Source organism: Pseudomonas sp. 22526 (assembly GCF_052044735.1).
Taxonomy (GTDB): domain Bacteria; phylum Pseudomonadota; class Gammaproteobacteria; order Pseudomonadales; family Pseudomonadaceae; genus Aquipseudomonas; species Aquipseudomonas piscium.
In genome coordinates, this window is sequence record NZ_JBQENK010000003.1 from 1 (window position 1) to 53,373 (window position 53,373).

At 65.4% G+C, this 53,373-nt stretch carries 55 protein-coding genes and 1 pseudogene (1 of these 56 only partly in view); 37 read left to right on the forward strand and 19 right to left on the reverse strand.

The window, feature by feature from the left end; all coding sequences use genetic code 11:
- The first annotated feature begins 296 nt into the window (after positions 1-296).
- From ACTJKT_RS04720 to ACTJKT_RS04730, 3 genes are read left to right on the forward strand one after another with little or no spacing between them, the layout of a single operon-like run.
- Positions 297-1,226: an aliphatic sulfonate ABC transporter substrate-binding protein gene (locus tag ACTJKT_RS04720; RefSeq protein WP_440786351.1), complete on the forward strand. Its 930-nt coding sequence runs from the start codon at positions 297-299 to the stop codon at positions 1,224-1,226.
- 5 nt (positions 1,227-1,231) lie between these two features.
- On the forward strand, positions 1,232-2,236 hold the full coding sequence (locus ACTJKT_RS04725) for an ornithine cyclodeaminase family protein (protein WP_440786352.1): 1,005 nt from the start codon (positions 1,232-1,234) through the stop codon (positions 2,234-2,236).
- Positions 2,233-3,711, forward strand: a complete 1,479-nt coding sequence (locus ACTJKT_RS04730; RefSeq protein ID WP_440786353.1) for an HAL/PAL/TAL family ammonia-lyase — start codon at positions 2,233-2,235, stop codon at positions 3,709-3,711. The genes ACTJKT_RS04725 and ACTJKT_RS04730 overlap by 4 nt, the downstream gene beginning before the upstream one ends.
- A 298-nt stretch (positions 3,712-4,009) precedes the next feature.
- Here ACTJKT_RS04730 and gstA read toward each other — a convergent pair whose 3' ends face one another.
- Positions 4,010-4,615, reverse strand: a complete 606-nt coding sequence (gstA, locus tag ACTJKT_RS04735; protein ID WP_440786354.1) for a glutathione transferase GstA — start codon at positions 4,613-4,615, stop codon at positions 4,010-4,012.
- A 96-nt stretch (positions 4,616-4,711) separates the two neighbouring features.
- Here gstA and ACTJKT_RS04740 point away from each other — a divergent pair, with 96 nt between their 5' ends.
- Positions 4,712-5,584, forward strand: a complete 873-nt coding sequence (locus ACTJKT_RS04740) for a LysR family transcriptional regulator (RefSeq protein ID WP_440786355.1) — start codon at positions 4,712-4,714, stop codon at positions 5,582-5,584.
- Between the two features lie 65 nt (positions 5,585-5,649).
- Here ACTJKT_RS04740 and ACTJKT_RS04745 read toward each other — a convergent pair whose 3' ends face one another.
- The 3 genes from ACTJKT_RS04745 to ACTJKT_RS04755 all read right to left on the reverse strand — a co-directional run bounded on the left by ACTJKT_RS04745 (position 5,650) and on the right by ACTJKT_RS04755 (position 7,592).
- On the reverse strand, positions 5,650-6,159 hold the full coding sequence (locus tag ACTJKT_RS04745) for a hypothetical protein (protein WP_440786356.1): 510 nt from the start codon (positions 6,157-6,159) through the stop codon (positions 5,650-5,652).
- A gap of 289 nt (positions 6,160-6,448) precedes the next feature.
- The gene (locus tag ACTJKT_RS04750) at positions 6,449-7,078 is read right to left on the reverse strand and encodes a glutathione S-transferase family protein (RefSeq protein WP_440786357.1); all 630 of its coding nucleotides are present in this window, start codon (positions 7,076-7,078) and stop codon (positions 6,449-6,451) included.
- A gap of 82 nt (positions 7,079-7,160) precedes the next feature.
- Positions 7,161-7,592 (reverse strand): PACE efflux transporter, encoded by a 432-nt coding sequence (locus ACTJKT_RS04755; protein ID WP_038634401.1) that lies wholly within the window; start codon positions 7,590-7,592, stop codon positions 7,161-7,163.
- Positions 7,593-7,742: 150 nt separating this feature from the next.
- Between ACTJKT_RS04755 and ACTJKT_RS04760 the strand changes: the two genes are divergently transcribed.
- Positions 7,743-8,666: a LysR family transcriptional regulator gene (locus ACTJKT_RS04760; protein ID WP_440786358.1), complete on the forward strand. Its 924-nt coding sequence runs from the start codon at positions 7,743-7,745 to the stop codon at positions 8,664-8,666.
- 10 nt (positions 8,667-8,676) lie between these two features.
- On the opposite strand, the gene ACTJKT_RS04765 is transcribed toward ACTJKT_RS04760, so the two are convergent.
- Positions 8,677-9,639 (reverse strand): LysR substrate-binding domain-containing protein, encoded by a 963-nt coding sequence (locus tag ACTJKT_RS04765; RefSeq protein WP_440786359.1) that lies wholly within the window; start codon positions 9,637-9,639, stop codon positions 8,677-8,679.
- 66 nt (positions 9,640-9,705) lie between these two features.
- On the opposite strand from ACTJKT_RS04765, the gene ACTJKT_RS04770 reads away from it, so the two are divergent.
- Positions 9,706-10,323 (forward strand): LysE family transporter, encoded by a 618-nt coding sequence (locus ACTJKT_RS04770; protein ID WP_440786360.1) that lies wholly within the window; start codon positions 9,706-9,708, stop codon positions 10,321-10,323.
- A gap of 7 nt (positions 10,324-10,330) precedes the next feature.
- Here ACTJKT_RS04770 and ACTJKT_RS04775 read toward each other — a convergent pair whose 3' ends face one another.
- Entirely contained in the window at positions 10,331-11,362 is a 1,032-nt protein-coding gene (locus ACTJKT_RS04775; RefSeq protein WP_440786585.1) for a LacI family DNA-binding transcriptional regulator, read from the reverse strand.
- Between the two features lie 215 nt (positions 11,363-11,577).
- Here ACTJKT_RS04775 and ACTJKT_RS04780 point away from each other — a divergent pair, with 215 nt between their 5' ends.
- Together ACTJKT_RS04780 and ACTJKT_RS04785 are read left to right on the forward strand one after the other, a co-directional pair.
- Positions 11,578-12,111, forward strand: coding sequence for a gluconokinase (locus ACTJKT_RS04780; RefSeq protein WP_025805807.1), 534 nt, complete (start codon positions 11,578-11,580; stop codon positions 12,109-12,111).
- An 83-nt stretch (positions 12,112-12,194) separates the two neighbouring features.
- Complete coding sequence (locus ACTJKT_RS04785; protein WP_440786361.1) at positions 12,195-13,547, forward strand: GntP family permease; 1,353 nt, start codon at positions 12,195-12,197, stop codon at positions 13,545-13,547.
- Positions 13,548-13,757: 210 nt separating this feature from the next.
- On the opposite strand, the gene alaC is transcribed toward ACTJKT_RS04785, so the two are convergent.
- The gene (gene alaC / locus ACTJKT_RS04790) at positions 13,758-14,972 is read right to left on the reverse strand and encodes an alanine transaminase (protein ID WP_440786362.1); all 1,215 of its coding nucleotides are present in this window, start codon (positions 14,970-14,972) and stop codon (positions 13,758-13,760) included.
- A gap of 256 nt (positions 14,973-15,228) precedes the next feature.
- Here alaC and ACTJKT_RS04795 point away from each other — a divergent pair, with 256 nt between their 5' ends.
- The 9 genes from ACTJKT_RS04795 to ACTJKT_RS04835 all read left to right on the forward strand — a co-directional run bounded on the left by ACTJKT_RS04795 (position 15,229) and on the right by ACTJKT_RS04835 (position 25,804).
- Entirely contained in the window at positions 15,229-15,891 is a 663-nt protein-coding gene (locus ACTJKT_RS04795) for a LysE family translocator (RefSeq protein WP_007925134.1), read from the forward strand.
- Positions 15,892-15,956: 65 nt separating this feature from the next.
- Positions 15,957-16,445, forward strand: a complete 489-nt coding sequence (locus tag ACTJKT_RS04800) for a GyrI-like domain-containing protein (RefSeq protein ID WP_440786363.1) — start codon at positions 15,957-15,959, stop codon at positions 16,443-16,445.
- 265 nt (positions 16,446-16,710) lie between these two features.
- Positions 16,711-16,809: a K(+)-transporting ATPase subunit F gene (gene kdpF / locus ACTJKT_RS04805; RefSeq protein ID WP_440786364.1), complete on the forward strand. Its 99-nt coding sequence runs from the start codon at positions 16,711-16,713 to the stop codon at positions 16,807-16,809.
- A gap of 168 nt (positions 16,810-16,977) precedes the next feature.
- On the forward strand, positions 16,978-18,684 hold the full coding sequence (gene kdpA, locus ACTJKT_RS04810) for a potassium-transporting ATPase subunit KdpA (RefSeq protein WP_440786365.1): 1,707 nt from the start codon (positions 16,978-16,980) through the stop codon (positions 18,682-18,684).
- A 10-nt stretch (positions 18,685-18,694) separates the two neighbouring features.
- Entirely contained in the window at positions 18,695-19,396 is a 702-nt protein-coding gene (gene kdpC, locus ACTJKT_RS04815; protein WP_440786366.1) for a K(+)-transporting ATPase subunit C, read from the forward strand.
- An 11-nt stretch (positions 19,397-19,407) separates the two neighbouring features.
- Positions 19,408-21,480: a potassium-transporting ATPase subunit KdpB gene (kdpB, locus tag ACTJKT_RS04820; RefSeq protein ID WP_440786367.1), complete on the forward strand. Its 2,073-nt coding sequence runs from the start codon at positions 19,408-19,410 to the stop codon at positions 21,478-21,480.
- 52 nt (positions 21,481-21,532) lie between these two features.
- The gene (locus ACTJKT_RS04825) at positions 21,533-24,223 is read left to right on the forward strand and encodes a DUF4118 domain-containing protein (protein ID WP_440786368.1); all 2,691 of its coding nucleotides are present in this window, start codon (positions 21,533-21,535) and stop codon (positions 24,221-24,223) included.
- Positions 24,220-24,912 (forward strand): response regulator, encoded by a 693-nt coding sequence (locus tag ACTJKT_RS04830; protein WP_440786369.1) that lies wholly within the window; start codon positions 24,220-24,222, stop codon positions 24,910-24,912. The genes ACTJKT_RS04825 and ACTJKT_RS04830 overlap by 4 nt, the downstream gene beginning before the upstream one ends.
- Positions 24,913-25,306: 394 nt before the next feature.
- Positions 25,307-25,804, forward strand: a complete 498-nt coding sequence (locus ACTJKT_RS04835; protein ID WP_440786370.1) for a GNAT family N-acetyltransferase — start codon at positions 25,307-25,309, stop codon at positions 25,802-25,804.
- Between the two features lie 156 nt (positions 25,805-25,960).
- Here the strand turns inward: ACTJKT_RS04835 and ACTJKT_RS04840 are convergent, their stop codons facing one another.
- Both ACTJKT_RS04840 and ACTJKT_RS04845 read right to left on the reverse strand, forming a co-directional pair.
- Positions 25,961-26,566: a pyridoxamine 5'-phosphate oxidase family protein gene (locus ACTJKT_RS04840; RefSeq protein ID WP_440786371.1), complete on the reverse strand. Its 606-nt coding sequence runs from the start codon at positions 26,564-26,566 to the stop codon at positions 25,961-25,963.
- Between the two features lie 20 nt (positions 26,567-26,586).
- Positions 26,587-27,084 carry a GNAT family N-acetyltransferase gene (locus ACTJKT_RS04845; RefSeq protein WP_440786372.1) on the reverse strand — a complete coding sequence of 166 codons (498 nt, stop codon included), beginning with the start codon at positions 27,082-27,084 and terminating at the stop codon, positions 26,587-26,589.
- A 183-nt stretch (positions 27,085-27,267) separates the two neighbouring features.
- On the opposite strand from ACTJKT_RS04845, the gene ACTJKT_RS04850 reads away from it, so the two are divergent.
- From ACTJKT_RS04850 to ACTJKT_RS04865, 4 genes are all read left to right on the forward strand, one after another.
- A complete protein-coding gene (locus ACTJKT_RS04850; RefSeq protein WP_440786373.1) occupies positions 27,268-27,702 on the forward strand; it encodes a YybH family protein in 435 nt (144 codons plus the stop codon).
- Positions 27,703-27,769: 67 nt separating this feature from the next.
- Entirely contained in the window at positions 27,770-28,114 is a 345-nt protein-coding gene (locus ACTJKT_RS04855; RefSeq protein WP_025805797.1) for a YciI family protein, read from the forward strand.
- Between the two features lie 52 nt (positions 28,115-28,166).
- Positions 28,167-28,658 (forward strand): SRPBCC family protein, encoded by a 492-nt coding sequence (locus ACTJKT_RS04860; RefSeq protein WP_440786374.1) that lies wholly within the window; start codon positions 28,167-28,169, stop codon positions 28,656-28,658.
- Positions 28,658-29,908, forward strand: coding sequence for an RNA polymerase sigma factor (locus tag ACTJKT_RS04865; protein WP_440786375.1), 1,251 nt, complete (start codon positions 28,658-28,660; stop codon positions 29,906-29,908). Before ACTJKT_RS04860 ends, ACTJKT_RS04865 begins: the two co-directional genes overlap by 1 nt.
- A 242-nt stretch (positions 29,909-30,150) precedes the next feature.
- Here ACTJKT_RS04865 and ACTJKT_RS04870 read toward each other — a convergent pair whose 3' ends face one another.
- The gene (locus ACTJKT_RS04870) at positions 30,151-31,005 is read right to left on the reverse strand and encodes a LysR family transcriptional regulator (protein WP_307948372.1); all 855 of its coding nucleotides are present in this window, start codon (positions 31,003-31,005) and stop codon (positions 30,151-30,153) included.
- Between the two features lie 90 nt (positions 31,006-31,095).
- On the opposite strand from ACTJKT_RS04870, the gene ACTJKT_RS04875 reads away from it, so the two are divergent.
- Positions 31,096-31,539, forward strand: a complete 444-nt coding sequence (locus ACTJKT_RS04875) for a multidrug/biocide efflux PACE transporter (protein WP_440786376.1) — start codon at positions 31,096-31,098, stop codon at positions 31,537-31,539.
- A gap of 12 nt (positions 31,540-31,551) precedes the next feature.
- Here ACTJKT_RS04875 and ACTJKT_RS04880 read toward each other — a convergent pair whose 3' ends face one another.
- Positions 31,552-32,199, reverse strand: coding sequence for a TetR/AcrR family transcriptional regulator (locus ACTJKT_RS04880; RefSeq protein ID WP_102677569.1), 648 nt, complete (start codon positions 32,197-32,199; stop codon positions 31,552-31,554).
- A 144-nt stretch (positions 32,200-32,343) separates the two neighbouring features.
- Between ACTJKT_RS04880 and ACTJKT_RS04885 the strand changes: the two genes are divergently transcribed.
- Genes ACTJKT_RS04885 through ACTJKT_RS04900 form a run of 4 tightly spaced genes read left to right on the forward strand, consistent with a single transcriptional unit; the run spans position 32,344 to position 35,849 of the window.
- Complete coding sequence (locus tag ACTJKT_RS04885) at positions 32,344-32,952, forward strand: paraquat-inducible protein A (RefSeq protein WP_440786377.1); 609 nt, start codon at positions 32,344-32,346, stop codon at positions 32,950-32,952.
- Positions 32,952-33,566, forward strand: coding sequence for a paraquat-inducible protein A (locus ACTJKT_RS04890; RefSeq protein WP_097304745.1), 615 nt, complete (start codon positions 32,952-32,954; stop codon positions 33,564-33,566). Before ACTJKT_RS04885 ends, ACTJKT_RS04890 begins: the two co-directional genes overlap by 1 nt.
- Positions 33,559-35,247 carry a PqiB family protein gene (locus ACTJKT_RS04895; protein ID WP_440786378.1) on the forward strand — a complete coding sequence of 563 codons (1,689 nt, stop codon included), beginning with the start codon at positions 33,559-33,561 and terminating at the stop codon, positions 35,245-35,247. The genes ACTJKT_RS04890 and ACTJKT_RS04895 overlap by 8 nt, the downstream gene beginning before the upstream one ends.
- The gene (locus tag ACTJKT_RS04900; RefSeq protein ID WP_440786379.1) at positions 35,244-35,849 is read left to right on the forward strand and encodes a PqiC family protein; all 606 of its coding nucleotides are present in this window, start codon (positions 35,244-35,246) and stop codon (positions 35,847-35,849) included. The genes ACTJKT_RS04895 and ACTJKT_RS04900 overlap by 4 nt, the downstream gene beginning before the upstream one ends.
- 70 nt (positions 35,850-35,919) lie before the next feature.
- Here ACTJKT_RS04900 and ACTJKT_RS04905 read toward each other — a convergent pair whose 3' ends face one another.
- Complete coding sequence (locus tag ACTJKT_RS04905; RefSeq protein ID WP_097304742.1) at positions 35,920-36,837, reverse strand: LysR family transcriptional regulator; 918 nt, start codon at positions 36,835-36,837, stop codon at positions 35,920-35,922.
- 246 nt (positions 36,838-37,083) lie between these two features.
- Between ACTJKT_RS04905 and ACTJKT_RS04910 the strand changes: the two genes are divergently transcribed.
- The 6 genes from ACTJKT_RS04910 to ACTJKT_RS04935 all read left to right on the forward strand — a co-directional run bounded on the left by ACTJKT_RS04910 (position 37,084) and on the right by ACTJKT_RS04935 (position 42,863).
- Positions 37,084-37,842, forward strand: coding sequence for a 5-oxoprolinase subunit PxpA (locus ACTJKT_RS04910; protein ID WP_440786380.1), 759 nt, complete (start codon positions 37,084-37,086; stop codon positions 37,840-37,842).
- Between the two features lie 101 nt (positions 37,843-37,943).
- Complete coding sequence (locus tag ACTJKT_RS04915) at positions 37,944-38,189, forward strand: acetyl-CoA carboxylase (protein ID WP_025805784.1); 246 nt, start codon at positions 37,944-37,946, stop codon at positions 38,187-38,189.
- Between the two features lie 10 nt (positions 38,190-38,199).
- A complete protein-coding gene (locus ACTJKT_RS04920) occupies positions 38,200-39,588 on the forward strand; it encodes an acetyl-CoA carboxylase biotin carboxylase subunit (protein WP_440786381.1) in 1,389 nt (462 codons plus the stop codon).
- Positions 39,585-40,457 (forward strand): 5-oxoprolinase subunit B family protein, encoded by an 873-nt coding sequence (locus ACTJKT_RS04925; RefSeq protein WP_440786382.1) that lies wholly within the window; start codon positions 39,585-39,587, stop codon positions 40,455-40,457. Before ACTJKT_RS04920 ends, ACTJKT_RS04925 begins: the two co-directional genes overlap by 4 nt.
- Complete coding sequence (locus ACTJKT_RS04930) at positions 40,454-41,428, forward strand: biotin-dependent carboxyltransferase family protein (RefSeq protein ID WP_440786383.1); 975 nt, start codon at positions 40,454-40,456, stop codon at positions 41,426-41,428. The genes ACTJKT_RS04925 and ACTJKT_RS04930 overlap by 4 nt, the downstream gene beginning before the upstream one ends.
- 112 nt (positions 41,429-41,540) lie before the next feature.
- Positions 41,541-42,863: a purine-cytosine permease family protein gene (locus ACTJKT_RS04935; RefSeq protein ID WP_440786384.1), complete on the forward strand. Its 1,323-nt coding sequence runs from the start codon at positions 41,541-41,543 to the stop codon at positions 42,861-42,863.
- 148 nt (positions 42,864-43,011) lie between these two features.
- Here the strand turns inward: ACTJKT_RS04935 and ACTJKT_RS04940 are convergent, their stop codons facing one another.
- A complete protein-coding gene (locus ACTJKT_RS04940) occupies positions 43,012-44,628 on the reverse strand; it encodes an inorganic phosphate transporter (RefSeq protein ID WP_440786385.1) in 1,617 nt (538 codons plus the stop codon).
- Between the two features lie 283 nt (positions 44,629-44,911).
- A complete protein-coding gene (locus tag ACTJKT_RS04945) occupies positions 44,912-45,934 on the reverse strand; it encodes a transporter (protein ID WP_025805778.1) in 1,023 nt (340 codons plus the stop codon).
- A gap of 856 nt (positions 45,935-46,790) precedes the next feature.
- Here ACTJKT_RS04945 and ACTJKT_RS04950 point away from each other — a divergent pair.
- Both ACTJKT_RS04950 and ACTJKT_RS04955 read left to right on the forward strand, forming a co-directional pair.
- Positions 46,791-46,901 (forward strand): annotated as a pseudogene (locus ACTJKT_RS04950) (hypothetical protein); the annotation flags it as partial.
- Positions 46,902-47,129: 228 nt separating this feature from the next.
- Positions 47,130-47,834, forward strand: coding sequence for a methyl-accepting chemotaxis protein (locus tag ACTJKT_RS04955; RefSeq protein WP_423150110.1), 705 nt, complete (start codon positions 47,130-47,132; stop codon positions 47,832-47,834).
- Between the two features lie 63 nt (positions 47,835-47,897).
- Here ACTJKT_RS04955 and ACTJKT_RS04960 read toward each other — a convergent pair whose 3' ends face one another.
- Positions 47,898-48,215, reverse strand: a complete 318-nt coding sequence (locus ACTJKT_RS04960) for a PepSY domain-containing protein (protein ID WP_007925169.1) — start codon at positions 48,213-48,215, stop codon at positions 47,898-47,900.
- A 153-nt stretch (positions 48,216-48,368) separates the two neighbouring features.
- Here ACTJKT_RS04960 and ACTJKT_RS04965 point away from each other — a divergent pair, with 153 nt between their 5' ends.
- A complete protein-coding gene (locus ACTJKT_RS04965) occupies positions 48,369-49,256 on the forward strand; it encodes a sterol desaturase family protein (RefSeq protein ID WP_440786386.1) in 888 nt (295 codons plus the stop codon).
- A 1-nt stretch (position 49,257) separates the two neighbouring features.
- On the opposite strand, the gene ACTJKT_RS04970 is transcribed toward ACTJKT_RS04965, so the two are convergent.
- A complete protein-coding gene (locus ACTJKT_RS04970; protein WP_440786387.1) occupies positions 49,258-49,938 on the reverse strand; it encodes a helix-turn-helix domain-containing protein in 681 nt (226 codons plus the stop codon).
- A 10-nt stretch (positions 49,939-49,948) separates the two neighbouring features.
- Entirely contained in the window at positions 49,949-51,073 is a 1,125-nt protein-coding gene (locus ACTJKT_RS04975) for a glycerophosphodiester phosphodiesterase (protein WP_440786388.1), read from the reverse strand.
- 247 nt (positions 51,074-51,320) lie between these two features.
- Here ACTJKT_RS04975 and ACTJKT_RS04980 point away from each other — a divergent pair, with 247 nt between their 5' ends.
- Positions 51,321-51,653: a DUF2025 family protein gene (locus ACTJKT_RS04980; RefSeq protein ID WP_440786389.1), complete on the forward strand. Its 333-nt coding sequence runs from the start codon at positions 51,321-51,323 to the stop codon at positions 51,651-51,653.
- Positions 51,654-51,723: 70 nt separating this feature from the next.
- Here the strand turns inward: ACTJKT_RS04980 and ACTJKT_RS04985 are convergent, their stop codons facing one another.
- Both ACTJKT_RS04985 and ACTJKT_RS04990 read right to left on the reverse strand, forming a co-directional pair.
- A complete protein-coding gene (locus ACTJKT_RS04985; protein WP_258255040.1) occupies positions 51,724-52,047 on the reverse strand; it encodes an antibiotic biosynthesis monooxygenase family protein in 324 nt (107 codons plus the stop codon).
- Positions 52,044-52,763: a CTP synthase C-terminal region-related (seleno)protein gene (locus ACTJKT_RS04990; protein ID WP_440786390.1), complete on the reverse strand. Its 720-nt coding sequence runs from the start codon at positions 52,761-52,763 to the stop codon at positions 52,044-52,046. The genes ACTJKT_RS04985 and ACTJKT_RS04990 overlap by 4 nt, the downstream gene beginning before the upstream one ends.
- On the opposite strand from ACTJKT_RS04990, the gene ACTJKT_RS04995 reads away from it, so the two are divergent.
- Positions 52,738-53,373: the 5' portion of a LysR family transcriptional regulator gene (locus ACTJKT_RS04995; protein ID WP_440786391.1), read on the forward strand. The gene runs 366 nt beyond the window's last position; the window shows 636 of its 1,002 coding nt (coding positions 1-636); its start codon is at positions 52,738-52,740; its stop codon lies beyond the right edge, outside the window. The two genes, ACTJKT_RS04990 and ACTJKT_RS04995, sit on opposite strands and share 26 nt — an antisense overlap.

Consider the following 53,373-nt stretch of genomic DNA (forward strand, 5'->3'; position numbering starts at 1 on the left):
GTCAGGGGGATCGCTATCGCGGGCAAGCCTCGCTCCTACATTGGCCTGCAGCGTTTCTGGCTTCTGTAGGAGCCAGGCTTGCCGGCGATGCGGACTTGCGCCTGGCGCAGTAGCGCTTCTGTAGGAGCGCAGCTTGCGCGCGATGCAGGCGGCGGGGTGGGTCAGGGGGATCGCTATCGCGGGCAAGCCTCGCTCCTACATTGGCCTGCGGCGTTCCTGGCTGCTGCAGGAGCCAGGCTTGCCGGCGATGAGGCCGTCATGGCCGACAGTGTTTTCAATTGGTTTGGGAGTCATCGATGTTCAAGGGATTTGTCGTCACTTTGTTGTTATCGCTCTGCGCTGCGCTGGCCCTGGCCGCCGAACCTGGGCAATTGCGCATCGGCTATCAGAAAAGCTCGGTGAGCATGGTCCTGGCCCGCGAGCACCAGTTGCTGGAGAAAGCCTTGCCGGGCACCCAGGTGCAATGGATCGAATTCCCCGGCGGTCCGCAACTGATCGAGGCGCTGAACGGCGGCAGCGTGGATGTGGGCAATATCGGCGACATCCCGCCGATCTTCGCCCAGGCCGCGGGGATCGACCTGCAGTACATCGGCGTCGAGCCCAGCGACGGCAAGACCGAAGCCATCCTGCTGCCCAAGAACAGCCAGGCGCAGAGCCTGGCCGATCTCAAGGGCAAGCGGGTGGCGCTGCTCAAGGGTTCCAGCACGCACAATTTCTTCCTCAAGAGCCTGCAGCGCGCCGGCCTGAAGCTCAGTGACGTGAATCTGGTGTACCTGTCGCCGGCCGACGCCCGCGCGGCCTTCGAGCAGGGCAAGCTGGACGCCTGGGTGATCTGGGATCCCTACTATTCGGCGGCCCTGCTCGACGGCAGCGCACGCCTGCTCAGCGACGGCCAGGGCCTGGATTCCGGCGGCAGCTTCTACATCGCCAGCGGTGCTTTCGTGCGTCAGCACGGCGCTGCCGTGGCGCCCATTCTCAAGGCCTTCGGCGCGGCCCAGCAGCTGTCCTTCGACCAGCGCGACGCCAGCATCGACAGCATGACGCGCGTCCTCGGTCTGCAACGGCCGGTGGTGGAAAGCTACTTCAGCCATCGTTCGCGCTCGCCCTTGCAGGGCATCGATGCCCGGGTCGTGGCCAGCCAGCAACGCACCGCCGACCTGTTCCTCGCCAACCACCTGATCCCCAAGGCGGTGCGGATCGAACAAGTCGTGTTCAAGAGCGAGTGAGCCCCATGCAACCCATCTATATCGATTTTCTCAACGGCCTGGACATCGCCGAGCTGGCCCTGAGCAACGACGAAATCCTCGCCGCCATCGAAGCCAGCCTGGCGCTCCAGGGCCGTGGTGAAGCGGTGATCGAGCCGCGCACCCACCTGATTCCCGGGGGCGGCATCAACGGCCATTTCAATGTGCTGCGCGGGGTGCTCGGTGGCGACATCGGCCACGCCGGGGTCAAGGTGGTGGGCGACTTCGTCGACAACTACCGCCAGGGCCTGCCGTCGGAACTGGCGATCCTCAACCTGCTGGACCCGGCCACCGGCGTGCCCCAGGCGATCCTCGACGCCTCGGCGATCACCGATATGCGCACCGGCGCGATCACCGCCATCGGCGCCAAGTACCTGGCCCGCCCGGACAGCAGGGTGCTGGCCCATATCGGCGCTCGCGGCACGGCGTACTGGAACGTGCGGCTGCTGGACCACCTGTTCGACTTCGAGGAAATCCGCGTGCACTCGCGTCGCGAAGACAGCCGCGAGGCCTTTGCCGAACGCCTGCGCCGCGACCTGGGCAAGCCGGTGATCGTCACCCACGACTGGGAGCGCGCGGTGCGCGGCGCGGACATTGTGGTCGAGGCGTCGCGGTTGAATCAGCCCGAACCGCTGCTGCGCACCGAATGGATCAAGCCCGGTGCCTTTGTCGTGCCCTACGGCACCATGAGCGCGGTGGAGCTGTCGCTGACCGACATCATGGACAAGCTGGTGGTGGACGATTGGGGCCAGTGCAAGGGCGGGATGTTCGGTGCGCTGCGGGCCCACGTCGAGGCCGGAAAACTCAGTGAGCAGACCCTGCATGCCGAGCTCGGGCAGATAGTCGCGGGCCAGCGCAGCGGTCGACAGCACCCCGAGGAAACCATCCTGTTCTGGCACCGCGGCCTGAGCCTCAGTGATATCGCCCTGGGCCATGCCCTGCTGCAAAAGGCCCGGCGCCTGGGCATCGGCCAGCGGCTGCGTTTCGCATGATCGATCTGGGCCCGCAGGGCCTGGCGCTGGCCGACCTGCTGCGCATTGCCCGCGAAGATGCGGCGCTGCAACTCACCCCGGACGCCCGGCAACGGATCGCCGCCGGCCATGGGTTGTTGCGGGAACGGATGGCCGCGGGCGACGCCATCTACGGCGTGACCACCGGCCTCGGCGCGGCGGTGGATCTGACCCTGACCCAGCCGGACCACGACCTGCAACGGCGGATCCCCCTGGGCCGCGCCGTGGGCATCGGGCGCCTGGCCACCCGGCCTGAACTGCGGGCGATAATTGCCGCGCGCCTGGCCGGGCTGGCCCAGGGCCGCTCGGGGATCTCCCAGGCCAGCGCCGACAGTTTGCTGGCCTTGCTCAACGCCGGGATCGAACCCGAGGTGCCCTTGCTTGGCTCCCTGGGGGAAAGCGATCTGGCGCCCTTGGCGCACCTGAGCCTGGCGCTGATCGGCGAGGGCTGGGTGCATTGGCGCGGCGAGCGGCTGCCGGCGCGGGAAGCCTTGCAGCGCAGTGGCCTGCAACCGGCGCGGCTGGTGGACAAGGACGGCCTGGCGCTGGTCTCGGCGAATGCCGCGAGCATTGGTTTGGGCGCCCTGTTGCTGGCCGAGGCCGACCAGGCCCTGGACAGCCTGCTGGCGGCGCTGGCGCTGTCCTGTGAAGGCTATCGGGCCAACCTCAGCCCGTTCCAGCCCTGGGCTTCACGCCTGCGTCCGGCGGCGGGCCAGGCCGAGCAGTCGGCGGCGCTGCTGGACTTGCTGGAGGGCAGCCAGCTACGCCAGCCCGACAGCGCCCGGCGCTTGCAGGATCCCTTGAGCTTTCGTTGTGCCGGCGTGGTGCAGGGCGCGGCGCGACAGGCCTGGGCGCAACTGCGCGAGCATCTGCAGGTGGAACTGGCCAGCGGCGCCGACAACCCGGCATTGATCGACGAGCAGCGCCAGGTCCTGGCCACCGCCAATTTCGACAGCACCCACCTGGCGCTGGCGGGGGAGGGCCTGGGGCTGGCTTTGAGCCGGGTCGCCGCCTGTTCCGCCGAGCGCATCGCCAAGCTGCTGTCGCCGGCGTCCAGCGAGCTGCCGCGCTTTCTTATCGAGCGACCCGGGCATGTCGGCATGGCCGCCTTGCAACGCAGTGCCGCGGCGCTGCTGGCGGAGATCGGCCATCTGGCCAATCCGCTGCCGGCGGTCTGCGTGCCGGTGGCCGATCGGGTCGAAGACTACGCCGGCCAGGCTTTGGCGGTGATCGAGAAAAACCGGCAACTGACCCAGCGCCTGGCCTGGCTGGCGAGCATCGAACTGATAGTCGCGGCCCAGGCCATCGACCTGCGCGGGCCCTTGCAACTGGGCGTCGGCAGCGCCCGCATCCACCGCGCGGTACGCAGCCAGGTGGCCTTTCTCGATCAGGATCGGCCGGGTTCGGTGGATGTGTTGGCGTTGACCGGGTTTATCGAGCGCGGAGGGTTGGGTTGAACGGGCTTCTGCTTCTGTAGGAGCCAAGCTTGCTGGCGATGCGGGCGGCGCGGTGTGTCAGGGCGATCGCTATCGCGGGCAAGCCTCGCTCCTACAGAGGCGTGGTGGGGGCTTTTGCTTCTGTAGGAGCCAAGCTTGCTGGCGATGCGAGCGGCGCGGTGTGTCAGGGCGATCGCCATCGCGGGCAAGCCTCGCTCCTACAGAGGCGTGGTGGGGGCTCTTCTGTAGGAGCCAAGCTTGCTGGCGATGCAGGCGACGGGGTTTATCAGGGCGATCGCGATCTTGGGCTACCTCGCTCCTACAGGGCTGTCTCGGCCGTGAGTGCCGCTTGCACCGCTTCGCGCTGGGCGATGCGGGCCTGGAAGCGTGCCAGCGCCGGCCATTGTTCCAGGTCGATGGCAAAGCCGGCGGTCCAGCGCAGCACGGTGAACAGGTAGGCGTCGGCGACGCCGAAGGCTTCGCCCAGCAGGTAGTTCTGCTGCTCCAGGGTGCGGTCCAGCAGCGCCAGGCGCTTGAACAGTTTCTGCCGGATCAGCGCCTGGGTCGCTTCGGGAAACTCGCTGTTGAACAGCCAGCCGAGACCGCCATGGATCTCGCTGGAGACGAAGTTGAGCATCTCCTGCAGCCGCACTCGCTGCCAGCTGCCGTTGGCCGGCGCCAGGCCCGCGTGCGGCTTGAGGTCGGCCAGGTATTGCAGGATCGCCGGCCCTTCGGTCAGCACCTGGCCGTCCTCCAGCTCCAGCGCCGCCACATACCCCTTGGGATTGATCGCCAGGAAGTCGGCGCCGTCGGCCGTGGTCTTGTTGCGGTTGTCGACCCGGACCAGGTTGAACGGCAGGGCCAGTTCGCGCAGTACGATATGCGGGGCCAGCGAGCAGGCGTTGGGCGAGAAATACAGGTTCATCGAGGGCTCTCCAGAGGGGGGCGATCAGTGTCATAGTCCGCCTTGCTATCAGTAAAATTAATCTTCCAGAAAACTCCCATAAGGACAGCTACTGCCATGATGAACCTGATGCACTGGCGCATGCTGGTGGCCGTGGCGGATACCGGCAACATCACCCGCGCCGCCGAGCGGGTCGGCATGACCCAGTCCGGCGCCAGCCAGGCCCTGGCGCTGCTCGAAGACAGCCTGGGCGTGCAGCTGTTCACCCGGGAGAACCGCCAGACCCTGCCCACTGCCGTCGGCGAACAGGTGGTCGAACAGGCGCGGCTGATGCTCGCGGCGTTGCAGAACATCCGCGACACCGCGGACGCCTGCCGGGACATTCAGCGCGGCACCATTCGCCTGGCGAGTTTCCCCATGGTGCTGGCGACTTTCCTGCCGCCGCTGCTACGGCGCTTCAAGCAGCTGTATCCGGGGATCCAGGTGGTGGCGCTGGAGGTCAGCGACGACGAGGTCGAGGCCTTGCTCGAAGCGCGATTGATCGATGTCGGGGTGCTGCTCAATCCTGCGCCCGAGCGCAGCGTCGGCCTGCTGGGACGCGATGCCTGGGTGGCGGTGCTGCCGGCTGGGCATGCCCTGGCGCGCCGCGGTCAGGAGCAGGGCGTGACCTTGCAGGAACTGGTGAGCCAACCCTTCGTGCTGGCCACCGGCGGCTGCTCGGTGAATGCTCGCAGCCTGGCGGCGGATGCCGGCCTGGAGCTGGAGGATGTGCGGGTCGAGGTGCGGGAGTGGAGCAGCGCCTTCACCCTGGTCCGCGAGCAGGTGGGGCTGACCCTGGTGCCGCAGATGACCTTGCCGGAGCAACGCCATGGGTTGTGCGTGCTGCCGTTGGACGTGCCGATCCCGCGCACCTTTGCCCTGGTGCTGGCCGAGGGCAGCGAGCCGTCGCCGGCGCTGCGGGCCTTGCTCGATATGCTGGCCCAGGGCTGAGCGCAGCCGCTCAAGGCGCCCCATGAAAAAGGGTTCCCGTGGGAACCCTGTTTCGACTGGCTGCTTTAAAGCGCCGCGAGGAACTTGTCGGTGACTTGCTTATCGACGCCGCTGGCGTCCTTCTCGACTTGCGCCAGCTTCAGCTTGTCCTGGACCCGCTGGGCAATTTCCTGAGCCACCGCCTGCTGTTTCGCTGGCGGCATGTTTTTCAGGTCTTCCTCGGTAATGCCCATCTCTTCGAGGATGCGGTCGCGCATGCGCTGCTCAGGGGACTTGCTCATGTAGTCCTTGAACTCGTCCAGGGCCGAACTCTGGGTGGCGCTGTTGGCCTGCGCGGTGCTGGCGGTCGGCGGGGTGGCCTGGAGCAGCACGCGGGTCTTGGCGAAAGCCGCCGCGACATTGTCGCTGACTGTGTTGCTGGCCTGCTGCACGGCCTGGGATATCTGGTTGTTTGCCGCGTTCTGCACGTTCTGCATCAAACCGCTGTACAGCGCGCTGGCGGCCGCGGTGGTCGGGTCCATGTCGGACCGCTGGGTGGGCTGGATCGCCGAGGTTTTCTGGGCACTGACCAACATGATTGGGTACCTGTGTGTAAGGGCTATCGCAGGCTGCGCAGCAATTTGCATGCCGCCGCCCCGCAGCCCCCTGTAATGGGGTTTTGGCGCTGCTCGCCCGGCAAGGCGGGCGACCGGTGGCGGACAAGCTTTGCCGCATGCGGCCAGCGGCGACCGGTCAACGCTGGACACCCATCTTCCGTAGGAGCGAGGCTTGCCCGCGATAGGGCCATGACAGGCACCGNAAACGGTGTTGGGATTACGGACGCCATCGCGGGCAAGCCTCGCTCCTACAGAAGCAAGAGACGATTCAGGGAATGCCGTTGCGTCCATGCAGCAGGAAGGCCGGACGCTCGCTGAGGCGTTGGTAGTAGGCGGTGACGGCGGGGAAGTCCGGATGCTCGATGGGCGCCATGCTCCAGCGATGCACCGACAGCCCGAGGACGATATCGGCCAGGCTGAACTGCGTGCCGAGCACATAGGCGCCGGTGCTCGCCAGTTGCTGTTCGAGCAGGGCCATCTTGTCGTTCCAGCCGCGAATGCCGGCGGCGATCCGCTGCGGGTCCTGGAAGTCCGGGTTCTGCCGGACCAGGGCAACGAAGGCGTAGCTCCACGCGGGGTTGAGTTCCGTGGCCTGCCAGTCCATCCATTGCTCCACCAGCGCCCGGGCCCGAGGCTCGCCGGGCAGCAGCCGTTGCCCGGCGACCTTGCTGGTCAGGTACCGGCAGATGCTGTTGGATTCCCAGAGCGCGCCAGCATCATCGATCAGCACCGGCACCTGGGCGTTGGGGTTGAGCTTGAGAAACTCCGCTGTGTGGGTCGACTGGAAGCCGCTGCCCCAATCCTCGCGTTCGTAGGGCAGGCCCAGTTCCTCGCAGGTCCACAGCACTTTTCTGACGTTGATCGACGAGGCTTTACCGAGAATTCTCAGGGTTCCCATGTAGGCTTTCCTTGGCGGATGAAGGGCCCTGGAAATCTAACAGCGGTGTCGGCCTTCGGCGATATCGATTTGCGCCTTGGCCTCAGGCCGGATCCGGCAGGGCCGACGTCGGCAGGCCGAAGACCCGGTCGAACAGCCAGTTGAAGACGAAGGTGTAGCAGGGGATGAACAGGATCAGCGCCAGGTCCAGCAGGAAGGCCTGGACCAGGCTGATATGCATCCACCAGGCGATCAACGGAATCAGGAACAGGATCAGCGTCAGCTGGAAACCCACGGCGTGGGCGATCCGCCGCTTGACCGTGCGGGTCCGTGAGACCTGGCGGCTTTCCCAGCGTTCGAACAGGCTGGTGTAGATGAAGTTCCAGGTCACCGCGATGCTGGTGATCACCACCGCCAGCGGGCCGGTGCTGCTCGGTGAGGTGCCGGACAGCAAGGCCAGGCCCAGGGCCGAGAAAGTCATGCCGAACACCTCGAACAGTGACACGTAAACCAGTTTGCGCTTGATGCCTTGCATGCTTTTTTCCTCCACGTTCGTTGGCCCGGGCCAGTCCTTTTGCAGGAATGGCTGGCGAATGCGGCGCAAGATAGCTTCAATATGCCTGACAGAAAAAGTCAGAAGCTTTCAGGTTTTCTGATAGATAAGAGTCAATAGGCAGGCACCCCCATGAATTTCTCCAGCGACAGCATCCAGTTGTTTCTCGCCGTGCTCGAGCGCGGTTCGTTTTCCGCGGCGGCCCGGGCCCTGGGCAAGGTGCCGTCGGCGGTGAGCATGGGCATCGCCAACCTCGAGGCGGAACTGGGCTACCCCTTGTTCGATCGCAGCCATCGCGAGCCGGTGCCCACCGCCATGGCCAACGCCCTGGCGCCCCACGCGCGGCTGATCGCCGAGCAGCTCAAGCACCTGCAGGTGCATGCGGTGGAACTGTCCCTGGGGCTGGAAAGCCGGCTGTCCATCGGCGTGGTCGAGGACATCGACAAATCCCGGGTGCTGGCGGCGATCAAGCTGATCGCCGAGCGCCATCCCTTGCTCGATATCGAGGTGCTGAGCGCGCCCCAGGACGATGTGTTGCAGTTGCTGCACAGTGGCCGGATCGCGGTCGGCGTGGCCTTCGCCGGGCTCAGCCTGAACGTGCTGGAGTATTTCCAGTATGTCGGCAGCGAACGGATGATCGCCTGCATTTCCGCGCGCCATCCCTTACCCGAGGCGCCGGACGCCACCCTCTATCTGGAGGAACTGGTCAACGTCCGCCAGGTGGTGGTCGCCAGTCGCGATCTGCCGATCCGCGACACCCGGCCACTGATCGCCGAGTCCTACTGGCGCACCGACAGCCTGGCCATGGCCCTGGACATGGTCGAGTCTGGCATTGGCTGGGGCAATTTCCCGCTGTCGGTGATCGAGCCCTTGCTCAAGGCCGGAAGGTTCAAGCGCCTGACCTTCAAGAACATCGACAACGGCCTGCTGCTGCCGGTGCACGCGGTATGGCTGAAGAACCAGCCGCTGCAAAAGGCCGCCCAGGCTTTCGTGCAATTGCTTGGGGGGCAGGACCCGGCGCTGGCCCCGGAGGTGCATGCAGAGGTGAGGCCGTAGGCGCGTCCGCTCATGTGCCTGGGCGGGTGGCGTCGTGCGGCTCGCTGCCCGGCAGCGCCTGGTGGCGCAGCCAATCCAGTAAGCGGGCGACGGGTGAGTCCGGGTCGATCGCCTCGGGTGACAACAGGTAATACGCGCTGCCGTCGGCGATAAAGCCGAAAGGCGCGACCAGCAGGCCCGACTCCAGGTCGTCGCGCACTAGCTGCCAGGGCGCGATCGCCAGTCCCAACCCGGCGACCGCCGCTTGCAGGCTGAAGTAGAAATGCTCGAAGACCTGCTCCTTGCCCGGCGCCTGTTCCATTCCCTTGAGGGTCAACCATTGCTCCCAGGCCTGCGCCCGGGTCGCACTGTGCAGGCGCGGGGCAGTGCTCGATAACTGGGCCGTGCCTGCTGCATTGCCTGCCCAGCGGGTGGCCTGTTCCGGGCGACATACCGGGCCGATGGCTTCGTCGAACAGCCACTGCGCATGGGTTTGCGGCTGCCAGGGAAAGTCGTTGCGGCGGATCGCCAGGTCGATGCCTTGAGCAAAAGCGAAGGGCCCGCCGCCGGCCACCAGTTGCAGGGGGATATCCGGATGAGCGGCGAAGAATGCCGGGATCCGGGGAATCAGCCAGCGCATCAGCAGGGTCGGTTCGCAGGACAGCACCAGGGCCGCGGCCTTGCCCGGTGTTCGCAGTTTGCGGGCGGCGGCGTCGATCAGGTCGAAGGCATTTTCCACGCTGTGCAGTAATTCGCGGCCGGCCTCGGTGAGAAATACCCGGTGGCTGCGACGTTCGAACAACTGCGTGCCGAGGTCTTCTTCCAGGGCGCGCACGGCACGGCTGATGGCGCCGTGGGTCAGGTGCAGGGCTTCGCCGGCGCGGGTGAAACTCTCCAGGCGAGCGGCGGCCTCGAAACAGCGCAGGGCGCTGAGGGGCGGCAGGCGGCGATTGGCTGTCTGTGAGTTTTTATCACTGAGAATGTCAGTTTTCATCGTTCGCTCTGTGAGGGTTCGTGCCCATAAAGTATGGGCCGGATTCTATAGCCAAGGCGTTTGAAAATGACTGAACTGTTAGTGGTAATCACCATCACTGTGCTGGCGGTGCTCAGCCCGGGGCCGGATTTCGCCATGGTCACCCGCAACAGCCTGGTGCTGTCACGCCGGCATGGGGTGTTCACGGCGCTGGGGATCGGGCTCGGGGTGATGCTGCATATCGGCTACACGCTGTTTGGCGTCGGCCTGCTGGTCAAGGAATCGCTGCTGCTGTTCAGCGCGTTGAAGATCGCCGGGGCGCTGTACCTGGTTTATCTCGGTATCCGGATGCTGCGCACTCGCGCAGTCGAGGAGGAGGTGGCGGTGGATGCGCCGCGGGTTTCGGCATGGGCGGCGCTGCGCACCGGCTTTTTGACCAATGCGCTGAACCCCAAGACCATGATTTTTGTGGTCAGCCTGTTCATGCAGGTGATGCAGCCGGGGACCGCGCCGGGTGTGCAGATCGGCTATGGCGCGATCATTGTCCTGGCCCATGTGCTGTGGTTCGTGGCGGTGGCGCTGTTCTTCTCGACGCCGGGCATCCGGGCCCGGCTCATGGCTTACAAGCGGCGTATCGACCAGCTGTTCGGCGTTCTGCTGGTGGGCTTCGGCGTACTGCTCAGCGCCCTGAGCCTGCGTTCCTGAATGTGGCTCAGGTGCTTTCGCGCACCTTCAGTTCGAAGCCCATGTCCACCACCGGCTTGGCCACGCTGTTGCCGGCCATCAGGGTCAGCAGTTGTTCCGCGGCGCGGCGGCCGATGGCTTCGCGCGGGGTGCTGATGCTGCTCAGGCGCGGCACCATGTGCGCCGAGGCGGGCAGGTCGTTGAAGCCCATCACCGCCACTTGCTCGGGGATCCTGATGCCGCAGCGCATGGCTTCCAGCAGGGCGCCGTGGGCCAGGTCGTCGTTGCCGAAGAAGATCGCGTCGACGTCCGGGTGGCTGTGCATCAGTTGCAGGAACAGCTCGCCGCCCAGGCCCACCGACGAGGGGCGCGGAGTGAGGACTTCCAGTTTCGGGTCGTACAGCCCGGCTTTCTCCAGGCCACGGCGGAAACCTTCGCCGCGCATCAGGGTGCGCTGGTCGAGCTGGGCGCCTATGTAGGCCAGGCGCTTGCGGCCGCGGGAAATCAGGTGCTCGGCGGCGGTTTCCCCGGCGTTGTGCTGGGAGAAGCCCACGCAGTTCAGGCCGGCCTCGGGGTTGAGGTCCATCATGTAGACGCAGGGAACGTTGCTGGCTTCGACCATCCGTCGGGCGCTTTCGGTCCGGTCGAAGCCGGTCAGCAGCAAACCTCGTGGCTGGTAGGCCATGTAGTTGCGCAGCAGGTTTTCTTCTTCGTCGCGGGAATAGTGGAAGTTGCCGATCAGCACTTCGAAGCCCTTGGGCCGCAGCACCTGATGAATGGCTTCCAGGGTCTCGATGAACAGCAGGTTGGACAGCGACGGCACCAGCACCACCACCGAATGGCTCTGGGCCGAGGCCAGGGCGCGAGCGGCGGGGTTGACCACGTAGTTGAGTTCGCTGGCGGCCTTGCGCACCTTTTCCACCAGTTCGGTGGCCACCGTGTCGATGCCGCGCAGGGCTCGCGAGGCGGTGATCGGGCTGACGCCAGCCAGACGCGCGACTTCGTTGAGGGTAGGGCGCCCCGTGGTGCGGGTATTTTTATCGTTCTTGGAGGAGGTCATCAGACGGCTTGCCAAACAAAATTCAAGTCACTAAGGTAGCGCTGTCTCGAAACAGCTGCAATGCGTGAGCGCGGTCGGCCTGACCCGCACTCTTTGGTTTCGCGGCCTATATACGCGGCAACCCACAAAAATGACAAGAAGGCGTCGGCATAAACTATTTTTGCACTAGCGTTTTCAAGAGCGAAGGTAGCGCTGTCTGCGCGCTGAGGTGTTACATGAGTCAACCCATCACCGCCCTGGTCATCATGGGCGTTGCCGGCTGCGGCAAGTCCAGCGTCAGTGAAGCGCTGTGCCAGCGCAGCGGCGCCACGGCCATTGAAGGCGATACGTTCCACCCTGCCGCCAATATCGCCAAGATGAGTGCCGGTATTCCCCTGAACGACGACGACCGTGCCGGCTGGCTCGACAGCCTGTGCGACGAGTTGCGTCGTGCCCTGGCCGCCGGACAGCGTCCGGTGCTGACCTGCTCGGCGCTCAAGCGCAAGTACCGCGACCGCCTGCGCAGCGCCACGCCCGGCCTGGGCTTCGTTTTCCTGCAATTGACACCACAGGTGGCCGCCGATCGCGTGGCCCACCGTCCGGGGCATTTCATGCCTTCGACCCTGATCGACAGTCAGTTCGCCACCCTCGAATCTCCCGTGGGCGAACCCCTGACCCTGGCATTGGACGCCACCATCCACAGCGTTGACCGGCTGGCCGAACAGGCCCATGGCTGGTGGCTGGAGCACGGGCTGGACCCATCCCGATAAGCTTCGGTTCACACAGATAGCGCTATCCCACTCGGCTCACGTTTTTAACGCTTGAATAAAAACAACAAACCGGAGGCAACCCCATGTTTGGCATGTCCCAAGAGACCTATCTGCTGCTAGACGCAGTGGTCACCATTATCGGGCTGATCGTGCTGATCACCCGATTCAAGCTGCATCCCTTCATCGCCCTGACCATCGCCGCGGGTTTCCTCGGCCTGACTTCGGGCATGCCGGTGGACAAGATCATCAAGGCGTTCCAGGACGGCTTCGGTGGTGTACTCGGTTTCGTCGGGATCATCCTCGCGCTGGGTACCATGCTCGGCAAAATGATGGCCGAATCCGGTGGCGCGGATCAGATCGCCCAGACCCTGATCCGCTCGTTCGGCAAGGAGCGGGTACAGTGGGCGATGATGTTCGCCGCGTTCCTGGTGGGCATCCCGCTGTTCTTCGAGATCGGCTTCGTGCTGCTGATCCCGCTGGTGTTCATCGTCGCCCGGCGCACCGGCGTGTCGATCATCAAGATCGGTATCCCGCTGCTGGCCGGCCTGTCCGCGGTGCACGGCCTGGTGCCGCCGCATCCGGGCCCGCTGCTGGCCATCGGCGTGTTTGGCGCCGACATCGGCAAGACCATTCTCTACGGCCTGATCGTGGCCCTGCCGACCGCGATCATCGCCGGTCCGATCTACGGCACCTTCATCGCCAAGCACATCCCGGGTCATCCGTCCCAGGAGCTGGTGGACCAGCTGGCGCGCGAGAACACCTCGGCCAACCTGCCGAGCTTCAGCGTGACCCTGCTGACCGTGCTGCTGCCGGTGTTCCTGATGCTGCTCAAGACCTTCGCCGACGTGGCCTTCCCGGACGGGCATTTCTTCCGCATCTGGATGGACATGATCGGTCACCCGATCAGCGCACTGCTGCTGGCTCTGCTGCTGTCGCTCTACACCTTCGGCTCGCGCCAGGGCATCGGCTCCAAGCAGATCCTCAAGCTGCTCGACGCCAGCCTGGCGCCGACCGCGGCGATCATCCTGATCATCGGTGCCGGCGGTGGCTTCAAGCAGATGCTGGTGACCAGCGGCGTGGGTGACGTGATCGGCCACATGGCGGTCAACGCGCAGATCTCGCCGATCCTCCTGGCCTGGCTGGTAGCGGCGGTGATTCGCATCGCCACCGGTTCGGCGACCGTGGCGACTATCACTGGCGCGGGTATCGTGGTGCCGGTAGTCGGCATGATCCCAGGGGTGAACCGCGAGCTGCTGGTGCTGGCCACCGGTGCCGGTTCCCTGATCCTGTCCCACGTCAACGACGCCGGTTTCTGGCTGGTGAAGCAGTACTTCAACATGACCGTGGCGGAAACCTTCAAGACCTGGACCGCGATGGAAACCATCCTCTCGGTGGTGGGCCTGATCTTTATCCTACTGTTGTCGCTGGTGGTGTGACCCCTGTAGCCGCTGCCGAAGGCTGCGATCGGCCGGCACGNCTACACGGCAGACAGGCACAAAAAAACCGCATCGCTGCGGTTTTTTTGTGCCTGCTCGTCTGTAGGAGCGAGGCTTGCCCGCGATGGCGATTCGCCTGATTCACCCCGTCGCCCGTATCGCCAGCAAGCTTGGCTCCTACAGAAGCCGCGCCGGATGTAGCGCTCTGGATCAGGCGCCTTTCTGCACCAGCCCGTCGGCGCGGAACATGCCGCGGATACCGCGCACGGCCTGGCGGATGCGATCCTGGTTTTCGATCAGGGCGAAGCGCACATGGTCGTCGCCGTACTCGCCAAAACCCACCCCAGGCGAGACGCAGACCTTGGCCTCGGCCAGCAGCTTCTTGGCGAACTCCAGCGAGCCCAGGTGCGCGTAGGCCTCGGGAATCTTCGCCCAGACATACATCGACGCCTTGGGGTTCTCGACCATCCAGCCCAGCTCATGCAGGCCCTTGACCAGCACATTGCGGCGCTGGCGGTACTGCTCGGCGATGTCTTTCACGCACTGCTGGTCGCCTTCCAGCGCGGCGATGGCCGCCACCTGCAGCGGGGTGAAGGTGCCGTAGTCGTGGTAGCTCTTGATCCGCGCCAGGGCGCTGACCAGCTCCGGGTTGCCGACCATGAAGCCGATGCGCCAGCCGGCCATGTTGTAGCTCTTGGACAGGGTGAAGAACTCCACCGCGATGTCCTTGGCGCCCGGCACCTGCATGATCGACGGGGCTTTCCAGCCGTCGTAGACGATGTCGGCGTAGGCCAGGTCGTGGATCACCAGCACGTCGTACTGCTTGGCCAGGGCGATCACCCGCTCGAAGAAATCCAGCTCGACGCACTGCGCGGTAGGGTTGGACGGGAAGCCGAGGATCATCATCTTTGGTTTTGGGATCGAGCCGCGGATGGCCCGTTCCAGTTCGTCGAAGAAGTCCACGCCCGGCACCAGCGGCACCGAACGCACCTGGGCGCCGGCGATCACCGCGCCGTAGATGTGGATCGGGTAGCTCGGGTTGGGCACCAGCACGGTGTCGCCCTGGTCCAGGGTGGCGAGCATCAGGTGCGCCAGGCCTTCCTTGGAACCGATGGTGACGATGGCTTCGCTTTCCGGGTCGATATCGACCTCGTAGCGATCCTTGTACCAGCGCGAAATGGCCCGGCGCAGACGCGGAATACCCTTGGAGGTGGAGTAGCCGTGGGTGTCTTCGCGCTGGGCGACGGTGACCAGTTTCTCGACGATGTGCGGCGGAGTCGCACCGTCGGGGTTACCCATGCTCAAGTCGATGATGTCTTCGCCGCGCCGACGCGCAGCCATCTTCAGCTCGGCAGTGATATTGAATACGTAGGGGGGGAGTCGATCTATGCGCGCAAAGCGGCGCGGCGAACCTTGTTCGGCCATTGTTGCCTCGAGTACGTGAGCGCCCGGAACCGTCCGAGCGACGTCGGCCACTGCGGTGGCCTGGGGGCAGACGATAAGGGCTGTGGCGCCAGGCTGTCCAGAGGGGGGAGGCAACTATTTTTTTCGCCGGCAGCGGCGCTGCCTGGACAGGGATTTGCATCCTCGTGGCTGGATTCGCAGCCTGTGCATTGTGTTCGCCGGGCCCGCCCGCGTTAAATACCCCCCACTCGAACAACCGCATCGAACAGGATGAATGATGGAGTTTACCAGCGGCTTTCTGCTGAGCCTTTCGCTGTGCCTGGACATAGGCGTGGCCAATATCGCGATGATTACCCTGGCCATGCAGCGTGGCTACTTCCAGGGGTTCTGCCTGGGCCTGGGCACCTGTGTCGGCGACCTGGTCTACGCCGTGCTGGCGCTGGCCGGCATGACCGTGCTGCTGCAGTACGAGGCGGTGCGCTGGGTGTTGTGGATCGGCGGGTCGGCGCTGCTGGTGTATTTCGCGGCGAAGATGATCTATTCGGCGATCCACCATAGTGCGGTGCTGGCCGAGGCCGGCGAGGTGGACAACGGTTCGCCGCGCAAGGAGTTTTTCCGCGGCATTTTCCTGGCCATGTCGTCCCCCAGCGCGATCCTCTGGTTCGCCGCGGTGGGCGGTACCCTGATTGCCCGTTCCGGTGGCGGCGACCTGCTCAGTTCCGGGCTGTTCCTCAGCGGTTTCTTCTGCGCCGGGCTGGCCTGGGTCGTGGGCCTGTGCTTTGCCGCGACCCAGGGCGGCAAGCTGCTGGGGGACAAGTTGTTGCGCTACTCCTACCTGGCATCTGCGGCGATCTTCTGCTATTTCGCGGTCTACGTGATTTTATCCGGTTACCAGGAGTTCATCGTCGGCGCGGCGGTCGCGGAACTTCCCGCGCTCTGACCCAGCGATTCGGCTTTGGCCTCTATACTCCCTGCCGAACCCATTTTTCAGGCAGGAGTCGCATCATGGATGAGCAAAAACAGGTCAGCGGGCCGGTGCCGCGCTTCGAGAAGGGGCACTTTCTGCTGATTGCCGGTCTCGGCGGGCGTTTCACTCCCGAGACGACGCAGCGCATTCCTGAACTCTGGGAGCGCTTCATCCCCCATCTCGGCAAGGTCCCCGGCCAGGTGGGGGAGGTGACCTACGGCCTCTGCTGCAACCCCGACGGCAAGGGCGGCTTCGAGTACATCGCCGGGGTCGAGATCAGCAAGCTCGACGACTTGCCCGAGTTGTACCGCTGGGTCGAGGTGCCGCCGCAGCACTACGCGGTGTTCGAGCACCAGGGGCCGCTTGCGAGCCTGCCGCAGACCTTTGAGTACATCTGGAAAACCTGGCTGCCACAGTCCGGGCGCGAAGCCGCCGATGCGCCGGAATTCGAACGCTACAGCGCCGACTTCAACCCCGACACCGGCCAGGGCGTGCTGGAAATCTGGCTGCCCCTCAAAGAGGCCTGATACCTCTCCATCAGGGGGGCTTGCCCCCCTCGTTGCGGCCAATCTATATGCCGTCTTAATACCGCCCCCCGTAATCAGTGCCCGACCTTGATACCCGCTCACCTAACCTGCGAGGCGCAGAGGAGAGCGGGTCATCAGCCGATGCGCCCGACGAAAACTCCCTGCTGGCGTCCGATCACGGATGCCGGGCCCGCCTTGTCGGACTGTCGCCGGATATCCCGTCGCCAGACCCTCAGGGCCTTTCGTTCAGTCAAGGGGAGCTGTCTTGTTAACACTCGATTTCATCTACGTCGCCAGCGGCTGTTGCGCCGCCCTGTTGTTCGCCTACCTGGGGTACGCCCTGATCCGCGCAGAGCGCTTCTGATGTTCGCCGAGGTGGCGGCACAGACGTCTTTTATCGGCCCGCTCGGGCTGTCTTGAGAAAGGAAATCGGCCATGTACGACCTGATCTTCGTAGGGGTGACCCTGGTGTTTTTTGTCGTGACAGCCATGGTCATCGTCGCCATGGGCAAGATTTGAACGGAGCATCGACATGTTGAGCACTATGCTGGAATTCGCACTGATTCTCGGCCTGATGACCGGGCTGGCGGTGCTGATGGGCAAGTGGCTGGCCCGGGTCTTCACCGGGCAGGGGCACGCCTTGCCCGAGCGCGCCACTTACCGGCTGCTGGGGATCGACCCCACGCAAACCATGGGCTGGGCCCGTTATGGCTCGGCGCTGCTGCTGTCCAACGCGGCGATGATGCTGCTGGGCTACCTGATCCTGCGCCTGCAGGGCGTGATGCCGCTCAACCCGCTGGGGCTGGCGCCGCAGAGCCCGGACCTGGCGTTCAACACCGCCGCGTCCTTTATCACCAACACCAACTGGCAGGCCTATGGGGGCGAAACCAGCCTGTCCAACTTCAGCCAGATGGCGGCGATCACCTTCCTGATGTTCGTCGGCGCCACGGCCGGCGTGGTGGCGGCCGCCGGCTTCATCCGCGGCCTGAGCCGTTCCAGTGCGGCGGACATCGGCAACTACTGGGTCGACTTCACCCGCACCCTGTATCGCGTGATGCTGCCGCTGTGCTTCGCCATGGCGCTGGTCTATGTCTGGCAAGGCATGCCGCAGACCCTGTACTCCCAGGCCCTGGCCACCACCCTGGAAGGCGCCCAGCAACAGTTGATCGTCGGCGCGGTGGCGAGCTTCGAGTCGATCAAGCACATCGGCACCAACGGCGGTGGCTTCTTCAGCATGAACGCCGCGCATCCGTTCGAGAACCCGACGCCGCTGACCAACGTCCTGCATATCCTCAGCATGTTGCTGATCCCTTCGGCACTGACCTACACCTTTGGCAGCATGCTGCTGCGCCGGCGGCAGGGCTGGGTGTTCTTCGGTACCTTCCTGGTGATGTTCATCGGCTTTCTCAGCATCGTCTTTACCGCCGAGCAGAGCGGCAACCCGCTGCTGACCCGGGCCGGCGCCGACCAGGTGCTGTCGGCCAGCCAGAGCGGCGGCAACATGGAGGGCAAGGAACTGCGCTTCGGCATCGCCGACACCAGCCTGTTCGTCACCACCACCACCGCCGCCACCACAGGTTCGGTCAACGCCATGCATGACTCCCTGACCCCCATGGGCGGCTTCGTGCCTCTGGCGCAGATGATGCTCAACTGCGTGTTCGGCGGTGACGGCGTGGGCTTTATCAACCTGATCCAGTACGCCCTGCTGACGGTGTTCCTGGTGGGGATGATGATCGGTCGCAGCCCGGAATTCCTCGGCAAGAAGATCGAGGCCCGGGAGATCAAGCTGGTGATGCTCTCGGTGCTGGCGCACCCCTTCAGCATTCTTGGCTTCACCGCCCTGGCGGCACTCTGGCCGGACACCCTGAACAGCCTCAACAACCTGGGGCCCCACGGTTTCAGCGAGGTGCTCTACGCCTACGCCTCGGGCACCGCGAACAACGGTTCGGCGTTCGCCGGGCTGAATGCCAACACGCCGTTCTTCAACACCACCATTGGCCTGGCCATGCTCCTGGGGCGCTTCTTCACCATGCTGCCGATGCTGGCGGTGGCCGGCTCCCTGGCGGCGAAAAAGAACACACCGGCCGGTGCCGGCACCATTCCGACCGCGACGCCACTGTTCATGTTCCTGCTGGTGTTCGTGGTGCTGGTGGTCGGTGGCCTGACTTTCCTGCCGGCGCTCGCGCTCGGCCCGCTGGTGGAGCAACTGCAGTTGCTGGCCGGCCAGACATACAAGTGAGGGGGCTGTAATGACAAGCAAAGCGCACACTCAATCCCAGGCTCAGTTCCAGGTGCGGCCGCAGCCGCTGTTCAGGGGCCTGCTGCGTCCGGTGCTGGTGGCGGCGGCGCTGTTCATGCTGCTGACTGGCCTGGCCTATCCGCTGTTCACCACCCTGGTGGCCAACCTGCTGTTTCCCTTCCAGGCCCAGGGCAGCCTGGTGGAACGTGACGGCCTGCTGGTGGGGTCGGCGGTGATCGGCCAGCACTTCACCCGGCCCGAGTATTTCCAGGGCCGACCGAGCATGACTCTGGGCGCCGATCCGCTGGACCCGAGCAAAAGCGTGCCGCAGCCGTACAACGCCGGCTCCAGTGGCGCCAGCAACCTGGGGCCCACCAGCCAGAAGCTGATCGACAGCGTGGCGGCGCGGGTCGACGCCTATCGCCAGCTCAATGGCCTGACTGCCGACACCCAGGTGCCGGTGGATGCGGTGACCGCTTCGGCCTCGGGGTTGGATCCGCATATCTCGGTGGCCAACGCCCAACTGCAACTGGCCCGCGTCGCCCGTCTGCGCCAGTTGCCCGAAGCCGAGCTGAGCAAGCTCCTGCAAGCCCACACCGAAGGTCGCACCCTGGGCCTGCTCGGCGAGCCCCGGGTCAATGTACTGAAACTCAACCTCGCGCTGGATGCCCTGGCACCGGTGCGCCAGTCGCCCCTTGCGGTCAGTGAGTAAGAGACACCCCCATGAGTAATAAAGCCCGTTTGCCTTTGTTCGACCGTGGGTTGTTGCTCACGGCCTGCCTGGACGCCTTCAAGAAATTGTTGCCCCAGGCGCAGTTAAAGAACCCGGTGATGTTCGTGGTCTACCTGGGCAGCCTGCTGACTACCCTGTTGTGGTTCCAGTCCCTGAGTGGCGAGGGCGAAGCCCCCAGTGGCTTCATCCTCAGTATCAGCCTCTGGCTGTGGTTTACCGTGCTGTTCGCCAACTTCGCCGAAGCCCTGGCCGAGGGCCGCAGCCGGGCCCAGGCCGCCAGCCTGCGGGGGATGAAACGCCAGACCCTGGCCAAGCTGCTGCAACAGCCCAAGTACGGCGCCGCCTGGTTGCCCATGGCCGCCAGCGAACTGCGCAAGGACGCCGTGGTGCTGATCGAAGCCGGAGACCTGGTACCGCTGGATGGGGTGGTGATCGAGGGCGTGGCCTCGGTGGACGAAAGCGCCATCACCGGTGAATCGGCACCGGTGATTCGCGAGGCCGGTGGCGATTTCTCCTCGGTCACCGGCGGCACCCGGGTGCTGTCGGACTGGCTGGTGGTGCGTATCAGCGTCAATCCGGGGGAGTCGTTCCTCGACCGGATGATTTCCATGGTGGAGTCGGCCAAGCGGCAGAAGACACCGAACGAAGTGGCGCTGACCATCCTGCTGGTGGGGCTGACCCTGTTGTTCCTGCTGGTGATCGTCACCCTGAGCCCCTACTCGATCTTCGCCGTGGTCATGAGCAGTACCGGCAGCGTGGTCAGCGCCACGGTGCTGGTGGCTTTGCTGGTGTGCCTGATCCCCACCACCATCGGCGGCCTGCTGTCGGCCATCGGCGTGGCGGGCATGAGCCGGATGATGTCCGCCAACGTGATCGCCACCTCCGGGCGTGCCGTGGAGGCCGCGGGGGATGTGGACGTGCTGCTGCTGGACAAGACCGGCACCATCACCCTGGGCAACCGCCAGGCCTGCGCCTTTCTGCCGGCGCCCGGGGTCAAGGAGGCCGAGCTGGCGGATGCCGCGCAACTGGCTTCCCTGGCCGACGAAACCCCGGAGGGGCGCAGCATCGTGGTGCTGGCCAAGCACAAGTTCGACATCCGCGGCCGGGACATTCATGGCCTGGGAGCAAGCTTTGTGCATTTCACCGCCCAGACCCGGATGAGTGGCGTCGACCTGCCGCAAGGCCGCAGCATCCGCAAGGGCGCGGCGGACGCCGTGCGCCGGCATGTCGAGGCCCTGGGCGGCAGCTTCCCGCCCGCCCTGCAGGCCAAGGTCGACGAAGTGTCGCGCCGTGGCAGCACGCCGTTGGTGGTGTCCGACGGTGCCCAGGCCCTGGGGGTGGTGGAACTCAAGGACGTGGTCAAGGGTGGGATCAAGGAGCGTTTTGCCGAGTTGCGGCGCATGGGCATCAAGACCGTGATGATCACCGGCGACAACCGTCTCACCGCGGCGGCCATCGCCGTGGAAGCCGGGGTCGATGACTTTCTCGCCGAAGCCCGGCCGGAGGACAAGCTGCAACTGATCCGCGACTACCAGGCCCAGGGCAAGCTGGTGGCCATGACCGGCGACGGCACCAACGACGCCCCGGCGCTGGCCCAGGCCGACGTTGCGGTGGCGATGAACAGCGGTACCCAGGCGGCGAAGGAGGCGGGCAATATGGTCGACCTCGACAGCAACCCGACCAAGCTGATCGAGGTGGTGGAAGTCGGCAAACAGATGCTGATGACCCGCGGCGCCCTGACCACCTTCAGCGTGGCCAACGATGTGGCCAAGTATTTTGCTATCGTACCGGCCGCATTCGTCGCCACCTACCCGCAACTGGCTGCCCTCAACGTGATGCACCTGAGCAGCCCGAACTCGGCGATCCTCAGTGCGGTGATCTTTAATGCACTGATCATCGTCTGCCTGATTCCGCTGGCGCTCAAGGGCGTGTCCTACCGGGCCATAGGCGCGGCGGCGCTGCTCAACCGCAACCTGTTGATCTATGGCCTGGGCGGGGTGCTGGTGCCATTTGCCGGGATCAAGCTGATCGACATGCTGCTGGCCGGTCTCGGCCTGGTTTGAAAGGACTGACGACGCGGCGCCCACGGGCGCCGCGTCGTACATAAGGATTGTCATGTCTGTCATCGACACGTTCACCGCTGCACCGGATGGCCGCCCCGATCCCGATGCGCTGCTGGAGAGGCTGCAACAGGACGAACAGGCGGCGCGCCTGGGCAAGCTGCGGATCTACTTCGGCTCCAACGCCGGGGTCGGCAAGACCTGCGCCATGCTGGTCGCCGCCCAGCGCGAACGGGCCCAGGGCCGCGACCTGGTGGCCGGGGTGGTGGAAACCCACGGTCGCCGGGAAACCGCCGAGCTGCTGGAGGGCCTGGAGCTGTTGCCGCGCCAGAACGTCATGCACCGCGACCGCCAGCTCAGCGAGTTCGACCTGGACGCGGCCCTGGCCCGCGCGCCGGCCGTGCTGCTGGTGGACGAACTGGCCCACAGCAACGTTCCGGGCTCGCGCCATCCCAAGCGCTGGCAGGACGTCGAAGAACTGCTGCGCGCCGGCATCGATGTCTGGACCACCCTCAACGTCCAGCACCTGGAAAGCCTCAACGACATCGTCAGCGGCATCATCGGCATCCGGGTGCGCGAGACGGTGCCCGACCATATCTTCGACCAGGCCCACGAAGTGCTGGTGATCGACCTGCCACCGGATGACCTGCTGCGTCGGCTCAAGGACGGCAAGGTCTACCTGCCGCCCCAGGCCGAGCGGGCTTCACGCCATTTCTTTCGCAAGGGCAACCTGTTGGCCCTGCGCGAACTGACCCTGCGGCGCACCGCCGACCGGGTCGACGCGCAGATGCGCGACTATCGCCGCGAACGCTCCATCATCACCCTGTGGCCGGCGCGGGAACGCTTGCTGGTCGGGGTGGCGGGGCATCCTTCCGATGAGCGCCTGGTGCGCGAGGCCGCGCGCCTGGCACAGAAACTGGAAGCCGACTGGATAGTGGTCCATGTGGCGGCGAACCAGCGCCGTGGCGCGGGTGCCCAGCGCTATGGGGCCGCGATGAAGACCCTGGCCCTGGCCGCCGAGTTCGGTGCCGACACCGCCACCCTGCCGGGCATGGACGTAGCCGAAGCGCTGGTGGCCTGTGCCCGCGAGCACAACGCCAACCGCCTGGTGCTGGGGCATTACCCGCGCAAGGTCTGGCAGCTCTGGCATCAATCGGTCAGCGATCGCATCAGCCGCCATCACCCCGAGATCGACCAGATCGTGATCGCCCATGGGCCGCTGTCCACTGTGGCCGCGCCACCCCGGCCCGAGGCGCCTCTGCCGCCCAGCCGGCTGCCGGCCTATCTGTGGGCCAGCCTGGCCTGTTTCGCCGCCACCGCGGTGGCGGCCCTCTTGCTCAAGGTGTTCGACCCGGCCAACGTGGTCATGCTGTTTCTGCTCACCGTGGTCCTGGTCGCCCTGCGTTACGGGCGGGGTCCGGGTGCCTGGGCGGCGATGCTGGCGGTGCTGTGCTTCGACTTCTTCTTCGTGCGGCCGGTGCTGTCGTTCACGGTCAACGACACCCAGTATTTTTTCACCTTCGCCCTGATGCTCGGCATTGCCCTGATCACCGGGCAGTTGACCGCGCGCCTGCGCCATGAGGCACGCACCGCCGCCGCCGGGGAGCGCCGTGCCACGTCCCTGGCCCGGCTGGCCCGGGACCTGTCGGCGGCGCTGACGGTGGAGCAGATCGGCGAGGTCGCCCTGCGCACCTTCGGCGGAGTGTTCGAGGCGCGGGTCGGCCTGGCGCTGCCGGACGCCGCCGATACGGTCCATGCCCTGGGCAACGGCCCCGTTGCCATCGATGAAAGCATCGCCCAGTGGGCCTACGATCATGGCCAGCCCGCCGGCCAGGGCACAGACACCCTGGCCGCGGCCAAGGGCTGCTACCTGCCGCTCAAGGCGCCGATGCGGGTGCGCGGGGTGCTGGTGCTGGAACTGGCCGAGGCCGAGCGCTTCGACGAGCCGGAAGAGCGGCGTCTGCTGGAAGCCTGCATGAGCCAGCTGGCCATTGCCCTGGAGCGCGTGCACTACGTCGAAGTGGCCCAGAGCACCCTGGTGCAGATGGAGGGCGAGCGCATGCGCAACACCCTCCTGGCGGCGATCTCCCATGACTTGCGCACGCCCCTGACCACCATCATCGGTGCCGCCGATGCGGCGCTGCCCCATGCGCCGAGCGGCCCGCTGTCGGGGCTGCTGGGCGGCATTCATGAGCAGGCCAGCTCCATGCAGCGGCTGATCGAGAACTTGCTGGACATGGCGCGCATGCAGGAGCGCGGCGTGCGCTTGAATCGCCAGTGGCATTCCCTCGAAGAGATAGTCGGCAGCGCCCTGCGCCAGATGCGCCAACCCTTGGCCGGGCATGTGCTGCGGGCCTCCATGGCCGCCGATCTGCCGCTGGTGGAAGTGGATGCGCTGCTGCTGGAGCGGGTGCTGGTCAACCTGCTGGACAACGCTGCCAAGTACACCCCGGCCGGTACCCGGGTGGAGATCAGTGCGCAGCGGCTGGAGGAGCAGATCGTGCTGCAGGTCAGCGACAACGGTCCCGGCTGCCCGCCCGGCAGTTCGCCGCAGAGCCTGTTCGATGCCTTCAGTCGGGGTCAGCAGGAGTCGCCGGTGGCCGGCATCGGCCTGGGGCTGGCCCTGGCCAAGCGGATCGTCGAAACCCATGGCGGACGGATCGAGGCCTTGCCACGGGCGCCCTCGGGCATCAGCTTCGTCATCACTTTACCGGCGGGTCAGCCGCCTTCCATGGAAACCTTATGAGCACTGCACGCATTCTTATCGTCGAAGACGAGGCCAATATCCGCCGCTTTGTCGGCATCGCCCTGCAGGACGAAGGCTTTCAGGTGTTCGAGGCGGATAACGTCAAGCGTGCCCTGATCCATGCCGCCAGTCGCCAGCCGGACCTGGTGATCGTCGACCTGGGGTTGCCCGATGGCGACGGCAAGCAGTTGATCAGCGAGCTGCGGGGCTGGCTGGCGGTGCCGATCCTGGTGCTTTCGGCCCGGGACCGGGAAGAGGAGAAGGTCGCGGCCCTGGATGCCGGGGCGGACGACTATCTGGTCAAACCCTTCGGTGTACCGGAGCTGCTGGCGCGGATTCGCGCCCAGTTGCGTCGCCATGTGCAGAGCGGGGTGACGGCCAGCACCAGCAAGGTGGCCTTCGGCAACATCGAAGTGGACTTGGCGACCCATGAGGTGTTGCGTGAAGGGCAGGCGGTGCACCTGACACCGATCGAGTACCGCCTGCTCTGCGCGCTGATCCGCGGCCAGAGCCGGGTCATGACGCACCGCCAGTTGTTGCTGGAGGTCTGGGGCCTGGACTATGTGGACCGTGCCCACTACCTGCGGGTGCACATGGCGCACCTGCGGCAGAAGCTCGAGGCCGACCCGGCGCAGCCCCTGCACTTCATTACCGAGCTGCAGGTGGGTTACCGGCTGGTGGGCTTGTAAACCAGGGCCGGAATGCCGGCCCCGGGGGCTTATTTGTTCTTCTTCGCCCGGCGTTCGTGCAGAAAGTCGATGTACAGGGTGATGAAACCGAAGGTGCTGATGCTGAACAGCAGGAAAAGGCCGATTTGGGTGTTGCTCATGATCGAGGTCCTGTGGCTGAGACGCGGGGCCGCTCCAGCAGCGGTGGGGCGGGGGCCGATCGTCGAGGCACAGAGAAATAGTCCGAACGCCGGGGCTTGGCCAGGGCTTATATGAAAGCTTTACGGGGTGCTTTTCGATCCATATGCACTTCATACGTGGGCGGTTCTTTGCCAGTTGTGCTGCTCGCGGCGGGGGCGCTGTTGCTAGAATCGACACCCCTGTCATTCAGCCGCTACGGTCGCCGTCCCCTGCCATGAATTCATCGAATCCTGTTATCCGCCAGGTCCTGCCTTCCGACCTGGACCGCTGCTTCGCCATCGAAACCCTGGCCTACGAAGGCGACGAAGCCGCCACCCGGGAAAAGATCGCCACCCGCATCGCCACCTGGCCCGAAGGCTTCATCGTCGCCGAAGTGGAGGGCGTGGTGGCCGGCTTCATCAATTCCGGCGCGGCCTTCGAGGTCGAGATGGCCGACGAGGCCTTCAAGGAACTGATCGGCCACGACCCGGCCGGGCCCCATGTGGTGATCATGTCGGTGGTGGTGCACCCGGACTACCAGGGCCAGGGCGTTTCCCGGCGCCTGCTGGAGGCCTTTATCGAGCGCATGCGCGGCCTGGGCAAGGCCAGCATCAACCTGATGTGCAAGGAACGGCATGTGCCGCTGTACGAGCGTTTTGGCTTCGTCTACCTCAAGGCCTCGGCATCGGACCATGGCGGCATGGCCTGGCATGAGATGGTGCTGGAGTTGTGAGCTCGAAGGGCTGCAGCGAGGCAGCCCTTTTTTCTGCCTGCCATTCCACGACACCCCCCTGTAGGAGCGAGGCTTGCCCGCGATAGGGGCGCTGCGGTCTGGCTGATAAACCGCGTTATCGTTCATCGCGAGCAAGCTTCGCTCCTACAGAAGCATTCAATACAGGCTGTTGCGCACCCGTTCCGGCATTTCCCGGTCGTAGCGGTCGGCGTCGAACTGGCCGTCGCAGAGGCGCTTGAGGATGGCGCCGGCCGAGGGCAGGGCCGAGCGTTCCAGGTAGCGCTCGGGGTTCCACAGCTCGGAGCGCACTATGGCCTTGGAGCAGTGGAAATAGGCCGCCTCGACGTCCACCAGGATCACCGTGCGCGCCGGCTTGCCGTTCACCGCGAAGCTGTCCAGCAGCGCCGGCTCGGCCGAGATCCGCGCTCGGCCGTTGACCCGCAGGGTCTCGCCGATGCCCGGGATGATGAACAGCAGGGCCACCCGCGGGTCGCTGAGGATATTGCGCAGGCTGTCGATGCGGTTGTTGCCCGGGCGGTCGGGGATGGCCAGGGTGCGCTCGTCGACGATCCGCACGAACCCCGGGGTGTCGCCGCGGGGCGAGCCGTCCATGCCGTCGGGACCGCTGGTGCTCAGGATCACCAGCGGTGAGGCGCGCACCATGGCCTGGTAGTCCGGGTTGAGGAAGGGGATTTCCTTGCGCACGGCCCGCTCGAGGGGCAGGCCGTAGATCGCTTCCAGTTGTTCGAGGGTGGTCAGCATCATGCTTCTCCTGGGTAACGTCAGAAAATCAGGGCCAGGCGCCGTTCGTAGCCGATGCGGCCCCGGTAGGCCTCGCCGCAGTCGACCCAGCCTTGTTTCAGGTAGAGGTTGAACGCCGCTGTGTTGTCCGCGTCCACCGACAGCATCAGCCCCTTGATCTCCGGCCACGCCTGGCGCGCGGCGGCGGGCAGGGCTTGCAGGCAGGCGAGGCCGTAGCCTTGGCCCTGGACCCGGTGATCGACCTGCAAGGCATGCAGGGTGGCGGTGTCGGGGTCGGCCCAATGGGGCAGGAAGGGCGGGCGCTTGAGCAGCAGGAACGCCACCGGGACCTCGTCGGCCAGCAGGGCGAAGCCCTTGATCCCGGGCTCCGGCGCCTTGAGCAGGGTATGCAGCGCGGTGTAGATATCGCCGGAATAATTCTTTTGCTGCGGGTGCACCTCGAGCGCGTCGAGCTGCTGCAATTGCCTGGCGTCGAGCTGTTCGTAGGGCACGAGTCGGGTGGTCGTTGGGCTATCCATATCCAGGCACTGGGGGAGGCTGTAGGAGTGGCGATTCTAGCGATTTTGCCCGGGGTCCCGGTTTTTTTTCCTGGCTTTGTCGATTTGCCCGGCGGCCAGACGACTAAGGGTGTCTTCAGGATTTAACGGTCGCCTCTGGCGGCCACCTTGAGCCCGTGTCACTCAATCGCAAGGAGAATCGCCATGAACGCCCAAACCACCGAAAGCGAAATTCGCAGCCTGATCGACGCCTGGCGCCAGGCCGTGATGGTCAAGGACATCGACCGCATCGTCAGCTACTACGCCGACGACATCACCTCGTTCGACGCCGTGACCGCGTTGCAATTCAAGGGCAAGGAGGCCTACCGCGCGCACTGGAAGACCTGCATGGAAGTCTGCCCCGGCCCTGGCATCTTCGACTTCGAGCAGCTGCACATAGTCGGGGCCAATGACATCGCCTTCGCCCACTGGCTGGCCCACTGCGGCGGTGCTGACGACAAGGGCGAGACCAAGGCTTGCTGGATGCGCGTGACCGCGGGTTACCAGCGTATTGGTGGGCAGTGGAAAGTGGTCCACGAACACTGGTCGGCCCCCTTCGACATGATGAGCGGCACCGTGCTGTTCGACCTGCAACCCTGATCGTCGGTTTTTTCGCGAAAGCCTGAAACTGCAGCCATAGTTGATCAGCCCGATCAAGGAGAGCCCCATGAAATACCTATGCCTGGTCTACAGCGACGAACAGCTGTTGCACAGCCTGCCGGAGAGCCCGAAGGACGCCGAGTGCATGGCCTACGCCGAGTCGGTGCAGGGCAGCGGCCGGATGATCGCCGCCGAGGCCCTGGAGTCGGTGCAGACCGCGACCACGGTGCGCATGCGCGGCGGCCGGCTGTCGATCACCGACGGCCCGTTCGCCGAAACCAAGGAACAGTTGGCCGGGTTCTACCTGATCGATGCCAAGGACCTCAACGAAGCCATCCAGGTCGCCGGCAACATCCCGGCGGCCCGGGTCGGCAGCATCGAGGTGCGCCCGGTGCGCGAGTTGAATCCCTGATCGCAACCTTTGCAAACGAGCCCTGAAAACAAGCATAAGCAGGAGTTTCGCAATGACCGAGCACAGCCTGGGCCGTGCGCCCGCCCCATACGAGTTGTCCATCAGTCGCCTGATCGATGCGCCGCCCGGCAAGCTGTTCCGCGCCTGGACCGAACCCGAGTTGCTGGTGCAATGGTGGGGGCCCCACGGCATGACCACCCCGGAGTGTGAAATGGACCTGTGGGTCGGCGGCCAGTTTCGCACCCTGATGCGCGCCCCGGATGGCAACGAGTACCCGACCATGGGCGTGTTCCTGGAGATAGTCGCGCCGCGGCGGCTGGTGTTCACCGACGCCTTCCTGCCGGGCTGGATCCCTTCGGGCAAGGCCTTCATGAGCGCCGAGGTGACCTTCGACGAAGTGGACGGCAAGACCCTCTACACCGCCCGCGCCATGCACTGGAGCGAGGAGGATCGCCAGGCCCATGAAGCCATGGGCTTTCACGAGGGCTGGGGGCAGAGCCTGGATCGCCTGGAAAGCCTGGTGACCCGAGGCATGCCGGACTGATGCCGACGGCGCCGCAAGACAGCGTCAAGGCGCTGGTGGAGAGGGTCTACCGCAACGAGTCGCGGCGGATCCTGGCGACCCTGATTCGCCTGCTGGGGGATTTCGACCTCGCCGAGGAAGCCTTGCACGAGGCGTTCTTCGTCGCGGTCGAGCGTTGGCAGCGCGACGGCGTACCGGACAACCCGCGGGCCTGGCTGGTGTCGGCCGGGCGTTTCAAGGCCATCGACGGTTTGCGCCGCCGGGCGCGGTTCGCCGCGTCCCAGGCGGCGCTGGTCAGCCAGCTGGAAGAGTTGGAGCAGGCTGACTGGAGCGAGGAGGACCTGGAAGACGACCGCCTGCGCCTGATCTTCACCTGCTGCCACCCGGCGCTGGCGGCGGACGCCCAGGTGCCGCTGACCCTGCGGGAAATCTGCGACCTGACCACCGAGGAAATCGCCCGGGCCTTTCTCTGTGCGCCGGCCACCATCGCCCAGCGCATTGTGCGCGCCAAGGCCAAGATCCGCGATGCGCATATCCCTTATCAGGTGCCGTCCCTGGGCGAGCTGCCCGAGCGTCTGGACAGTGTATTGCGGGTGGTTTACCTGGTGTTCAACGAAGGCTATTCGGCGTCGATGGGCGCCGAGCTGACCCGCGAAGACCTGACCCATGAGGCGATCCGCCTCGGGCGCCTGTTGCTGGAGCTGCTGCCGGAACCCGAAGTGATGGGCCTGCTGGCCTTGATGCTGCTGCACGAGTCGCGGCGCCGGGCGCGGACCTCGGCTACCGGGGAGCTGGTGCTGCTGGACGAGCAGGACCGCTCGCTGTGGGACCGCGAACTGATCGCCGAAGGCTGCGCCCTGGTGGAACACGCCCTGGGCACCCGGCGTTTCGGCCCGTACTGCCTGCAGGCGGCGATCGCCGCGGTGCATGCCGAAGCGGCGACGGCCGGGGAAACCGACTGGCAGCAGATCATCGGCCTGTATGACGTGCTGTTGCGCGCCATGCCCTCGCCAGTGATCGAGCTCAACCGCGCGGCCGCCATCGCCCAGCGGGACGGGCCGTTGGCCGGCCTGGAGCGGGTCGAGGCGATCCTGGCCCGGGGCGAGTTGCAGGATTACCACCTGGCCCATTCGGCGCGGGCCGAGTTCTGCCGGCAACTGGGCCGGGTGGAGCCGGCGCGGCAAGCCTATCTGCGAGCCCTGGAACTGACCCGGCAAGAGCCGGAGCGGCGTTTTATCGAAAAAAGGCTGGAAGCGCTGAACGCGCTCTGAGTCCCTGCCGATCCGGACGGCCGCGACCTGTTCGAGATCGCTGAAGGCCTTCGGCCTTATCGCAGCCTGCGGCAGCGGCTACAGGGGATTGTGGCGCGAGTGGGAGGATCAGGGTGTCAGGGAGAAGAGCCCTCAATCTGTCGGCCGAACCTGTAGCCGCTGCCGCAGGCTGCGATCGGGTTGGGCGGCATTCCGACGAAGCCCCCGTCAACGGGCGACACCGTGCATCTGCAAAAACGCGGTTATTCCAGCATCCGCCCCAGCAACCAGCTGCCCGCCGGACCTGGCGGGTGCAGGCGCGACCACAGGGCATCGACCGCCACGTTACGCGGCCAGCCACGGGCATCGAGTTCCACCAGGCTGTCGGCGCCGAAACGCTCCACCAGCCAGCGTGGCAGGGGCGCCCAGCCAAATCCGCCCTGGGCCATCTCCAGCAGCATCAGGTAGCTCGGCGCCGACCATACCCGGCCCTTGGCCCGGCTTTCGTAGGGATTGACGATGGTTGCCAGGCGCAGTTCGCGGTGCTGTTGCAGCCGGGCCTGGTCGATATTTTTTAGCGCCGCCAAGGGGTGCTTGCGCGACACGAACAGGGCGATTTCCGTGCGCTCGTCCACCGTCGCATGGTCCAGGTCCGCCGGGTAGTCGGGCTGCATTTCGGCGAAGGCGATCTGCGCCCGGCCGCGTTGGACCAGCTCGATCAGGTCATCGCATTCGGCGATCAGGCATTCCAGTTCCAGGTCCGGGTAGCGTTGCTCGAAGGCGCTCAGCGAGGTTTCGAAACGATCCGACTGATAGGTGTCGGACAGGGCCACCGTGAGCTTGGCTTCCACGCCCTGGGCCAGCTGGCTGGCGGCCATTTCCAGGCGGCTGGTGGCGGCCAGGATGTCTTCGGCCCGTTGCAGCATGACGTGGCCTTGCGGGGTGAGGGCGGGCTTGCGGCTGCTGCGGTCGAACAGTTGCAGGTCGAGGTCGATCTCCAGGCTCGCCACTGCCGCGCTGATGGTCGACTGGCTCTTGCCGAGCTTGCGCGCGGCCGCGGAAAACGAGCCTTGGGTGGCCGCCTGGACAAAGGCCAGCAGTACTTCGTGTGAGGCCATGAACTATCGCCTTGATCGATGGTTAATGATTATGAAGTATCGGTAGGAGAGGTGATCATGGCAACCACATTCACTTGAGAGAGCCGGATCATGAGCACCACCAAATCCTTGACCGAACGCGTTTTCCAGGCCGTGGGCTTCGAGTTGCTGGCGTTCGCGCTGTGTACGCCGCTGCTGGCCTGGATCATGGACAAGCCCTTTGTCGACATGGGCGTGGCGACCATCGCCATCGGCCTGATCGCCCTGGCCTGGAACGTGGTCTTCAATGGCCTGTTCGACCGTCTGCTCAAGCGCCTGGCCCTGGCGCCCAGCGGCTGGACCCGGGTCGCCCACGCGCTGCTGTTCGAGGGTGGCCTGGTGGCGGTGAGCGTGCCGCTGATTGCCTGGTGGCTGCAGGTCAGCCTGATGCAGGCGTTGATTCTCGACATCGGCGTGCTGCTGTTCTTCCTGCCCTACACCTATGTCTATCACTGGGGCTACGACCTGGTGCGGGAACGGCTGATGCTGCGTCGCCCGCTCAATGGCGCCCGTTGAAAACAGCAGAGGTCAGCGGGCGGCGTGGTGCCGCTCGATGGCCTCGAGGTAGGCCTTCATCGCCCTGGGCACTTCCTGCAACAGCAGAATGCTCTTGAGCTGGCTATTCTCCAGAGCAACCTGGAACAGTCCGATGGGCAAGCCGAGCATCGCCGTCACATAGGTTTCGCGTTGCGCGGCAGTGGCGCCGGGCAGGCGCAGGGCGAGCATGCGGGCGTAGGTTGCCTGGATTCGCTCCCGCGCCTCCGGAGCCTGGAGCTGGCCGGGGGCGAAGGCGGGGCTGATCATCTGCAACAGGTCGGGATGGGTCTCGAGGTATTCCATGATCGGCATGATCATCCGCTCGATCACCTGCTGGCTGCTCGACTCGACCCAGGTCGCCGGGTCGATGGCCAGGAGGTTGGCGGTGATCCGGTCGATGGCGTCGATGTGCCGCTGGCCGAGGGCATCGAGCACGCTCTGCTTGTCGCTGAAGAAGTGGTACAGCGAACCGATGGAGGTGCCGGCTTCGCGCGCGAGGCCATGCATGGTCAGGCTGGCCACTCCCTGGCTGACCAGCAGGTGGGCGCAAGCGTCGAGAATCGCCGTGACCCGTTCATGGCCACGAGTCTGTTTTGGCGAGCGCGGGTTTTTAGCCGGGAGCATTTTTGAATCGTTCATGGTCTGAGTGGCAGCAAGGGGCATACATTATGGCGCACCAGAGCGTTTGCAGTCCTTACGTAAAACTAGACACCATCCTCTACTTTTGCAGAGAATACGCGCCATGGATCAGCGCCCTCCGCTGTCCCACCTGACTCGAAGACCATGACACTCTCTCCCAACTGGATCATCTGCGAGCATTGCGATTCGCTGTACGAATCCGTGCCGCTTGCAAAAGGCCAGACCTCCCAGTGCTCGCGCTGCGGGGCGGTGCTGGAGCGCGCCCGGAGCCTGAACGTGCAGCAACTGCTTGCCCTGTCGATCACGGCGGCGCTGCTGTTCGTGTTCGCCAATGCCTTCCCGGTGATCGGCATCAGCCTCGAAGGCCTGAGCAACGAAGCGACCCTCTGGCAGTCGGTCGAAGCCCTGGCCCAGGGCCGCATCAGCCTGATCGCCGCGGTCACCGGCCTGGCCATCATCCTTGCTCCCGGCTTGCAGATCCTCCTGCTGTGCTGGGTGCTGGGCTTCGCCAATATCGGGCGCGCGGCGCCGGGCTTCAAGGCCTGCATGCGCGCCCTGGAGCACCTGCGGCCGTGGAGCATGCTGGAGGTGTGCCTGCTGGGCATCCTGGTGGCCATTGTCAAGCTGGCCGGCATGCTCGACGTGCACCCGGGCCTGGGGCTGTGGTCGCTGTCGATGCTGACGGTGCTGATCATCCTGATTTCCGGCAAGGGCATCCGCCGCCTCTGGGATGACCTGGAGGGCCGCTACTGATGAACCAGCCTCCCTACGCCCGCGACCTGGGCCTGATGCTGTGCCACACCTGCGGCCAGGCCTGCCCGCAGGATGTTCACTACTGCCCGCGCTGCGAGGCCGTGGTGCATGCGCGCAAACCCGACAGCCTGAACCGCACCTGGGCCTTCCTTGTGGCCAGCCTGATTCTCTACATCCCGGCCAACGTGCTGCCGGTGATGTACACCCAGATATTCGGCAGCGGCAGCGAAAACACCATTCTCAGTGGCGTGCTGGAGTTCTGGCAGCACGGCTCCTGGGACATCGCCCTGCTGATCTTCATCGCCAGCGTGGTGGTGCCGTGCAGCAAGTTCTTCGTCCTGGGGATGCTGCTGATCACCTGCCAGCGCCGCAGCCATTGGGCGATGCGCGAGCGCGCCAAGCTGTACCGCTTTATCGAGGTGATCGGCTACTGGTCGATGCTCGACGTGCTGGTGGTCGCCCTGGTGGCGGCGCTGGTGCAATTCCACGCCCTGAGCTCGATCGAGCCGCGCATGGGTATCCTGTTCTTTGGTTTGGTCGTGGTCCTGACGATGTTCGCGGCCATGAGTTTCGATCCCCGGCTTATCTGGGATGTAGAGGTTGAAGATGTCTGATCATCCAGGTTCCAACGCTTCAAGCGCGCCAGCGAGGCCGGGCACCCCCGCGGTCAGGACGCGCCGGTTCAATATTTCGCTGGTGTGGATCGTGCCCATAGTCGCGGCCCTGGTCGGCCTGTCGATGCTGGTGCACAAGTCGCTGTCGGCCGGGCCCGAGATCTCCATCAGCTTCCAGACCGCCGAAGGCCTGGAAGCCAACAAGACCCAGGTCAAGTACAAGAACGTGGTGATCGGCAAGGTCACCTCCATCGCCTTGAGCAAGAACCGCAGCAAGGTGATCGCCAAGGTCGAGCTGGACCAGTCGGCGGAATCCTTCACCGCCGCCGACTCGATGTTCTGGGTGGTGCGCCCGCGTATTGGCGCGGGAGGCGTGTCGGGGGTCGACACCCTGCTGTCGGGGGCCTTTATCGGCGCCGACGCCGGCCGGGAAGAGAAGCGCAAGAAAAGCTTCGTCGGCCTGGAAACGCCGCCACCTGTGACCTACGGGCAAAAGGGCAAGCGCTTCACCCTGCGCACCGATGACCTGGGGTCGCTGGACGTCGGTTCGCCGGTCTATTACCGGCGCATCGAAGTGGGCCAGGTGATTTCCTACAAGCTCTCGGAAAACGGCAAGGGCGTGGACGTGCGGATCTTCGTCAACGCGCCCAACGACCAGTTCGTCACCACCGACTCGCGCTTCTGGAACGCCAGCGGCGTGGACGTGACCCTGGGCGCCAACGGCCTGAAGGTCAACACCGAATCCATCTCGTCGATCCTCGCCGGCGGCATCGCCTTCGTCGAGCCCAAGTACAGCCCCAACGCCAAGCCGGCCGACGAGAACGCCAGCTACCAGCTGTTCGCCGACCAGGAGACCGCGCTGGCGCCGCCCGACGGCGACCCGTACTACATGCGCATGCGTTTCGACCAGACCCTGCGCGGGCTGGCGCTCAATGCGCCGGTGGAGTTCCTCGGGGTGAACTTCGGCCGTGTGGTGTCGATGGACCTGGATTACGACGAGCAGAAAAAGACCTTCTCCACCGTGGTCGGCGTGGTGATCTACCCGGCGCGCCTGGGCAAGGTCCACCAGCAACTGGAGAAGCTCAGCGGTGCCGATGAAAGTCGCGCGGGCTACCTGATCGGTGCCTTCGTCCAGCATGGCCTGCGGGCCCAGGCGCGCAGCGGCAACTTGCTGACCGGCCAGCTGTATATCTCCATGGACTTCATCCCCAACGCCAAGCCGGTGGCTTTCGATGCGACCGCGCGGCCGTTGGAAATCCCCACCGTACCGGGCGGGCTCGACAAGCTGCAGGAGCAGTTGCAGCGAGTGGTGGAGAAGATCAGCAAGTTGCCGATCGATGCCATCGCCAACAACCTCAATGGCAGCCTGACCGAGATGCAGAAGACCTTGCAGAACGTCAACGGCAAGGTATTGCCAGAGATGCGCGACACCCTGGAGCAGACCAAGAAAACCCTGACCACGGCCAACGACAGCTTCGCCGAGGACTCGCCGCAGCGTCTGCAACTGGGCCAGGCGATGGACGAAGTGCAGCGCACCGCCCGTTCGGTGCGGGTGCTCACCGACTTCCTCAGTCGTCATCCCGAAGCACTGATCCGTGGGCGGCTCAAGGACAACCAGCCGGACGCCTACAAATCCTCGACCTCGTCTTCTCGTGAGCCCGAATCGGAAGTCCAGCCATGAAAAAAACTCTAGCGTTGCTGATCGCATCCCTGGGCCTGGCGGCCTGCAGCTCGGCGCCGACCCATTACTACACCCTGATGCCGCCGGCGCCCGAGCCGGCGCCCGCTGGCGTCGCGGCGCCGGCCCTGCAGTTCGAGATGGCCGGGGTGCGCATTCCGATGCAGGTCGACCAGCCGCAAGTCGTGGTGCGCCAGGACGGCGGCACCCTGGCGATCCTGGAAACCGCGCGCTGGAGCGCGCCGCTGGTGGACGAGTTCCACGACGCCCTGGCCAGCCAGATGGAGCAGCAACTGGGCACGCGCAACCTGGAAGGCCTGCCCAAGTCGGCGGCGCAGCCGATCCTGTCGCTGCAGACCGATGTGCGTCGCTTCGAATCGGTGCCGGGGCGTTATGCGCTGATCGACGTGGTGTGGAACCTGCGCCTGCGCGGCGATGGCGTCGAGCGGCGCAGCCTGACCTGCAGCAGCCGCATCAGCCAGCCGGCCAGCGTCGAGTTGTCGAGCCTGGTCCAGGCCCATCAGCGAGCCATCGACGAGCTGGCCAAGCGCATTGCCGGCACCGCCAAACGCTGGGCGCAAAACCCCGCCACCCGCTGTTCCTGACACCCAGCCCCCTGTAGGAGCGAGNCGCACGGCATCGCCAGCCAGCTCGCTCCTGGCGTTTGGGCGCGGCTTAACGCCGTGCCGACAGCTGCTGCGGCGCGAGAAAGGCGTCGTGGAAGTAGTCGCGAAACGCCTGCATCGCTGGGGTGAACGCCCGTTCGCGATGCCAGGCCAGGCCGACGCTCATGGGCGTCACCGGGTCGCTGACGGTCAGGGTTTCGATGCGTTTGCCTTCCAGCGACCAGGGGCGGTGCACCAGGTCCGAGAGGATCGCCACGCCGCTGCCGTTGGCCACCATGCTGCGCACCGCCTCCACCGAACTGGTGCGCACCCGCACCCGGGGTTTCTGCCCGGCGTTTTCCCAATAGCGCATAGCGCTCTGTTCGGCTTCGTCGACGGTCAGCAGGATATAGGGTTCCTGTGCCACGTCGGCGAGGCTGACGGTGGCGCGCTCGCACAGCGGGTGATGGCTGGGCAGCCACAGGCGGCGTTCGGAGTTGAACAGGGTCTCGGAGACGATGTCCGGGTGGGTGAGGTTGGCGGTCAGCACCACGGCCATGTCGAAGCGGCCTTCCAGCAGGCCCTGTTCGATGGCCTGGCGTTCCTGTTCGTGGACCTCGATGGTCACGTCCGGATGCCAGTGCTCCAGGCGTTGCAGGTGGTGCGGCAGGAAGTAGCCGATCACCGTGTAGCTGGCCGCCAGGTGCAGCACGCCGCTGGCGCGGTAGTCCGGCAGCGGGCTGTTCAGCGCGTCGTCGACGCTGCGCAGGATCACATAGGCGCGGTTGAGAAAGTGCCGTCCGGCGTCGGTCAGGTTCATGCCCTGGGCCGAACGCAAGAACAGCTGCACGCCGAGCATGGCTTCCAGTTCCTTGATCGCCGTGGTCACCGCCGACTGGGAGATGTTCAGGTGGATCGCCGCCTGGGAAATCTGCCCGATCTCGGCGGTGGCGACGAAGTAGCGGACCTGGCGCAGGGTGAGGGACATCACGAACTCCTCAAGGCTTCTGTAGGAGCGAGGCTTGCCCGCGATGAGGCCATGACAAACGCCATCGGGCCAGGCTCTTGAACCTGTGGTGGGATCACTGGCGCCATCGCGGGCAAGCCTCGCTCCTACATGAAGGTAGGTATCTGTTTTTCAGAAGATGCCGTATCTGATAATAGATCTTCCCAAGGGGTCAAGGGCGGCCGTAATTTCCACTGCACGAAGTCACGAGAAGTTGGAGCAACAGTGATGCAGGCAGTGGATTTCAATTCGGACATGGGCGAGAGCTTTGGCCCCTGGACCATCGGCGATGGCGTCGACAACGAGCTGATGGGCTTCATCAGCTCGGCCAACATCGCCACCGGCTTTCATGCCGGCGACCCCGGCACCATGCGCCGTACTGTCGAGCAGGCCAAGCGCCTGGGCGTGGCCATCGGCGCCCATCCGGGGTTCCGCGACCTGGTGGGGTTCGGTCGCCGGCACATCAATGCCCCGGCCCAGGAACTGGTGGACGACATGCTCTATCAGCTCGGCGCCCTGCGCGAACTGGCGCGGGTCCAGGGCGTGGCGCTGCAACACATCAAGCCTCATGGCGCGCTCTACATGCACCTGGCGCGGGATGAAGAAGCCGCCCGCTTGTTGGTTGAACACCTGCAAGTCCTGGAGCCCGGGCTGCTGCTGTATTGCATGCCCGGTTCGGTGATCTGGCGGGTGGCCAGGGAGCTGGGCCAGCCAGTGATCCGCGAGTTCTACGCCGACCGCGAGTACGACCTCAGCGGCTCCATCGTCTTCACCCGCCACGTGCGCGCCCTCGATCCGGCCACGGTCGCCGCCCGAGTGGTGCGAGCTTGCCAGCAAGGCCTGGTGCGCACCGTGGAGGGTGAGGACCTGCAGATCGAGTTCGACTCCATCTGCCTGCACAGCGACACCCCTGGCGCCCTGTGCCTGGTGGAGGCCACCCGCGCCGCCCTGGACCAGGCCGGGATCGAGGTGCGTGCGCCGCGCTGAGCCGATCCGCGACCCCCAGCCACAACACCAGGCGCGAAGACGCCGGGGTTCGCCGAAGATTTTTTGCCTGCCTTTCTACAACTATTCCAAGAGGAACAGACATGGCCGAACATTCCGTTATCACCCCCTTGCCGGGCACCTTCTATCGCAAGGCCACGCCCGAGTCGGCGCCCTTCGTCGAGGTTGGCGAGCGCGTCGACGCCGACACCGTGATCGGCCTGATCGAAGTCATGAAGCAGTTTTCCGAACTGACCGCCGGGACGGCCGGTCGCCTCACGGCCTTCGCGGTAGAGGACGGCGATCCGGTGGAACCGGGTCAGGTCGTTGCCACGCTCGATGACCAGTGAGGGCAGGCCCATGACTCGAACCATCAGTACTCAAGCCATCCGCAAGCTGCTGGTGGCCAACCGTGGTGAAATCGCCGTGCGCATCATCCGCGCGGCCAAGGCCCTGGGCATCCCCACCGTGGCCGCGTGCAGCGAAGCGGACGTCGACTCCATGGCCGCGCGCCTGGCCGATGAGGTGCAGGTGCTGGGCCCCGCCCGCGCCGACCAGAGCTACCTGAACGTGCAGGCGTTGCTGGGTGCCTTGCAGGCCAGCGGCGCCAATGCGGTGCACCCCGGCTACGGGTTTCTCTCGGAGAACGCCGAGTTCGCCGCAGCCGTCGAAGCGGCGGGGGCGATCTTCGTCGGGCCCAGCCCGGACACCATTCGCCGCATGGGCGACAAGGCTGAAGCCCGGCGCACTGCCCAGGCCGCCGGGGTGCCGGTGGTGCCGGGTTCGCCCGGGGAACTGTTCGAACTCGACATGGCCCTGCAAGCCGCCGAGGCCGTGGGTTTTCCGCTGTTGATCAAGGCCTCGGCCGGTGGCGGCGGACGGGGGATTCGCCTGGCGGAAAACGCCAGCCAACTGGCGCAAGAGTTCCCCCGTGCCCAGCGCGAGGCGCAGACCGCCTTCGGCAATGGCGCGCTGTACCTGGAGCGTTTTATCGGCAAGGCCCGGCATATCGAAGTGCAGGTGCTGGGCGATGGCAAGCACGCGGTGCACCTGTTCGAGCGTGAGTGTTCGCTGCAACGGCGGCGGCAGAAAATCTTCGAGGAAGCGCCATCGCCGGTCCTCAACAACCTGCAGCGGGAAACCCTCTGCGCCAGCGCCGTGCGCCTCAGCGAAGCCCTCGGCTACAGGGGCGCGGGTACCCTGGAATACCTGTATGACGAGAGCAGCGGCGAGTTCTTTTTCATCGAGATGAACACGCGGATCCAGGTCGAGCATCCGGTCAGCGAGCTGGTGACCGGCATCGACCTGGTCCAGGCCCAGTTGCGCATTGCCGGCGGCGAGCCGCTGGGGCTGCGGCAAAGCGATATCCGCCTCAATGGCGCGGCCTTGCAGATGCGCATCAACGCCGAAGACCCGGCCCGGGACTTCTTCCCCAGCCCCGGGGTGGTGCAAGAGCTGATCTGGCCGCAGGAGGCGGGTGTGCGGGTCGACAGCCATCTGTACCCGGGATACCGCGTGCCGCCGTACTATGACTCGCTGCTGGCCAAGCTGATCGTCCATGGTCGTGACCGTGGCGAGGCCCTGGCCCGGGCGCGGATTGCCCTGGAACACTGCACATTGAGCGGCATGGCCAGCACCCTGGACCTGCACCGGGAACTGCTCGCCGAGCCCTGGCTGCACCACGCCGACTTCCACACCGGCACCCTGGAAACCTGGCTGGCCGCGCGCCGTATGGGAGGTGCCGCATGAACAGCGCGATCCGCTACAGCTTCGGCGCCGATGAGCACCTGTTCGCCGAGGTCAGCGACAGTATGTCCCTGGAAGCCTTCTTCAAGGGCATGGCGGTGACCCGCGCCGTGGAACGCCTGGAACTCGATGGCGTACTCGACGTGTGCCTGGCCAACGCCTCGTTCCAGATCCGTTTCGACCCCGACCGCATTGCCCCCCATGCGCTGCTCGAAGCCGTGCAAGGGGCCGAGGCCGAGGCAGTGGCCGAGCGCACCCTGCACACCCGGATCATCGAGATCCCGGTGCTGTACAACGACCCCTGGACCCATGAAACCCTGATGCGTTTTCGCGACCGGCACCAGGACCCGAGCGCCACCGACCTGGAGTACGCGGCGCGGATCAATGGCCTGGCGGACGTCGAGGCGTTTATCGCCGCCCACAGTGGCGCGCCCTGGTTCGTGTCGATGGTGGGTTTCGTCGCCGGCCTGCCGTTCATGTTCCAGATGGTCGAGCGCGAGCGCCAGTTGCAGGTGCCCAAGTACCTGCGGCCGCGCACCGACACGCCAAAGCTGACCCTCGGCCACGGTGGTTGTTTCGGCTGCATCTACTCGGTGCGCGGCGCCGGCGGCTACCAGATGTTCGGCGTCACCCCGGCGCCGATCTACGACCCGCAGCAGAACCTGGCGTACCTCAAGGAGCACATGGTGTTCTTCCGCCCGGGCGACATCGTGCAGTTCAAGCCTATGGACCGCGAGGCCTATGACCGGGCGGTGGCCGAGGTCGAGGCCGGGCGGTTCGACCTGCGCATCCGTCCGCTGGAGTTCTCCCTGGATGCGTTCCTCGCCGATCCGGTCGGTTATCCCAAGTCGTTGCAGGAGGTGCTGGCATGATCAAGGTCATCAAACCCGGCCTGGCCACCTCGGTGCAGGACCTGGGCCGCGAAGGTTATTACCACCTGGGCATTCCGCCGTCCGGAGCCCTGGACCAGTACGCCCTGAGCGCGGCCAACCAGTTGGTGGGCAACCCGGCCGGCGCGGCGGGGCTGGAGTGCACATTGCTCGGCCCGGAACTGGCGTTCACCCGCGATGCGCTGGTGGCGGTCTGTGGCGCCCATATGACGCCCAAGGTCGATGGCGTGGACATGCACCTGGACACTGCCTTCGCGGTCAAGGCCGGGCAAGTGCTGCGCTTCGATTTTCCCAAGGCCGGCGCCCGGGCCTACCTGGCGGTCGCCGGTGGCATCGACGTGCCGCTGGTGCTGGGCAGTCGCTCGACCTATGCCCTGGGCGGCCTCGGTGGTTTCCAGGGGCGGCGGCTGGTGGCAGGGGATGAACTGCCGGTGGGCGTCGACAATGGCAAGAGCCGGCCGGGCGCCAGCCTGCCCATGGCCCTGCGCCAGGCGCTGGGCGGCGAGATCAGCCTGCGGGTGGTGCCCGGTCTGTACTACGAGCGCCTGACCGACGCGGCCAAGGCCAGCTTCTTCGCCGAGCCCTGGACCGTGGGTTCGGAAGCCGACCGCATCGGCTATCGCTTCAAGGGCGGCAGCGCCCTGGGCTTCCAGCCACGGGAGCAGCCGTTCGGCGCCGGTTCCGATCCGTCGAACATCGTCGACAGCTGCTACCCCATAGGTTCGATCCAGGTGCCCGCCGGGCTCGAACCCATAGTGCTGCACCGCGATGCGGTGTCCGGTGGCGGCTACGCCATGATCGGCACGGTGATCAGCGCCGACCTCGACCTGATCGGCCAGATGCAACCCAACCAGAAGGCCCGCTTCGTCGCGGTGACCCTGGAAGAAGCGCTGGAGGCCCGGCGCTCCTACAAGAAAAAGCTCGCTTGCCTGAGCAAGCTGTTCCCTTCCTGATTCTGCCCGCCGCCTGGCGCGGGTAAATGCCAAAAGGTTTGTCGCCGCCGCGCTTCGGTGCGGTGGCGGCTGCCCGCGCTTCAACCCTTGACTGGTCCTGGAGTTCACGCATATGGCTGCTTTATCGCAAGCGAATCAAACCGGGCAGGACCCGGCCAATCTCCCCGTCGCCGCGGATGCGCGCATGGGCAAGCTGTCGCTGACCATGGCCTGGTGGGCCGTGTGCAGCGCCATGTTCTACATCGTGGTCGGTGCGTCCCTGGCGTTGGCCCACGGCACCCGCAATGCGCTGATCGGCATGCTGCTGTCGGTGCTCTGCTATGGCCTGGTCAACAGCGTGCTCAGCCGTTTCGCCATGCGCAGCGGGTTGTCGGTGGCGCTGTTTTCCCGGCTGCTGTTCGGCAGCAGCGGGGCCTGCCTGGCGACGCTGATCTTCTTCTCCACGGCGATCTACTACGCGGTGTTCGAAGGCTCGGTGATCGCCGTGGCGCTCAATCATCTGTATCCGCAGTTGGTGTACCCGCTGGCGGCCCTGCTGGTGGTGCTGTACAGCGTGCCGCTGATTCTGGGCAGCGTGCAGCACTGGCTGGACAAGCTCAACGGCGTGCTGCTGCCGGTGTACCTGGGCGGGCTGCTGGTGGCGGTGGGGCTGTCGATCGCGCGTTATGGCTACCAGCCGCAGTGGCTGGATTTCGGCCCGGCCAGCCCCGGCGCCTTTGCCTGGTGGGACTGTTTCGTGGCGTACATGGGGGTGTGGATCCTGATGCTGTTCACCTTCGACTACGCGCGTTTCGGCAAGCCTGAAGACGCCGGCTACCACGGGCGCTGGAACTTCGGCATGCCGTTCTACGCGGTGACTTTCCTGCTCAACGGCGCGGCGGGCATCTACCTGGTCAGCAGCATTCCCCACGAAGGCGCGCTCAACGAAGTCTCGGTGGTGATGGCGATCCTGCAACTCATGGGGCTGTGGGGGCTGCTGTTCGTCTGGGCCACGCAAACCCGGATCAACACCGCCAATTACTACCTGGCGACCCTGAACATGCAGGCGTTCTTCGGCCGCTTTGGCGTGCGCGGTTCATACCTGATGTGGGCGCTGGCGGTGGGGGTGATCGTCTACGTGCTGATGCTGGCGGACGTGTTCGCCTATCTGCTCAAGGCGCTGGCCTACCAGGGCATCTTCGTCGTCGCCTGGGTTGGCGTGGCGCTGGCGCAGATCCTGTTCGGGCGCACCGAGGTGGCGGCTATCGAACGTGTTGCGGCGTTCAACGGGGCGGGGCTGAGCGCCTGGTTCGGCGGGACCGCCCTGGGTCTGTTGCTGATGTGGGCCGGCGGTGGGCTGGCGAGTTTTTCCGCGCCGCTGACCGGGGTGCTGGCGTTTGTCTTGCAGGTGGGGCTGTCTAGCCGTATTCGCCCCAGACTGCCACAGTCCGTGTAGCCGCTGCCGAAGGCTGCGATCCAGTCCGCAGGACTGGCAAACCGGACAACACGCAATATCAGGAAGATCGCGGAGTCAGGTTTTGGGGCCGCTGCGCGGCCCATCGCAGCCTGCGGCAGCGGCTACAGGTAGGTGAGCGTGGCAGGGTTCAGAACAATTGGGTGAACAGCCAGTACAGGCTGCCGGACAGCAGGATCGCCGCCGGTAGGGTCAGCACCCAGGCCATCAGCAGGTTGCGGATGGTCTGCATCTGCAGGCCGCCGCCGTTGGCGACCATGGTCCCGGCCACACCTGAAGACAATACGTGGGTGGTGGACACCGGCAGGCCGAACAGGTCGGCGGCGCCGATGGTCAGCATCGCCACGGTTTCCGCCGAGGCGCCCTGGGCGTAGGTCAGGTGGGTCTTGCCGATTTTCTCGCCGACGGTGACCACGATGCGTTTCCAGCCGACCATGGTGCCCAGGCCGAGGGCGATGGCCACGGCGATCTTCACCCACAGCGGAATGAAGCGCGTGGCGTTGTCGATCTGCTGCTTGAACAGTTGCAGCTTGCCCTGGGTGTCGGCGTCGAAGTCGCCGACCTGGTTCTTGTCCATCAGGCGGATGGTTTCGCTGCTCAGGTACATGTCGTTGCGCACGTTGCCCATGGCTTCGGCCGGCACCTTGGCCAGGGAGCCGTAGCCCTTCACCTCGTCACCGATATGACCGGTCAGGGCGGCCAGGGCCGGGACCAGCTGTGGCGTGGCTTCCTTGCTGCGCACATAGTCGGAAAGCACCGCGCGCGGGTCGGCGGGGGCCGGTTGCGGGGCGCTTTTCACCAGGGCTTGCTGGGTGACTTGCGCCACCGCGGCGAATTGCAGGGCCTGGTCGGCCGGCATGGTGCGGTTCAGCGCGTAGGCCATGGGCAGGGTGCCGACCAGGATCAGCATGATCAGGCCCATGCCTTTCTGGCCGTCGTTGGAACCGTGGGCGAAGGACACGCCGGTGCAGGTGACGATCAGCATGCCGCGAATCCACCACGGCGGCGGGGTGTTGCCCTTGGGTGCCTTGTACAGTGCGCGGTTCTTCACGAACAGGCGCAGGGCCAGGAGCAGCAGGGCGGCGAAGGCGAAGCCGATCAGCGGCGAGAACAGCAGGGCGTAGCCGACCTTGGTGGCCTGGCTCCAGTCCACGCCACTGGTGCCGTCGCGGCCGTGCATCAGGGCGTTGGCCACGCCGACGCCGATGATCGAACCGATCAGGGTATGGGACGAGGAGGCCGGCAGGCCCAGCCACCAGGTGCCGAGGTTCCACAGGATGGCGGCGATCAGCAGGGCGAAGATCATGGCGAAGCCGGCCGACGAGCCGACCTGCAGGATCAGCTCCACCGGCAGCAGGGCGATGATGCCGAAGGCCACCGCGCCGCTGGACAGCAGCACGCCGAGGAAGTTGAAGAAGCCCGACCAGACCACCGCGAAATGCGGCGGCAGCGAGTGGGTGTAGATCACCGTGGCCACGGCGTTGGCGGTGTCGTGGAAGCCGTTGACGAACTCGAAGCCCAGGGCAATCAGCAGCGCCACGCCGAGCAGCAGGAACGGGGTCCAGGTGGTGACCGTGGTGCCCAGCTCGTGCATGTCCTGCATCAGGCTGTAGGCGGTGAACAACAGGCCCATGGCGAGGATCGCGAAGAACACCACCAGGGTGAAGGGACTGGCTTTTTTATCCAGCTGCGGTCTGGCTTCGAGGGCGGGGGAAGGGGAGGCGGCGGTCAGTGAAGGGGTGGCCATTGCCGGACAATCCTGTGGCAGGGAGGAGTGTCGCCCATGATCGTTGCCAAATATTACAGAGAGACTGCCTCAGGTCAGTGTTTGGGTGAATCCTTTAACCACTGGTCAAGAAGCCGCGCCATTTTCTGTAGGAGCGAGTGGGCGGCGATCCGACTTGCCTGCGATGGCGTCTGTAGCCGCTGCCGCAGGCTGCGATCGGCCGTCCCGGCCGTGGCGTCCTTGAAATCGCTGGAGGTCCTGCGGACCTTGCGCAGCCTGCGGCAGCGGCTACAGGGGATGGGGCCTACATATCCTGGCGCTTGCGAAACGCCCAGCGGCCGGCGATGACGGTGAAGGTGGCGACCAGGGCGACGAGGATCCAGAAGCCTTCCGGGTCCTCGGAGAAGGGGATGCCGCCGACGTTCATGCCGAAGAAGCCGGCGATGATGTTGATCGGCAGCGCCAGCACCGTGACCACGGTCAGGGTGAACAGGGTGCGGTTGGTCTGTTCGTTGATATTGGCGGCGATCTCTTCCTGCAGCAGCTTGATCCGCTCGCCGAGGGCGGTGAGGTCGTTGATGATCAGGGCGAACTCCTCGGTGGACTTGCGCAGCTCCTTGACGTCCTCCTTCTGCAGCCATTGCGGCGGACGGTTGAGCAGCCGCAGCAGCGAGCCCGGCTCCAGCGCCAGCAGGCGTTGCAGGCGCACCAGCACCCGGCGCATGGCCCCCAGCTCGGCGCGGTTGGTGGAGATCCGCGCGGCCAGCAACTGGTCTTCGATCTGGTCGACGTTGAGGCTGGTCTTGCGCACGATCTGGGTCAGCACCTCGCCCTGGTCGCGCAGCAGGTGCACCAGCAGTTCCAGGGGCGAGCGGAAACGTTCGCCGGCCTTGACCGAGGAGCGCAGCTTGTCCACCGAATGCAGGGGTTGCAGGCGCGCGCTGACGATCAGCCGGCTGCGCACGCAGACCCACAGGGTGGAGATGTCCGAGGAAACCATGCTGCCGAAGTTGAACACCACGTCGTTGACCACCGCCAGCAGGGCCGAATCCACATGCTCGATACGGGTCGAGCGCGAGCCTTCGTGCAAGGCCTCGAAGAATTCCTCGGGCAGCGCCAGGTGGGTCTGCATCCAGCGCTCGCAAGCGGCATGCGCCAGGTTCAGGTGCAGCCAGAGAAACTCCTCGCCATCGTCCGGCTGTTGCAGGGCTTGCAGGGCCTTGGCCGAATCCAGTTCGCGACCCCGCTCGCCGGGGCGAAACGCAAAGCCGTAGAGCAGGCCGAACAGATCCGAATCGCGATGGGCATGGTCGATGCTGTGGTTCATGGAGTCTCGCAGGAGGGAAGGCACCTGTAGGCGGTTTTACAGGTTCACTTGAGCCCGATCATCGCAAGCCATAGTGACGATTTTGTGACGATTTGAAGTGCAATATCCGGCGCTTATAACCGGCTGTCGGAGGCCCTCAAGAAAGCCTCTTTCAGGCCGATCACGCATATGACTACTGCGCGACCGGCTTGCCTCGGTTCGCCTGACAGGGATGTTCGCACGCTACCCATGCCCGCCTCGGGCGTGCTCTATCCCTGTTGAGAGATCTCATTCGATGTCCTTGCAAAAATCCCTGAGAGCGCAAGTTCTGGCCCTGTTGAGCGGCAGCCTGCTGGCGATGCTGTTGATCGCGCTGGCGTGTTTTCACTTCCTGTCCAATGGCGTGCAAGGTTATCGCGACTTGATCGAGGGGCCGCTGCGCACCTCGCAGCTGATCGACGAAGCCAACCTGCAATTCAAGGTCCAGGTGCAGGAATGGAAAAACGTGTTGCTGCGCGGCAAGCAGAGCGCCGACCTGAACAAGTACTGGCAGCAGTTCGAGGATCGCCAGCGCGATGTGCAGGGCATCCTTGGCCAGTTGGTGGCGGAGCCGGGCATCGATGCGGCGCTCAAGGGCCGGATCGAGCGCTTGCGTGAAGAACATAAGGTGCTGGGCACGGCCTACCAGAAAGGCCGCGATGCCTTTGTCGCCGCCGGTGCCGACCCGGCCGCCGGCGATGCCGCGGTCAAGGGCGTGGACCGCGCCGCCAGCGAGCAGATGAGCGAACTGGTGAGCGAGCTGCGCAAGCAGGGCAGCGAACAGTCGCGGGACATCAGCGCCAGTGCCCAGCGCACGGTGTGGATCGGCCTGCTGGTGATGCTGGCCTCGGGCTTGCTGATCGGCCTGCTGAGCCTGTGGCTGGTCAACCGCAGCCTGGTGGAGCCGATCCGCCAGTTGATCGACTACGTGGCGCAACTCAGCCGTGGGCGGATTGCCGAGCGCGTGGCCAGCAGCCGTCAGGATGAGTTGGGCAAGCTGGCGGTGGCCGCCAACACCTTGCGTGATTTCCTCGCCGAAACCTTCAGCCGCCTGCAGCGCAGCGGGTCCGACCTGGACAGCGCCAGCGGCGAGCTGAATGCGATTGCCACCCTGATGTCCCAGGGCACCAACGACCAGTTCAACCGCACCGACCAGGTCGCCACGGCGATGAACGAAATGTCCGCCACCGCCCAGGAAGTGGCGCGCCATGCGGCGGATGCGGCGCGGGCCGCCGATGACGCCGACCAGTCGGCCCAGCAGGGCGAGCAGGTGATGCAGGGCACCATCCATACCATCACCCTGATGCGCGGCGAAATCGCCAACACCGCCGAGGTGATCCGCCGCCTGGAAGCCGACAGCGGGCGTATCGGCAAGGTGCTGGAAGTGATCCGCGGCATTGCCGAGCAGACCAACCTGCTGGCGCTCAACGCCGCCATCGAGGCCGCGCGGGCCGGCGAGGCCGGGCGTGGTTTCGCCGTGGTCGCCGATGAGGTACGCAGCCTGGCGCAGCGCACCGCAGCGTCGATCATCGAGATCAACCAGATCATCCAGAGCGTGCAGACCGGCGCCCTGGACGCCGCCCATGCGATCGAGAGCGGCCAGGCGCGCAGCGATGCCAGCGTCGAGCAGGTGACCCAGGCCGGCGCCATGCTGGAGCGGATCACCGAGGCGGTCGAGGCGATCCGCGACATGAACCGGCAGATCGCCACGGCGGCGGAAGAGCAGACTTCGGTGGCCGAGGACATCTCGCGCAACCTGACCGAGATCACCACGATCGCCAGCACCAACCTGGATAACGTGCAGCGCACCGAGCGCGCCAGCCAGAACCTGCATGAGCTGTCGGGGCAGTTGAACGAGGTGACGGCACGCCTGAGTGCCTGATGCGCCAGAGCATGAAAAAAGCCGCGTGGCCTTTCGGTCACGCGGCTTTTTTGTCTTGAAGAATTACTTGTCTTGCTTGTTGCTCAGGACCTTGCCGGTCTTGGCATCCAGATCGACGTCCCACTCGACGCCCTTGGCGTCACGCAGCTCCACCTGGTAGACGTATGCGCCGGCGGCGGTCTGTTCCAGTTCGGTGTCGGTGATGTTGGCGGCGGTGGTGCCAGGGTGTTCGGCCAGTGCTGCCTGGTTGAGTTTTTCCAGGTCCATGATAGTGCCAGCCTTGAGCAGGCCCGGGATCAGGTCCGGGCGCACGTCGGCCTGGGCCAGGCCAGCGGTCAGGGTCAGGGCGGTAGCGGCGAACAGGGCAGTCAACGTTTTCATAGTGTCTTTCCTTGGGGTGATTCGTTTTGAGTGGGTTCAGATTAGCCGGTGCAACTTAATTCACCCTTAATTCAGCGCAAGCTTTGCGCCGTTTGTTCAATTCCAGTGGCCCTCGGGTATTTCAAGCTGTGCTCTCGAACAGGAGAGGCAGTGATGAAATCCATGATCAAAGGCTTGTACGGTCCCGCGTTTTTCGCCGGCTTCATCGGCGCTGGCGTGTGGGTGATAGGCACGCCGGGGCTGGCCCCGGGCTGGTTGCTGCTGGTGTTCGCCGGGGCGCTCGGGGTGTCCTTCCTGGCGGAGTGGTGGTTGCCCTATGAGGTGGACTGGAACCGTCCGCAGCAGGATCGCCTGCGTGACGTGTTGCATGCGCTGGTCAATGAAAGCCTGAACGCCCTGGGGTTGCTGCTGTTGCCGGGGCTGGTGAGCCTGCTGGCGTTGGATGGCCTGTGGCCGCGCGGCTGGTCGTTGTGGGCGCAGTTGGCGCTGGCGGTTGTCATCGCCGACTGCGGCCTGACCCTGGCGCATTACTTCAGCCACCGGCTGTCCTGGCTGTGGCGCCTGCATGCGGTGCATCACAGCGTGCAGCGCCTGTATGGCTTCAACGGCTTGATGAAGCACCCGCTGCATCAGTTGCTGGAAGCCAGCGCCGGGTTGTTGCCGCTGCTGTTCTTGGGGATCCCCTTGCCGGTGGCGCAGCTGTTGGCGTTTGCCATTGCCATCCAGTTGCTGTTGCAACACTCCAATGTCGACATGCGCCCCGGTCCTCTGGGCTGGGTGTTTGCCTGGGCGCCGATGCACCGCTTTCACCACATGAAGTACGGCACCGCCGGCAATGTGAATTTCGGCCTGTTCTTCAATGTCTGGGACTGGCTGCTGGGCACGGCGTTTTATTCCTCGGCCTACCCGATCCGCCAGGGCGACCTGGGCATCGGCAGCCAGCCGGATTATCCGCAGGCGTACTGGCGACAGTTGCTGGCGCCCTTCAAGAAGCAAACCGTCCATGAGGAACCTCCGGTGCCCTTGCCGTTGCGCCGTTGATTCAGTCCAGCAGGCGCAGCTCGATATGTTGCAGGGCCTGACGTGCGGTGACGCCGAACAGGGTTTTCAGGGTGCGGGAGAAGTGCGCGGAATCGGCAAACCCGGCGCCATGAGCCGCCTCGGTAATGGCCTGTCCCGCCAGTACCAGGCCCATCGCCAGGCGCAGGCGCCGCCACAGCACCAGGCGCCGCACCGGCAAGCCGAGCTGGCCGCTGAACAGCCGTTCGAGCTGGCTCAGGGACAGGTTGGCATGGGCCGCCAGGGCGCTGGCCGAGACCTTGCCGGCCAATTGTCGGTCGAGGGCCGCTAGAGCCTTTTCGATCCGTCGGTCCTGGAGGATTCGGCGCGGACAACGCTGCAGTGCCTCGGCCAGCGCCGGCAGCGACAGCTCGACACCCAGCAGGCTGTCTTGCAGGGCCTGGGCGTCAATCGTCAGCGGTTCGGCGTAGAGGGTGAACAGGGTCCCGGGCGCATCGAGGATGGCATGCCGTTGCATGGCCGGGATGAATACTTGTCGGGCGGTGCAGGGCTGGCCGTCGAGGCTGACAGTGACCGGCGCGCCGGGGGCGAGGATCAGTTGATGGGCGTAGTGGGCGTGGGGCACGGTGCGCCCCAGCTCTCCCTGGATCAGTCCGTAGTCACGCCCGAGCCACAGCTGGCCTGTCCACTCGGGCGTGCGCACGGCGACCGGCTCAGTAGCCGTTGGCCTCGAGCAGCTGGCTCACGCTGCCGCTGGCCGGACGTTTGACGTACTTGAGCAGCTCCGAGGCGCGGTTGGTGAAGATGCCGTCGACACCGGAGTCCAGGACCTTCTTGAAGTCCACCGGCTCGTCGATGGTGTAGACGTGCACCAGCAGGCCCTGGTCGTGGGTGAACTGGTTCATCCAGGGTTGCACCAGGTCGAAGTAGCTCTGGTCGCCGCCCTTGGTCAGTGCCGCCGACGGACCGGTGCCGATGGCGCCCTGGGCCTTGGCGTAGCTGACCCACTGCTCGAACTCGGCCTTGTCCTTGGGTTCCTGCTTGGCGTAGTAGGCCGCCTTGTCCTTCTCGCCGCTGTTGGCGAAGGTCAGGTCGGACTTGGGCTGCATGCCGCCTTCACCGATCCACAGCAGGAGGATCTTCGGCACCTTGGGCATTTCTTTCTGCAGCAGTTCCAGGCTGCTCTTCTCGAAGGTCTGCAACACCACCTTGCCTTTGCCCTGGCCTACCGCCAGGTCGCTTTTCGCCAGCTTGGAGCCGGCCGGGCTGAGCCAGCCGCGGTCCTGGAGTTTTTCCTTGAGGTCGTGCTCGATGCCGGGGAACTGCTTGGGCTCCTTGGTCTCGATGTACAGGCCGGGCTTGTGCTGCGGGTTGCTCTGGGCGATGTCGATGATTTCGTCGAGGGTCAGGATCTTCAGGCCGACGTAGCTCGGACGGGCACGGTCGGGATGGGCCTGGTTGAACCAGCTGCCGGCGTCGAGGGTTTTCAGTTCGGCCATGGTGAAGGCGTTGGCCGGGCTGTCCTTGCGCTCGGGGAACTTGCTGGCGACGTCGGTGGTGCGCTGCAGGTTGTTGTCATGCAGGGCGAACAGCACGCCGTCCTTGCTGCGTTGCAGGTCCATTTCCAGGTAGTCGGCACCCAGGTCGCGGGCCAGTTTGTAGGCGGCGGTGGTGGACTCAGGTGCATCGAAGGACGCGCCCCGGTGAGCGATCACTGCCGGGTGTGGAATGCCGTGGCTGACAGCCAGTGCGGTGGGGCTTGGGCTGGCGGCCTGTGCCTGGCCCAGGCCAAGCATCAGGCTCAGCATCAGGGCGCTTTTGGTGAAGGTGGCAGGCATGGTCGAGGTCCTTTCGTGGAGGGCGGTTTTCAAAGGACTACCTTTTAACAATTGAAGGGCCGTTGTGCTATCGCGAAACCGACATAAATCTGCACATGCGGCAAATTTTCCGACGCTTTTGTGGGGTGCTTTGCAGTAGGCTTGCGCCCTGAAGTTTCCCCGTCAGAGGGAAGCCCGAGATTTCCACTCTTGCCTGGCGTGTAAACCATCGATCACCTGTCCTGCGGGACACTCAGTGAGGTTTACCATGCGCATCACATCCGAACTCATCTGCCAGGCCGCCGACCAGCTCAAGGGGTTTGTCGGTTTCAACCGCAAGAGCGGCCAGCACATCGTGCGCTTCAGCGAAGACTCCTTCGGCATGGACGTCGCCGACGACGCCATCACCCCCGCCAGCGAATTCGTCTGGGCCAGCGCCGAGGGCCAGGTCATGGTGCTCAAGCGCGAGCTGATCCAGTTGCTGCTGGAGCAGAACATCGACGAGCGCATCAACATCAGCGAACCCTTGCGCGTGTACATGCGTCGTACCGACTTGCCGGAGATTTCGGCGGTGCGCAACCGGGTGCCGGCTGCGCAATAACCGAGAGGCGCGGTGGCCGGGCTGGCGTTATCGNCGGTTTCGTAGGCGCGAGCTTGCTCGCGATCAGGTCTCAGCGTTCGAACAGGTAGGCGCGTTCGACCTTGCACACCCGGGTATGACAGGCCGCGTACCAGTCGCTGCGCCCGCGTTCGCGGGCGATGCGGTGTTCGGCATGCTGCTTCCAGGCGAGGATCGAGGCCTGGTCCTGCCAGTAGGAAACCGTGATGCCAAAGCCATCCTCATTACGCGCGAACTCCATGCCGAGAAATCCCGGCTGTTGCTGCGCCAGCTCGACCATGCGTTCGGCGGTCTGCTCGTAGGCCGGGTCCGGCTCGCGGCGCTGGGCGCTGAAAATCACCGCGTAATAGGGCGCCTCGGGTGTGCGGGCGATCATGCGTGACGCTCCAGGCAAGCGGCGAGCAGGGCGCTGACCAGGGGCGGCACGACGCCTTTGAGCGCCGCCCGTTCCGGCTGGAACAGGGTGGCGATGAAAAACCGCTGGTTGCGCAGTTCCACCGCCCGCAGGTCGCCGGCCGAGTCGTAGCCGCTGGGGCGCAGGTCGTGCTTGAGCAATTGCGCCGCGAACTCCGGATTGACCCCGTAGCGACAGCGATAACCCTCACTGATCTGGCGCTCGCCATAGGCTTCGGCGATGCGGCTGCCTTCGCTCAGATGAATGCTGTCGGTGGCTTCCACCAAGGCGCAGGTCAACGGCGTGAGCAAGGCGCGTGCTGCTTCGGGATGGGTTTCGCCATGCTCGGCATCGGCCCAGCCCAGCACGTTGCGCGCGTACTCCAGCACCGCATGCTGAAAACCGCCGCAGGTGCCGAGGAAGGGCCGCTGCTGTTCGCGGGCAAAACGGATCGCCCGCAAGGCGCCGTCCATCGAGCGGTAGGGGCTGGCGGGTACACACCAGATGCCGTCGGCCTCTTGCAGTGGCTCGTCGCAGGTCAGGCTGTCGGTGGCCAGCCAGCGGTAGTGCACCTTGAGGCCGGTTTCCTCGGCGGCCATTTCCAGGGCCCGGGGAATGGCCTGGTGCGCGGTGACCTGAGGGTCGTAGTCGCCTACCAGGGCGATGTTCAGGATGGGCGGACGTGCGATGTGCGGCATGGACTTCTCCTGGTATGGCCAGCGCTTGTGGGTGGCTGGCAGTCACTATAGATTGGCGTTCACGCATTCAATATTGGCGTTTATCCAAGTGATCAATGCAGCTACGCACTATCGGCTCGACTACCCCGACCTGTCGCTGATCCTCGCCCTGGTGCGCGGCGGCTCCCTGGCCCGCGCAGCGGCGTTGCTGAAGGTCGATGTATCGACGGTGTTCCGCGCGGTTAGGCGCCTCGAGGCCGCGCTGGGCCAGCAGCTGTTCGACAAGAGCCGCGCCGGCTACCTGCCCACCGGCCTGGCCCGCACCCTGGCCGAGCAGGCCGAACGCGCCGAACAGGCACTGGACGCGGCACGGGTCGGGGTGGAGCAGGGCGGCGCGGTGGTCAGCGGCACGGTGCGCCTGACCTGTACCGATTCGGTGTTGCAGGGCTTGCTGTTGCCGGCGCTGGGGCAATTCATGCCGCGCTATCCGGCACTGGCCCTGGAGCTCAGCACCTCGAATGATTTCGCCAACCTCAGCCGGCGCGACGCCGACCTGGCCCTGCGCCTGACCCGCACACCGCCCGAGCACCTTGTAGGCCGGCAGTTGCGTGCGGTGTCCTACCGGGTTTGT

Coding starts and splice junctions, on each gene's coding strand:
- ACTJKT_RS04720 (WP_440786351.1), top strand. CDS start 297: ATGTTCAAGGGATTTGTCGTCACTTTGTTGTTATCGCTCTGCGCTGCG.
- ACTJKT_RS04725 (WP_440786352.1), top strand. CDS start 1,232: ATGCAACCCATCTATATCGATTTTCTCAACGGCCTGGACATCGCCGAG.
- ACTJKT_RS04730 (WP_440786353.1), top strand. CDS start 2,233: ATGATCGATCTGGGCCCGCAGGGCCTGGCGCTGGCCGACCTGCTGCGC.
- gstA (WP_440786354.1), bottom strand. CDS start 4,615: ATGAACCTGTATTTCTCGCCCAACGCCTGCTCGCTGGCCCCGCATATC.
- ACTJKT_RS04740 (WP_440786355.1), top strand. CDS start 4,712: ATGATGAACCTGATGCACTGGCGCATGCTGGTGGCCGTGGCGGATACC.
- ACTJKT_RS04745 (WP_440786356.1), bottom strand. CDS start 6,159: ATGTTGGTCAGTGCCCAGAAAACCTCGGCGATCCAGCCCACCCAGCGG.
- ACTJKT_RS04750 (WP_440786357.1), bottom strand. CDS start 7,078: ATGGGAACCCTGAGAATTCTCGGTAAAGCCTCGTCGATCAACGTCAGA.
- ACTJKT_RS04755 (WP_038634401.1), bottom strand. CDS start 7,592: ATGCAAGGCATCAAGCGCAAACTGGTTTACGTGTCACTGTTCGAGGTG.
- ACTJKT_RS04760 (WP_440786358.1), top strand. CDS start 7,743: ATGAATTTCTCCAGCGACAGCATCCAGTTGTTTCTCGCCGTGCTCGAG.
- ACTJKT_RS04765 (WP_440786359.1), bottom strand. CDS start 9,639: ATGAAAACTGACATTCTCAGTGATAAAAACTCACAGACAGCCAATCGC.
- ACTJKT_RS04770 (WP_440786360.1), top strand. CDS start 9,706: ATGACTGAACTGTTAGTGGTAATCACCATCACTGTGCTGGCGGTGCTC.
- ACTJKT_RS04775 (WP_440786585.1), bottom strand. CDS start 11,362: ATGACCTCCTCCAAGAACGATAAAAATACCCGCACCACGGGGCGCCCT.
- ACTJKT_RS04780 (WP_025805807.1), top strand. CDS start 11,578: ATGAGTCAACCCATCACCGCCCTGGTCATCATGGGCGTTGCCGGCTGC.
- ACTJKT_RS04785 (WP_440786361.1), top strand. CDS start 12,195: ATGTTTGGCATGTCCCAAGAGACCTATCTGCTGCTAGACGCAGTGGTC.
- alaC (WP_440786362.1), bottom strand. CDS start 14,972: ATGGCCGAACAAGGTTCGCCGCGCCGCTTTGCGCGCATAGATCGACTC.
- ACTJKT_RS04795 (WP_007925134.1), top strand. CDS start 15,229: ATGGAGTTTACCAGCGGCTTTCTGCTGAGCCTTTCGCTGTGCCTGGAC.
- ACTJKT_RS04800 (WP_440786363.1), top strand. CDS start 15,957: ATGGATGAGCAAAAACAGGTCAGCGGGCCGGTGCCGCGCTTCGAGAAG.
- kdpA (WP_440786365.1), top strand. CDS start 16,978: ATGTTGAGCACTATGCTGGAATTCGCACTGATTCTCGGCCTGATGACC.
- kdpC (WP_440786366.1), top strand. CDS start 18,695: ATGACAAGCAAAGCGCACACTCAATCCCAGGCTCAGTTCCAGGTGCGG.
- kdpB (WP_440786367.1), top strand. CDS start 19,408: ATGAGTAATAAAGCCCGTTTGCCTTTGTTCGACCGTGGGTTGTTGCTC.
- ACTJKT_RS04825 (WP_440786368.1), top strand. CDS start 21,533: ATGTCTGTCATCGACACGTTCACCGCTGCACCGGATGGCCGCCCCGAT.
- ACTJKT_RS04830 (WP_440786369.1), top strand. CDS start 24,220: ATGAGCACTGCACGCATTCTTATCGTCGAAGACGAGGCCAATATCCGC.
- ACTJKT_RS04835 (WP_440786370.1), top strand. CDS start 25,307: ATGAATTCATCGAATCCTGTTATCCGCCAGGTCCTGCCTTCCGACCTG.
- ACTJKT_RS04840 (WP_440786371.1), bottom strand. CDS start 26,566: ATGCTGACCACCCTCGAACAACTGGAAGCGATCTACGGCCTGCCCCTC.
- ACTJKT_RS04845 (WP_440786372.1), bottom strand. CDS start 27,084: ATGGATAGCCCAACGACCACCCGACTCGTGCCCTACGAACAGCTCGAC.
- ACTJKT_RS04850 (WP_440786373.1), top strand. CDS start 27,268: ATGAACGCCCAAACCACCGAAAGCGAAATTCGCAGCCTGATCGACGCC.
- ACTJKT_RS04855 (WP_025805797.1), top strand. CDS start 27,770: ATGAAATACCTATGCCTGGTCTACAGCGACGAACAGCTGTTGCACAGC.
- ACTJKT_RS04860 (WP_440786374.1), top strand. CDS start 28,167: ATGACCGAGCACAGCCTGGGCCGTGCGCCCGCCCCATACGAGTTGTCC.
- ACTJKT_RS04865 (WP_440786375.1), top strand. CDS start 28,658: ATGCCGACGGCGCCGCAAGACAGCGTCAAGGCGCTGGTGGAGAGGGTC.
- ACTJKT_RS04870 (WP_307948372.1), bottom strand. CDS start 31,005: ATGGCCTCACACGAAGTACTGCTGGCCTTTGTCCAGGCGGCCACCCAA.
- ACTJKT_RS04875 (WP_440786376.1), top strand. CDS start 31,096: ATGAGCACCACCAAATCCTTGACCGAACGCGTTTTCCAGGCCGTGGGC.
- ACTJKT_RS04880 (WP_102677569.1), bottom strand. CDS start 32,199: ATGAACGATTCAAAAATGCTCCCGGCTAAAAACCCGCGCTCGCCAAAA.
- ACTJKT_RS04885 (WP_440786377.1), top strand. CDS start 32,344: ATGACACTCTCTCCCAACTGGATCATCTGCGAGCATTGCGATTCGCTG.
- ACTJKT_RS04890 (WP_097304745.1), top strand. CDS start 32,952: ATGAACCAGCCTCCCTACGCCCGCGACCTGGGCCTGATGCTGTGCCAC.
- ACTJKT_RS04895 (WP_440786378.1), top strand. CDS start 33,559: ATGTCTGATCATCCAGGTTCCAACGCTTCAAGCGCGCCAGCGAGGCCG.
- ACTJKT_RS04900 (WP_440786379.1), top strand. CDS start 35,244: ATGAAAAAAACTCTAGCGTTGCTGATCGCATCCCTGGGCCTGGCGGCC.
- ACTJKT_RS04905 (WP_097304742.1), bottom strand. CDS start 36,837: ATGTCCCTCACCCTGCGCCAGGTCCGCTACTTCGTCGCCACCGCCGAG.
- ACTJKT_RS04910 (WP_440786380.1), top strand. CDS start 37,084: ATGCAGGCAGTGGATTTCAATTCGGACATGGGCGAGAGCTTTGGCCCC.
- ACTJKT_RS04915 (WP_025805784.1), top strand. CDS start 37,944: ATGGCCGAACATTCCGTTATCACCCCCTTGCCGGGCACCTTCTATCGC.
- ACTJKT_RS04920 (WP_440786381.1), top strand. CDS start 38,200: ATGACTCGAACCATCAGTACTCAAGCCATCCGCAAGCTGCTGGTGGCC.
- ACTJKT_RS04925 (WP_440786382.1), top strand. CDS start 39,585: ATGAACAGCGCGATCCGCTACAGCTTCGGCGCCGATGAGCACCTGTTC.
- ACTJKT_RS04930 (WP_440786383.1), top strand. CDS start 40,454: ATGATCAAGGTCATCAAACCCGGCCTGGCCACCTCGGTGCAGGACCTG.
- ACTJKT_RS04935 (WP_440786384.1), top strand. CDS start 41,541: ATGGCTGCTTTATCGCAAGCGAATCAAACCGGGCAGGACCCGGCCAAT.
- ACTJKT_RS04940 (WP_440786385.1), bottom strand. CDS start 44,628: ATGGCCACCCCTTCACTGACCGCCGCCTCCCCTTCCCCCGCCCTCGAA.
- ACTJKT_RS04945 (WP_025805778.1), bottom strand. CDS start 45,934: ATGAACCACAGCATCGACCATGCCCATCGCGATTCGGATCTGTTCGGC.
- ACTJKT_RS04955 (WP_423150110.1), top strand. CDS start 47,130: ATGTCCGCCACCGCCCAGGAAGTGGCGCGCCATGCGGCGGATGCGGCG.
- ACTJKT_RS04960 (WP_007925169.1), bottom strand. CDS start 48,215: ATGAAAACGTTGACTGCCCTGTTCGCCGCTACCGCCCTGACCCTGACC.
- ACTJKT_RS04965 (WP_440786386.1), top strand. CDS start 48,369: ATGAAATCCATGATCAAAGGCTTGTACGGTCCCGCGTTTTTCGCCGGC.
- ACTJKT_RS04975 (WP_440786388.1), bottom strand. CDS start 51,073: ATGCCTGCCACCTTCACCAAAAGCGCCCTGATGCTGAGCCTGATGCTT.
- ACTJKT_RS04980 (WP_440786389.1), top strand. CDS start 51,321: ATGCGCATCACATCCGAACTCATCTGCCAGGCCGCCGACCAGCTCAAG.
- ACTJKT_RS04985 (WP_258255040.1), bottom strand. CDS start 52,047: ATGATCGCCCGCACACCCGAGGCGCCCTATTACGCGGTGATTTTCAGC.
- ACTJKT_RS04990 (WP_440786390.1), bottom strand. CDS start 52,763: ATGCCGCACATCGCACGTCCGCCCATCCTGAACATCGCCCTGGTAGGC.